A 46,405-nucleotide genomic window follows, 5' to 3' on the forward strand; every position below is an offset into this window, starting at 1 on the left:
CCACAGCGTCGGATAGTCGTTGCAGACCACGGTGGCGGCCAGTTCGGGGTTGAAGGGCTGGGTCTCGTCCCGGGACAGTGATGATCCGCTGAGCGGTGCGGCCTGCCGGGCGGCCTCGATCAGGGGCGCGTCGTCGGAGCGCAGGGCGCTGCGGACCATGGCGGGGACGTCACCGATGCCGGCGGGTGCCGATTTGGCCATGCCGTAGACGATGGAGGCCAGAGCGGTGTCGTCCAGCCGCCGCTGCCGTCCGGCCAACGTGTAGGAGATCGGACGGATCCGGAGCCGCTGCGCGAGCCGCGCGATCTCGCGCAGCACCTGGTCGCCGTCGCATGCGCCGTTGCTGCGTTGGCAGACCAAGCGCAGGGCCCGGCGAGCGGCGCGCGCGTTAGGACGACCCCACATGTCCACCGTGAGCGGGTAGGCGCTGGAGAGCACAAGCGACCGTACGCGCTCGGGATGCCGTTGCGCGTACACCGTCATCAGGTAGGTGCCGTAGGACTCCCCGAACAGGTCCAGCCGTCCGATGCGCAGCTTGGCCCGGACGGCGTCGATGTCATCGGCGATCTCGGCCGAGATGTAGCCGCGCGCACGAACCCCCAGGCGCTGGCCGCAATCCCCGACCGCCCGCACGAAATCCTCGCGCGTGGCGGGCAGCGAGCCGAGTGTCCCGCAGTTGAGCGGATCGGAGCGGTTCACCCCGCGGGGATCGACGAGCAGCAGGTCATGGTCCTTCAGCAGATCGCCGAACATCCGCGTGTACGCGGCGGCGGACGCGATCGCCGAATCGCCGGGACCACCGGGATTGATCGTCACGGTTCCCCCGGCAGGCCGGGACGTGTCGCGGTGCTTGATCAGCGTGTAGGCCACGGTGATGTCGCCCAGCCCGGGACGGGCCCGCACCAGCGGCACCCGCACCGTCCCGCACACGGCCCCCGCCACCGTCCCGCACCCGGCCGACGCTTCTCGCACTGCCCTCTGGGACGTTCCGGCACCTCCCGGCGGCATGGCGGCCACCCCTCCGACCGTCACCGCGGCGAGCCCCACCGCAAGCACCCCGACGTTCTTCGAGATCAACTTCATGCGTGGAAGCCTGGATCCCGCAGGACCGGTCACACATCGACCCGCACAGGGAACCCGCGCCCCCTACCTCAGGGGGAGACGACCCCGGCTGTACGCCCAGCCCGCCAGCCCAGCTCCGCGCCGCGCCGCGCTTTGCCGGGGGAAGAACGTCACCGAAACACGTTGTGCGGCCGAATCTGGTGCTGCAGGACTAACGTCAGGTCGTGGCCGTCGTGGCCGTCGTGGCCGTCGTGGCCGTCTGGGTTCAACCTCCTGGGATCGCCTGCGCATCATGCGCATCGTCGAGGCAGTCCGCCGCAGGCCGCTCAGCCGTAGGCGGGATTGTCGTCCTGGATCTCGGTGTACGGGACGGCGAACGCGTCGAGCGTCCGCTCCAGGTTGGCCGACCACCACGCCACGAGCGCCGTGGGCGCGCCGCCGCCGTCGGACGGCTCGTCGCCGAGGTACCGGCGCCGCAGCGACGCCACATCGCAGAGCCGCTCCCACCAGGCCCGGTGGACGGCCGACTGGATCTGCCCGGAGTCCAGGTCGATGACCGAGCGGTGGCCGCGCAGGAACGCCTGGACGCGGTCGAGGTCGAGCCCCCGGTCGTCCCCGCACGCGAACAGCCGCGCCGCCGCCCCGACCACCTCGCCCGCGAGCGGCCCGGTGGTCAGCGCGTCCCAGCCGAGCACCGCCGAGACCTCTCCCGACCGTCCATACCGGAGATGCCCCTGGTGGAACGCGCCGTGCAGGCGCCCCACCATGCTCGTGTCGATCTCCGGCGGCTGGTGGTCGGCGAACTCGTCCAGAAGCTCGCGGCGTTCGCGCAGCCGCCGGACGGTCAGCGCGGAGAAGTCCGTCCCGTCGTCGGACGTCTCGGCGAGCGCCGCGTCCACGGCCTCGATCGCCGCGGAGGCCCGGGAGGTCGCCACCAGAAGGCTCTGCTGCACCGGTCCGGTCGCGCGGTCGAGCTCGGTGTGCAGCCGTCCGAGCAGTGCCCCGAGCCGCTCGCACTGGACGAACGTCAGCTCCAGCCCGTCCCGGCGCCGCCCGGACGCCCAGGGGAACAGCTCGTAACCGCGTCCGCCCGTGACGACCAGCGTTCTGCCGTTGCGCGCGGGAATGGGCGCGAGGACCGGAAGCCCCGCGCCGTCCAGCGCGGCCATCGCCTCATGCCGCAGCGCGATCCGCTTCCGATCCGGTGCGCCGTGCTCCCGCAGAAGGTAGGACGTGCCGCCGGCGTCCAACCGCCAGCGGCGCTCACTGCCTCCGGCCAGTGGTTCCGGGGCGGCCCCGGCTTCGATCTCCCAACGACGCGGCAGCCGTGGCGGCAGCGGTTCGTCGTCGTGAACCCGCGATGACGTCGGCACCTCGGTCCCTCGCTGGACTCGGTCGAACGAATGTTCTGCCGCCGACGCTACACGCTCAGCCGTCGTCCATGAAAGCGAACCGCTGGCATCCGCCGTCCCGCCCCGCGCAGAGGAAAACCCGCGCGGGCGGCGGGACGAAGCGCGTCCCACGTTCCGCGCGGGCGGACATCAAGCGCCCCGCGCCCTAGGCACCCAGGTCAGATGCGCTCGAGCACCACGACGGGAATCTCACGATCGGTCTTCTGCGTGTACTCGTCATAGGCGGGCCACACCGCGACCATCTTCTTCCAGAGCCGCGGCCGCTCCTCCGCCGTCGCCGTCCGGGCGCGCGCGTTGAACCGGTCACCCCAGACCTGCACCTTCACCTCGGGGTCGGCCTCAAGGTTCTGGTACCAGAGCGGGTCCTCCGGCGCGCCGCCCTTGGACGCGATCACGATGTAGTCGTCGCCGTCCTGCTGGTAGATTAGCGGCGTCGTGCGCTCTTTGCCCGACTTGCGTCCCACGGTGGTCAGCAGCAGCGTGACGGTGCCGTTCCAGTCGTGCCCCTCAACGCCGTCGGTCTCCTGATAGCGCTTCACGTGTTCCTTGCCGAACAGCATTGGTCCTCCTCGATTCCCAACGGATGTCCTCACGGCGCGACATCACGCGACCGCGACAACATCCGTCGGCCCGAGGACCTTCCCCCCAGCTCAGAGGCCACGCGGGGGACCAGGTCAATTCTCGTTCAGCAGACTGTTCAGGAACCGGACCGTCTCGTCCGGACGGGACGCGGTGATGCACAGGTCGTTCATCACCCGCATGTAGGTGTCCACGTCGGCGGGCTTGTCCAGGTAGAGCGCGCTGGTGAGCTGCTCCAGGTACACCACGTCCGACAGGCCCGGCTCGGCGAACCGCAGGATCGTGAACGGCCCGCCCGTCGCGCAGGGCTCGGACGCCTCGTACCGCACGACCTGCAGCGTGACGTTCGGCAGGTCGGCCATCTTGAGCAGGTGCTGCAACTGGCCGCGCATGACCTCGCGCCCGCCGAGGCTGCGGCGCAGCACCGCCTCGTCGAGGACGGCCCACAACGTCGGCGCGCCGGGCTCGACGAACCGCTCCTGCCGCGTCATCCGCAGCCGGACGCGTCGCTCGACGTCCTCCTCGGTGGCGTCCGGGTGACCGAGGCGGACGACGGCCCGCGCGTAGTCCTCGGTCTGCAGCAGCCCCGGTACGAACTGCAGCTCATAGCAGCGCAGCAGGGAGGCGGCCTCTTCGAGCCCGAGGTAGGTCTCGAACCAGTTCGGTAGAACGTCGCCGTAGCGGTGCCACCAGCCGGGGGTGTTGGCCTCGCGTGCGAGCTCCAGCAGGGGAGCGCGGTCCGCGGGGTCGGTGACGCCGTAGAGCGTCAGCAGGTCGGCGACATCGCGTTCCTTGAACCCGACGCGTCCGAGCTCCATCCGGCTGATCTTGGAGTGCGAGCCGCGGATCTCGTACCCGGCGTCCTCGGTCGAGATCCCCTTCCCCTCGCGGAGCCGGCGCAGCTGCGCCCCCAGCAGGATGCGCAGCACGGTCGGACCGCCGCGGCGCGGGTAGTCGAGCAGACGTCCGGGTGTGGAGTCGCCCTCCGCTGGAGGAATGGGTGCAGCAGCATCCTGGGGCAAGGGGTCACCAGCCAGTCTTGGCGAAACGGCATCGACCATCGTAGAGGATCACATCGTGCCACGCCGCCTGCCGCGCCAGAAGGTCTCCTGAACGTGGCGAGGCAATGCGCCTCCGTGAACACCAACCGGCACCCGGGACGCGTCAGGCCTCCGAACCATTCGCCCCAGCCCCCGGGCAACGCGTGAACTCTCTCACGTGCCTACATGCCGCTCCCGGGCCCACCCACTCTGACATGCCGTTCTTTCTCGCACCCCGATACCCCGTCGCAGCGCGTGACGCAGCTCTCGCCCGTCAAACGCGAACACTACCCCGGCGAGACGTTGTCATTACTGCAGAGCAACGAGCACCACGCCGCTTTGGCAACGCCGAAACGCCTCACAGGCAACGGTGACCACCACGCCTCCGAGCCGACGACGAACACCATGCCCCCCGGGCAACAGCGATAACAGGGGTAACGATGGACATCCACTTCCTCACCACCGGCCGGGTGCCCGAGGACGCCCGTACCTTCGCCGAAGCCGCCGTCCGCGCGGCCCTGACCGACACCCGCGCGTCAGCCGTCTCCGTCAGGGGCACCCTGAGCCTGGCCGCCGACACGTCCCTCCCGCGCCCGGCCCTGGCGCAGGCGATCGCCACCCTCGACGGCCGCGCCCTCCGCGTTCAGGCCGCCGCCCCGACCGTTGGCGAGGCGATCGCCCTCCTCCAGGAGCGCCTGACCGTCCGCGTCGCCTACCTCCGCGCAAGCTGACCCCACGCCGCAAAGTCCGCTCGCATTGAGCGCCTCCTCCATGCGAGCGGACGTCCCCAACTGGCCCCCCAGCACATCCGTCGCCTGAGCCGCGCCTTCACTCAGCCTCAACCCCTTCTTACTCAGCCCGCAGAACATCGCTCGCACAAGCGGCACCCTCACACGAGCTAAGCCCACCCCTACTAGGCCAGTAGGCCTGCGACGGTGCCGGGCTGAGTCCACTCCTGCTGGGCCCGTTGGCCTTCGGTCGTGACCGGTCCTGGCGTTCGTGAGTCCATTCCTGCTGGGCCGGTAGGCCTGCGATGTTTGCCCGCCTCCGCGCGCCGGGCTGAGCCCGTAGGTCTTCGGTCGTGACCGGTGGGCAGCGGCGCCGGTCCTTGCGTCCGTGAGTCCACTCCTGCTGGGCTGGTAGGTCTGTGCTGGTGCTCGCTTCCGCGCCGGGCTGAGTCCATTCCTGCTGGGCCGCAGATCTTCGATCGTGACCGCCCTCCGCGCGAGCCGAGACTGCTCCTGCGCCGCCAGGTCCCGTGCGGTCGGCGGGCGGACGGGCGGCGGCGCCCGCGTCCCTCGTGTCCAGGACCAAGCTCGCCGAGTCGGTGGCCGCCGCGGCGGAGCGCGCGGACAGCGCGCGTAGGCTTCGGCGAGCCCGAGCCCGAGCCCGAGCCCGGCGGCGTGGGTCGGCCGTCCCCGAGGCCGGGCCGCCGAGGCAGCGCCGCGAACGCGACGCAAGCGCCTGCGGGAGCCTCAGAACTTCGGTCGTGTGACCGCTCTGCCGCGCGGGCTGAACCTTCCTGGCTGGGCTGCGGGACTTCGGCCACATGGACGCCTCATTGGACGAAAACCCCTTGCTCCGGCGCGAACGCCCAGGCAGGCTGCCTGGCGTCGGAGGAGGGCCCATGCAACCGCGAGAAGTACGAGCCGAGTACGACCGGGACTCGATCACCGTCTACCAGGCGTTCTCCGCGGCCATCGCGAAACCGGCCCTGGAACACGGGCGCTTCGTTCCTCCGTTCTCCCGCACCCGCATGACGTGGATCAAGCCGTCGTTCCTGTGGCTGATGGCCCGCAGCGGCTGGGCCCGCAAACCCGGCCAGGAGACGATCCTTGCTGTCCGCATCACCCGGCAGGGCTGGGACGAGGCACTTTCCCTGGCCGTGCCGACCGATCCCGACCGCCGCGTCTACCGCTCCAGCGACGAATGGCGCGCCGCGTTCCGCCAGGCCCAGGTCCACGTCCAATGGGACCCCGAACGCTCCCTACGCGGCGAGAAACTCGAGCCTCGCGCCCTCCAACTCGGCCTGAGCCGCCACATCATCGACCGCTACGCCGACGACTGGACCCTCTCCATCGAGGACCGCACTCCCTTGGTTCGCAAGATCCACCACCACCTCCAAGCCGGCGATCTGACCAGAGCAAGACTTCTCCTCCCCAAGGAACGCCCCTACCCGCTCCCCAGCTCAACCGCTCACCAACTGGGCGCGACCTCCGAGGGCTCCGGGAAGAGATGAACAAGCTCTCTGAAGGCCACTCTGATTGCGCCGAACCGGCCGCTTGAACCACGCAGAACCGCGAGCAAGCTCCGCCATGCGGCCATGCGGCCATGCGGCCATGCGGATGGGCAGGGGTGGGTGGGCCCGTCGCGGTGGCCGCTGCAGGGCCCATCGGGGACGGGCCCGTAGGGGGGATCAGGATGGGTGGAAGCCTGGCGTGGGGTCGGGGTCGCAGCCGAGGAGCTCGTGAAGGATCGGCGGGAGCTCGTCCCAAAGCCACTCGTTCACGCTCCCGGGATAGTCCTCAGGTGGTCTGACCTCGAGCAGATGGTTGCTGATCGACGCCAACCGGACGGCGATGGGCCCCTCGTTCCACAACGGTTCATCGGTTCCCCAATACTCGGCGAAGTCGCCACCGGTCACCAGGGACTCGCACGGCTGGACGCGTGTTCCGTTGCTGATGCCGAGCGGCAGTAGCCGCCTGCTCAGGCTGCGCAAGACGTTGGTCGCGGGCAGGTCGTGGGCGCAGGACACCCCCGACATGCGGAGCTCCGGCAGCCCGAGACGCCCCATGCCCAGGGTGGACAACTCCAGGCAGGCGCAGGCGTCCACCCCGTCGTCGCCGGCGGGACAAGGCGCCGCGACCTTGCCGGTGGCGTTCACGATGATCCAGTCGCCGGCGAGGACGAAGCGGCCGCCGTCGTCAGGCTGGGCCGCCGGCAGGACGATGCCGAGGTCATAGTCCGCGACGATGCCGTCGGTGGCCTCGCGAACGGCGTGCGCGACGGCGCGGACGACACGGGCGCCGAACGGCCGGTCGCGCGCGGACAGCACGCCGCTGACGCCGATGTTCCACTCCGCCGAACGCAGGTAGGCGAGATCGCCGTCGTGCTCGTCCTCGTCGTTGAGCGACGTGATCGCGGTCAGATCCCAGGGCGATTTGGACGCAGGGCAGAGCGAGACGGTCAGCTCCGGACCGCCGAGACGCCGCATCGCATGAGGTGCGAACGGCGCGGAGACATGTTCGAGGATCGCCGCGGGCAGGTCGTCGGGACACCGCTCGGCGGCGACCACGAAGGTCCAGTGGGTCCGGTCGGGAACGGTGAGACGGAACGTCTCGGTCATCGGGGGCTCCTTGTGCCGTGGTTCAGGTACACGAACCAGGCTGGAGCGCCGCGTCCTCGAAAACTAACTGAACATCATTCTGTGGATAACCGCTCACACTGCCCTGGAAGGGCTCCAACACGGCCGAGGCCAAGCACACGGCCCAAGCCGGCCCTCGTGAGGAGCACCATTCACATGTTCACGCAGGGCTTGGAGACGAGGAGTGGGAGTCTCACTCATCTGGAAGGCGGCCCCTGCTCGATACGGGTGAGTACCGGAGCGAGGCGGTCGAGACCGTCGCCGTCCATGCGTTGCCGTTCGTCCCACCAGGTGGCGCCTGCCTCGGCCAGGGGCCCGAGCAGATCGGACGCGCGGTCCGGGTCGGCCGGACTGACACCCCCGACCACGATCTCGAATGGGCGCTGTCCCTGTGCCTCCGGCAGCGCTGCCCGCTGCTCGCGCACGTAGGCGACCAGGTCACGCACCTCATGAGCCGGCGGAGGATCGCCATGCGAAGCGGAGGTGAACAGCGGGACGGCTCCGTCGAACCGGGCCGCCCGACGCATCGGCGGACGGCGCGGCCAGAACCCGGCGACCCAGATCGGCGGGCGCGGGCGCTGCATGGTCGCGGGAAGCAGAGCCGCCTTCTCGGCCTGGTAGTGGCGTCCCTGAAAGGTCACCGGCCCGCCGGTCCAGTACCGCTCCATCAACTCCAGGCCCTCGTCCAAACGCTCGGCCAGTGTGCGCCGGTCAGTGGGCTCTCCAAAGCAGGTGAAGTCATCGCGGTCGCCCAGCCCGACACCGAAGGTGACCCGGCCGCCGCTGAGGACGTCCAGAGTGGCCACCTGGCGGGCGAGCTGTTGCGGACGCCGTCGCGCGACCGGCGTGACCATCGTTCCGAGCCTGATCCGGCTTGTGGCCAGCGCCGCGGCGGTCAACAGCATCCAGGGATCGCCGAAGGGAACCCGACGCCGGTCGTGCGTCAGGTGATCCCAGACGAACAGCGCGTCCCACCCCGCCTGTTCCGCCGCTACCGCCACTTTCGCGACCGTCCGAGCATCGGCGAAGTCTCCGAAGTTGGGAATGTTGATCGATGAGCGCATTCCGGCATCGTGCGCTCCGTCCGCCCATGCAGCAACCCGTTTAGCGACCGGAGCTCGAGTAGACCCTCATGTGCGCGGGGCCCACATGACTCAGGGCCGGACACCAGAGGAGAATCTGGTGTCCGGCCCTGTGAGTCGAACTCGTGTGCGCGGGTCAGCGCGAGGCGATGTCCGGGTAGTGGCGCTCGCCTTCGCCCACGTACACCTGACGCGGACGGCCGATCTTCGTCGCCGGGTCGTTCATCATCTCGCGCCACTGGGCGATCCAGCCCGGAAGGCGGCCGAGCGCGAACAGCACGGTGAAGGCGTTGGTCGGGAAGCCGAGCGCCTTGTAGATGACCCCGGTGTAGAAGTCGACGTTCGGGTACAGCTTGCGCTCGATGAAGTAGTCGTCGTGGAGGGCGACGTCTTCGAGGCGCATGGCCAGGTCGAGCAGCGGGTCGGAGACGCCCAGGGCGTCCAGGACCTTGGTCGTCGCACCCTTCACCACGGCCGCGCGCGGGTCGTAGTTGCGGTAGACGCGGTGGCCGAAGCCCATGAGCTTGACGCCGGGCTCCTTGTTCTTGACCCGCCGGACGAAGCTCTCGACGTCGTCGCCGTTGTTGTGGATGTTCTCCAGCATCTCCAGGACGGCCTGGTTGGCGCCGCCGTGCAGCGGCCCGAACAGCGCGTCCACGCCCGCCGACACCGACGAGAACAGGTTGGCCTGGCTGGAGCCGACGAGCCGCACCGTGGAGGTGGAGCAGTTCTGCTCGTGGTCGGCGTGCAGGATGAACAGCATGTCCAGCACGCGCACGATCTCCGGGTCCACCTCGTACTGCTCGGTGGGCAGTCCGAAGGTCATGCGGAGGAAGTTCTCCACGTACCCCAGGGAGTTGTCCGGGTAGAGCAGCGGCTGACCGATGGACGTCTTGTACGCGTACGCGGCGATCGTCGGCAGCTTCGCGATGAGCCGGATGCTGGAGAGGTCGACCTGCTCGGCATCGAACGGGTCGAGGCTGTCCTGGTAGAAGGTGGACAGCGCGCTCACCGCGGACGACAGCACCGCCATCGGGTGCGCGCGACGCGGGAACGCCGAGAAGAACGCGCGGAACTTCTCGTCCAGCAGGGTGTGGCGCTGGATCCGGTCGGTGAACTCCTGGAGCTTGTCGGCGGTCGGCAGCTCACCGTAGATGAGCAGGTACGCGACCTCCAGGAAGGACGACTTCCCCGCGAGCTCCTCGATCGGATACCCGCGGTAGCGCAGGATCCCGGCGTCCCCGTCGATGTAGGTGATCGCGGATGTGGTGGAGGCGGTGTTGGTGAACCCGGTATCGAGGGTGACGTGACCGGTCTCCTTCAGCAGGGACGCGATCCGCAGCCCTCCAGGACCTTCGGTCGCCTCGGTCACCTCGAGGGGCAGACGCCCGCCCGTGTGGTTGAGCTCGAAATCGGACATACTCGCTCGCTCCCAACTGCCGCCTACACCTGCGTAGACGTTCCGCCCTTCATGGTAGTCACGTGATCATGATGGTCGATTCCGGACCCATGGTGTTGACGGATGGCCGAGAGGGTGTTGCGCTGAGTGATATGGCTCTCATTGAAGCGACCGAACTCGTGGGGCGAACCCGGGGCCGCATAGCGCGGACGAGTGGCGGTAACCGGTTCCTGGATCTTCTGGAGGAAGGAGCGGTTCCGCGGGAACGTCTGGCCTGGTTGGCCGGGGAAGAGTTCAGAATCGTGGACAGCGACAGGCGGAGCTTCGCGCTCCTGGCGGCCCGGTTCGCGCAGCCGCCCGCAGGGGAGTTCTTCCTCTCGCTCGCGCAGGGGGAGAATCAAGCCCTCTCCTTGCTCCCGGATTACGCCTCAGCGCTCGGGTGGAGTGAGAAGGATCTCACTTCCTATGAGCCCCATCCGCGGGCGCAGTCTTATCCGGCCTATCTGGCTCAGCGGGCCGCTTTCGGGACGAGCAGTGAAGTCGCCCTGGCGATGCTCGCGAACCTCGAAGAGTGGGGAAGTTACTGCGCCAGGACAGCCGCTGCCCTACGGACGCGCTACGAGCTGTCCGAGGAGGCCGTGGCGTTCTTCGGCTACTTCGCTGAGACGCCACCGGGATTCGTTGAGCAGGCAACGGCGGTCATCGCCGCCGGACTGGAAGCGGGCGAGGATCCGGAAGAAGCCGTCCGCGCCGCCGACTTCCTGCACGCGTACGAAACCGACTTCTGGACGGCCCTGGCGGAGGGGCTTTAGTTAGTCCCGCTCATGGCCGCGGCAAGGGGTACGCGCGAGTTATCCACAGAACGGAGTTCGGATCACTGTCACGCGGCCGTCGCTGGAGTCTGGGAGGGCGTCACCGTCCAACACCAGACCGAAGGAGTCGCGATGACGACCACCGACACCACCCGAGACGGCCTCTCCGAGCGTCGGCTCTCCGCACGACTCGGCCTCGCCCGCTGGCAGCTCCGGCTCGCCGGGGAACACGGCTTGTTCCCGGAGCCCGATCTGCCCGGCGACCTCTGGAGCGCCGAGACCGTCGCCCACTGCGCCGAACGCGTCGACGCTGTCAAGGCCGCGTTCGGAACCGAGCCGCCCATCGGAGCCGAACGCGCCGCCGTGCGCCTCGCGGCCCGCCTGAGGGTCGATGTCGAGCGCGCCGATGTCGAGGTCCTTGTCGCGCGGGACGCCCTCGAGGTCATCGGCATGTACCGCGACTACCCGCTGTACCTGCTGCGCGACCTCGACGCCCTCGCGCCGGCCACGGTCATCAAGGTCGTCCGCGCCCGCAAGGGGCCGCTCGTGGAGTCCGTCGACCCGAGGGGCGCCGCCCGGATCCTCGCCTGGCCCCGCAGCACCTTCGACCACGTCGCCGTCGAGCGCGACCTCCCGGTCGACCGCCTCGGCCGCTACGCCCTCGCCGACATCCAGGCCTTGGCGGACGACGCCGACCTCAAACACCGCGTCGATCAGGATCGCCGCCACACGGCCTACCTCAAGGCCAAACGCGTAGAGGAACAGTGCGAGGAGCGCTTGCGTATCTGGCTCGACGCCTGCACCGCCTACCTCCACAACAAGACGGCCGAGCCCCCGCCGGCCCCCACCCTCCGCCGCGTCCTGCAGTCCCTCATCACGGCCCGAGCCCAAACCTCCGCCCACGAACCGTAGGCCCGGCCTGATGTCTGTGCCTGTGTTGCTGTTGTAGAGCGGGCTTTGGGTCTCGTGGTGCGGTCTTGGGCTAGGCGGTCCTACTCCTCTTTGTGGGGCGGGATCGGTGTGGGTGGAGGCCGAGGACGTTGAGCAGGCGGTCTCGGGCTTCGGTGCGGGAGACGGCGGGAAGGCGTTTCGGAAGCTTGCCCGTCAGGGAGGACGGAGCGGTCAGCAGGCCGTCATCGTCCACGGTCGCCATGTCGCCGGGCCAGTCGCCCAGGAGGATGGCGGAAATCTGTGTGGGGTGGTGCGCCACGAGAGCGATGATTCGGTCGGCCTCCTTCTCGCAGTCGGCGGCGAGAAGGAGACGGCGTCCGCTGGTCGTGCCGCTGTCCTTGCGGATGGAGAGTTCCGTTTCGAGGTAGGCCAGGGCGGCGTCCAGATTCCCGGGGATGAAGAGCGGCTCGATGCGGTCTTCGAGCAGTTCGTCCTCGGTGAGGCCGAACAATGCCGTGGCGTCGGGACGGGGGATGACGACGAGAACGGTGTCCGCGCACTCCTCCAGTGCGGAGAGGGTGATGACCCGCACGGTGGCCGCCGCGCCGGAGCCGGAGAGGCCCAGCATCGGGACGGCGAACGGGTCAACGGCCGGTCGATAGGTGAAGTGCATCGGCCGTTCGTCGTTGAGGGGATCGCCCCCGGGAGGGGGAAGCAGAGCGGCGCCTGCCAAGGCGTAGATCCGGCGACGGAAGGGGTAGCCGCCCATGGCCGCGGCGGAGAGGAGCAAGCCGAGGAGGAGTAGAGGACGGAGCGAATCCTTGAGAGAAGGCTGCCCGCCGGTGTGAGGCGTGGTTCGAGTCCGGCGAGGTGCCGAGGGTGATGGTGCCGTACTCGTTGATGGCTGGGACGGGTCCGGCGCGGCTGTCCCCTGCGGGAGCGGCTGCGCCTGTGAGGTGTCTGTGGAGCGTTCGTGGGGCGGGAGGTTCGTGGGCCACTGGCCCGTGACACGTCCGTTGTGCTTGCCGTGGTGCGGGGCCGTCTGGCCTGCCTGCGGTCCTGGCAGTTGTCCACGCAACACGGCTGCCCAAGCGGCATGACACAGCTGGGCCGTGAACCAGTGGGCGTAGGACTCCGGCCGAAGACAGGCAGCAGGCACCCTTCCGCGCGGAACGGGCTTCCACGCGGAGACTGGATCCGGCTTGCCGGTACCGGTGGGGCCGACGTCGGGCGGTGCGGAGGAACCTTGGGCACCTGTGGCCGGCTTGCCGTCCAAGCCATGCTCAGCAGCCTTTGCGACACGTGCGCTGTTAGTGCCGAAGGCACCGGACCCGACCAGAGTCGGGATCGCTGCGCCTGCCTGCCCCGAGGCCACTGAGTCCGGCTGCACCAAGGCATTTCCGGCCGTCGGATATCGCCGTCTCGACCTGCTCGGCGGAGCGCCGACCGCACGGTCCGCTTGGGGGGCTGCTGCAACCGGCCTGTTGGGCCGCGCGGAGAAGGTCCGGTCGGCGTGGTGCGGGACCGCCGCTCCTGCTTGCACGGAAGCCGTCAGCTGCGCAGGGATCGCCGCGCGTACCTGCGCGGAGGGGAGGTCCGTGTGTGCGGGCGGCGGCGCGCCCGGACCCAGCGGTGTCGGGATTGGCTTGCGCGTCTCGCGCAGGAGCGGCGGGTTGCCAGGGGTCGGGATGTCCGCATGTGTGCGAGTGGGGGAGGCGTCCGCGTCGGTTGCGGGGCCCGTGGAAGTCGACGTCTGGTGAAAGGACAGGGCCAGGGGCGAGGCGTCTGCCGGGAAGAGATAGAGCGCGCTGGCCAGGGCTGTGCAGCTGAGTAGGCCGCAGGTGCAGCGGAGTGGCCCGCCGGGTAGGCGTGCGTGGCCGAGGTTTGCCAAGAAACGGTTCATCTTCGCCTTGGGGGATCGCGGTGGTCACCGTCAGAAAGCCGATCGTAGCCACTTCAACTACAGAGCGTGGTCTATTGGTCACTGTTGATGATGGGCGAGTTGAGCGGGGGTGGTGATTCTCCGGCGAGGCGAGCTCGAACGGGGGGTGTGGGGCTTGCTCGTGTTCGTGGGTGCCGTGCCTTCGGATGGCGGTGGCGGCCAGGAAATAGGGCAGCCGGCAAGTGGGCGTCCGGCGCGCTGTGGCCGACCGGACGGACGGTAACCGAATGTCGTTCTGTGGATAACTTCGCCGCGGGGCGGGGATGATGCTGGTCGATAGGGGTTTGCCCGACTACGACACGCCGAGAGCCGTGGAATCGACCACGTGTGGCCGAGAAGATGGCGAATCATGCGGAGTGGCGGCCAGTTTGCGGGGAATGTGTACGTTGGGGTAGATCATCAGTGCTGTGAACTGCGGGGACGTCCCCCGTCGCGCAGCGCGGTAGTCATCCAGGAGGTAGTCGTGACCCGCACTCTGTCGAGGGGCACCCGCGTGACCGGTGCCGAACGCACCAAGCTGGCCGCCGAACTGGCACCCCGGTACGCCGCCGGAGAGAGCATTCGTGATCTCGCCGCCGAGACCGGACGGTCCTACGGCTTCATCTACAACGTGCTCAAGGAGGCCGGGGTCCCGCTGCGGGGACGTGGGGGCAACACCAGGCGCAAGAAGAGCAGCTGATCCGGCTGCCGTCGCCTTCCCTGAGGGCGTTTCGTCCTCCCGCGACCTGCCGATGGAGTCAGGCACGCGGAGTCGCCGCCGTCAGGGGCCGAGAGGCCGTCCACGACGCGCGTGCGTACGAGGCCAGGGGCGACGAAGGCAAGGAAGCCGTCCGGCTGCCAGACACGAGGGCCGGACGATCCCGCGACAGCCGTCGCCGGCGGCGGCGCTGGGGGGAGCAGCCGCCGCCCAAAGGGCGCTGCGGTTTCTGGAAGCCACGGGGGCTTCGCAAGCACCGAGTTCAGCAGTACTGCGCGAAGTGGCGCAGCGAGTTTGGGCTGCGCTGAATCATGTGCGGAAGGGGGCCCGATGCCACTTGATCCAGGCACCTTCTCAGTGCCGGGATGGATCCGGATCGCGACCGACTCCGGCGCCTGTTGGCATTCGCCGACTCCGGCCCCGAAACAAGTCGGCTAGGACGTCGTGGAGATCTGGTCGTTGGAGTGGAGGGCGGCCAGGTCGGCTGCGGCGCGTCCGGCGACCCAGCCCTCGTAGTTGGAGACGCGACGGGCACGGCCTCGGGTCAAGGCAGGGAAGAGGTCGTTGACGGCCTTGTCCACGGCCTCGTCGCGGGCGGACAGGACGGGCAGGAGGTTCTGTTGCGCGGCGGCTTCCTGCGTGGCACGGGTGCTCGCGGCGTGGAGGCGCTCGCCGATGCGGGCCGCGTAGGCGTTGAGGAAGGCGTGCCGGAAGGAACGCGTCCGGGAGCGGCCCAGGGTGTCCTGCTGGGCTCCCGCCCGAACCATGGCCGGTGTGGCCTGCACCAGGAGGGACGTGAAGAGCATCTCGGTCGCGGCCAGGTCTGCGGGGAAACCCAGGACCGTGGACAGGCCCAGTTCCCGATGCCACACGGCACGGCAGCGATTGGCCTCGGCGACCACGGTCAGCAGGACGGCCTTGGGTGACTCATAGGGCGCGTCCACAGGGATACGGCAGCCGTCCGGGCCGGTCGGGCCGCCGTCCTCGGAGACGGACAGCAGAGCATGATCGATGCTGTGCTTCGTCATGAGTTCCTGGGCGCGGGCGCTGAGCGCCTCGGCCTCATCGGGGAACTCCGTGGACTCCGCCTTGGCCAACAACGCCCGGACTTTACCCAGCATTCGCTGATCGGGCGCGGCGCCAGAGGCCCGCCTGGCGGACGCGTCGTCACGGACGGCCGTCCCAGGGAGCGGGCCGATCATCGCGAGACGTGGCAGGGCGGCCAACACACGCAGCAGTTCCAGCACAGCTGCCACAGAAGCCGCAACAGAGACGGCTTTGCGGGTGCGCCACGTGCGGAGGCGCTCTTCGTCGGCGCCCCACCAGACCTCGGCGCCCAGCGTCTCGAGCTGGGTGCGCCACCGGACGTCCACGGTGGCCGTGCCATAGGACCGCATCTCGTCGGCGATGGCGTCCACGAGGAGCGAGCGATGCCGCCCACTCAGCTGACGCCCGGTGTGACGCGCGAGGTCGGCGGGAAGCCAGCCGCGCTCCCAGGCGGTGCGCACCGCGTGCCGGAGGCGGCGGACGAGCGCCAGATCAACGGTTCGGGGGTCGTCCGGGAAGCCGGAAAGCCGTTCGACGCACAACGTCCATGCGGACGCGTCGTTCAGTGCGAGGGCTTCCAGGGCGGCGCTGACCAGCGTTTCTGCGGTGTCCCGTGCTGACGTGGCCTGGTCGTCCGGCTCGCCTGGGCGGCTCGTTCCGCGCGCCCACGAGTGCGACGCCTGCCGCCATCGCCGCGAATCCGGCACCCCGCGCTCCTCCCGATCTTCTTCCTCGCATCCTGCCACGGATGTGAGGAAGAACGTTCCAAGCGGCGCCTGGCAGAGCCCACAGGCGGAAACATGCGGAAAACGGGCGGCCACCCGCCTCTCGAGGAGGAGCGGGCGGCCGCGTGCCGGAAGGGGGGGGGGGCGGTCAGCCAGGTGGCCGGTCGTCCCCCCGGAGTTCCTCGACGACGACGCTCTGGTACTCGCGGGTCGTGTCGGGGGCGTAGGTGAGGCGGGCGAGCGCGCGGCCCAGCGGGTCGCGGATCTCGAAGCGGTAGCGCTCGCTGGGCCGGCCCACGTGCGCGACGGCCTGGTCGTGGCGCAGCCGGCACATGGTGTCGACCTTCTCGAGCGCGATCTCGAGACTTCCGGCATCGGTGATGCGCCTCGGGGGCTCGCCTGTCTCCCAGATCTCGAACATGGTCGCGTCCTGTCGGCGGTATGGGGTGGGGCGTCGGGCCGGGGCAGGCGGCGTGGAGAAGGCGGGGTGGGAGTCCGCGTCGGCCACGGCTGTGGAGTCGCCGGACGCGGACGTTTGCGTTAGGGGCATGTCTGAACTCGCCAGGAGTCATGGGACGGTGTCGCGGGGTTGACCCCGACAGCTTGCGCTCAATTCGTGGATCTTTCAATCAGTCCAGGTCTCGGCTTGATCACTATTGGACGCGCCCCGCGCGCGTGCGGTGACGGCCCGATCCCGGGGCTCAGGTAGGGGAGACGACCTCGATCTGATGGTCGGCGGCGTCCGGCTCCGCGAACCGCAGGAGGGACTCGCCTTCGGCGGTCAGTGCCTTGACGGCTTCCCTCGGGAGAGGCTCGAAGGGACGGAGGCGCAGCGTCGCGGTCTTGCGCTTGCGTTCCAGCTCCCAAAGGCCCGCTGCGAAGCCGTCCCATAGGAAGACGGCCCGGACACGCAGGTTCTTGGTGGTGAGCAGAGGACGGTGTGCGTCGGCGATGATCCGCCGCCGGTCGGCATACGCGAGGACGAGATTGTCGAACTCAGGAAGAAAACGTGCCGGAGCGGCGACGTCCTCGTGCGGGCGCGGTGCCTCCGGTAGATCGAACAGCTCGCGACCCCGCTCGTCCTGGAACGTGCGGAGCTTGGGACGCAACCGCTCCAGAGCCGCGCCACATGCCGCCAGACCCGACCACGTCTGCGCGTCGGCGGCGGTGGCCGGGCCGAACGCCGCCAGGTACCGCAGCGCGAGGGCCTCATCGTCCGGGGCACCCGCGATCGGGGTGTCGAGCCAGGTGTCGGCGAGGGTGAAGGACGCGGTGCGCGGAAAGCCCCAGCGATCGTCGGTCGGCACCATCGTCAGCGGCAGCCACATGCGGACCGCGTAACCGAGCGCGCGGTCGTTGACCTCGGGAAAGTCCTCCTGGAGCAGGGCGCGCAGCTCGTTGAAGGTGCGCGGTCCCTCCGTGAGGTGCCGCCGGGCCGCCGCGAGCACCGCCGGACGGTCGAGTCCGGCCGCCCGGTCGCCGAGGACCTTCAGCGCGCCGTCCAGCATCGGCTGGAGCGTCGTCCGCAGCGCCGCGTAGTCGGCGGCCGACATCAGGTGCAGCGTCCCGCGCAGGAACGTCGCCCGCATCACGGACCGGTTGTGGAGGGCGCCGTGCAGATCCTCGGTTCGGAACCCTTCCACGCGTGACCACAGGCCGAGGAACGGAGGCTTCGGCTCCTGTGCCTGGAGCCCACCGAGCCGTTCGACCGCCTCGGGAACCTGGACGGCCTCACGGGCCAGCAGCATCTGGCGCGCGAGCGTCGCCCTGTTCAGCTGACGCAGGCTAAGGGTCTCGGTCATGGACGGTCGCCTCTCTCTAGATCGCAGCGACCCTAACGCGGGCGGTCACCCGACAGACGCCGTTGGAACAAGGCCCATAGGACAAGGCCCTTGGACGTCGATTCCTTTGGTGAGCGTCTAGTGTCGAGCCGTGACGTGGAGTGAGGCGGAGTGAGGCGGAGTATCTCGACTGTCTGCAATGTTCACGGCGGGGCTACGCATGGGTGATGCAGCACCATGGAGGGCTGACGCCGGAGGAGGCCGAGGAAGCCGCCCTGGAGCAGTACCCGTACGAGCCGGGCGGCGACCCGCTCCGTGGGCTCGTATTTCATGACGATGCGTGGCACTGGGCGATGCTGGCCATCCACGGCGATCGGTACGGGCGGAAACACCCCGAGCTGGTCCACCCTTCACCCGAGTACGAGGCACTTGAGTGATTACACAGGGAGCAAGTGCGCCGGCCGGATGCCCTGCACATCTCAAGATGGTGATGGCCGTCCGCTCGTGCTGAGCCGGCGGTAGCCCACCAAAGGAAGCGACGCCCTAGGACAAGGACGGTCGAGGCCCCTTCGTGCCGTGCGCCCAGATGCTCAACAGGATCTGCAGGGCCATGAGGACGCCGGTGATGGCGACGGCGTGGCCGGTCCAGGACGAGGCGACCCCCAACAACCCGATCACCGGCATGCCCCACGCGTACGGGGCGTCCGCCCCGTGCGGGCGCACGAGCAGCCACCAGACCACCAGCAGGTAGCAGAACACCGGAATCGTCAGGGCCAGCCCCGCCGTCGTGGACGAGATGTGCGCCTCGTGCGTCGCGTAGGCGGCGTTCACGGCGATCCCCGCCCCGACGGCCGCCCCGGACGCGTAGATCACGTAATGCCCGTATCCCCAGGCGATCGCCTTTCGCAGCGTTGTGAGCAGCCCGGCCGAGGACATCGAGAAGTACACCCACCACATGCCGAAGACGGTGACCAGGCCCCCGGCCGCGATCGTGTAAAGCCGGAGCGAGGCGTCGCCGGTCAGGGCGTCCCGCACCGCGTTGGTGGACGACAGGACCGTCTCGCCCAGCACGATGATCGTCAGCAGCCCGTACCGCTCGGCGATGTGGTGCGGATGCCAGGTCGTCAGGCCGGCGGCCTCCGCCCAGGGCGGCACGAGGAGCTCGGCGACGATCCCGGCCACGATCAGCCAGGGCTGCCAGTCGTGGGGCGCGGCGAACGCGACCGCGAGCCAGTAGACGGTGCAGGCGCTCTCGCCCGTGAGGAAGCGGAGCATGGTCGTCCGGTGCTCGGGGTCGCCGCCCGCCGCGCGGAGCCGCTGGGACACCAGGCCCAGCCGCATGATCGCGTAGCCGACCGCCAGGACCCGCAGATCCTGATGGTCGAAGGCGCGGGGGACGCCCGCCGACAGGACCAGGGCTCCCGCCATGACGACCATCGTCGCCAGGCGGAAGTAAGTGTCGTCGGTGTCGTAGGCGGAGGCGAACCAGGCGTAGTTCAGCCACGCCCAGTTGATCGCCGCGAAGATCACCAGGAACGCGACGACGCCCCCGAGGACGTGGCCCTCGGCGAGCGAGTGCTCCAGGCGCGCGGCGTCCGCGCCGACGGCGACCACGAAGCAGAGATCGAAGAACAGCTCGAGGGAGGACGCCACCCGGTGCCGCTCGGCGGGGTTGCGGGCCTTCATCCGCCGCCGCCACGGGCGGCCGACGATCACGGGGCGCTCGGTCATGAGCGCATCGTAGGGAAGTGGTCACTTGCGATCACCGAACGGCCTCCGCTCGCGCGCCGCGTCCGCCGAGTTCCGATCTTTCTTCTCCGGCCGCGCGCCCGCGCGTGTGGGACCTGCGGGCGTCGCGGGACGCCGTGAGGCGCGGGAACCCTTATGGAATAGGGGCTGGTGGCGGATGGTGCCGGGCTCTCCGGAGGCCGTTGGCGGGGTGCTCGGGAGGGGCTCGAACGGGCGTCCGGGACGGGTGTGGCGCCAAATGATCCGTGAATCTGCACGTGCATCAGATCTTGCACCTGCACGCTATTCCTAGCAGGATTGCCCCCGGCCCCCGCACGTGACTCCCCGGAGATCGCGATGACCGCACATCTCAGCGACAGCGACCGACAGGCGCTTCGCCTCGCCCACGACCTGCGCGAAGAGCTCGCCCGGAACCTTCCGGGCAGCATCGCGTCACCGTCGATCTCCCCCTATGTCGACCCCGCAGGACGGCCGAGCGTGCTCGTCCGGCTGGACGACGAGACCGCCCGTGCGCTGATCGCCGCGCTGGGTGATCGGGGGGCTCCGCCGGCCTCAGAGCCGCGCCGGATGGACGGTTCGCTGCACGCTCCGCAGCCCGCGCCGGCTCCGCATCAGCCCTACGGCAATCCCGAGCCCCACTACGGTGCTCCGGAGCAGCCCTCGGCCTCGCCGTTCGCGGCGCAGCCGGGCGGGCAGTTCGCGGCGCAGCCGGGGGCTCAGGCCCCCTTCGCGGCACACCCGGCGACGGCCATGCCGTCCGGACCGTCCTTCGGGGACGGCCCGTCCTTTGCCGAGGGTCCGGGCTTTGCCAATGGCCCCGCCTATGCGGACGGTCCGGCCATGCCGTCGCCGTTCCATGACGGCCCAGCGGCCCCGTACCGGGAGGGGCCGGGCATGCAGGACCCGTTCGCGCCCGCTCCAGGCGCCAACACCGGTGGCTACCCGGCCGTCAACACCGGCGGGTATCCCGCCGTGAACACGGGCGGATACCCCGCGGCGAACACCGGTGGGTACCCCACCTTCCGCTGAGAACACAGGGCGAGCGCGCCCGCTGAGACGGCCGCGCCGCCGATCGCCTGGAGCCTCCGCCTCTCTTTGCCTTTGGGAGAGGTGGCGACCAGGCCCCACGCAGGACGCTGACGCACAGCCCGGGAAGACGGAAGTCTCCCGGGCTTTCGTGTGTTCAAGGGCGGGACGGCCGCCCGTCGAGGGCGCGAGACCGTCCGGACGGCCTAGGTCGGTCCCAGGGTGATCCCAGGACGGCCCCAGAGCGGTCCCAAGGGTGGCCAAAGGGCCGTCTGAGGGCCCGATCCCGATGTGAACCAGGCGACAGCAAGCCGAACGCAAAGCGCTGAAAGGCCTGTCCTGCAAGGGATTCCGGAAAGAAGATCTACCATTCGAAAGGTAAAGTAGGCCGGGATTTGACAGAACCGTGGTAATGCCACGTACAGTGGGTTCTGGCTTCGGGTCAAGAACCATTGACTCGGCCTTTTCGTAGCCGTCATCCCCCGTTCGCCAGACGGGGACCCCGGCACCGGAACGCGGTCGTCCATGCAACGTCCGCCCAGGTAGTGGCAAGACGCCCCTGGCCGGTGCACTCCCGCACACTCGCCCTGTCCGCCGTAGAGCGGGTCATGGTCGCGGTCCAACCGCAAGTGTGCGCGCGGAATCTCCCTCCCGTTGTCACGGGGCATTCAAGCGTGGGTTTCCGTCTCTGATGGCTCTTTCCCGAGTGACGTACTCGGGGTCGTTTCCACACTCCGTCCGGGCCCCCGCCCGGCCTGGAAACGGCTGCCCTGTCCGCCGAACAAAGGATTTCCATGCAGAAGCGTGCGCTCAACATCGCCATCACCGCTCTCACCGGCTCCACCCTGGCCGGATTCCTGGTGGCGGGTGTCGCGATGGCAGGCGACGAGACCCCCGAGCGCGGGAAGCTCGCGGCGCAGTCCACTCAGGCCGCGCTGGACCTCTCCCGCACCCAGGAGCAGACCGCGGCGCAGCAGAAGGCCGCCGCGCAGAAGGCCGCCGCTGACAAGGCTGCCGCGCAGAAGAAGGCCGTGGCCGACAAGGCCGCCGCGCAGAAGAAGGCCGCGCAGCCGAAGGCGCTGCTGGCCGGCTCCACCAAGGCGTCCTACTTCTGGGACGACGGCTCCGGCGTCAACGGCGACACCGGCGCCCCCGCCGGCGGCAAGCCGATGCAGAAGGGCCTGTTCGCCAGCCCGAGCTGGCCGCTGGGCACCAAGGTCAAGGTGAGCTACGGCGACCGCAGCGTCACCGGCTTCGTCGGCGACCGAGGCCCGGGCGCGCCGTCCCGCAGCGGCGTCATGCTCGACCTGGACACCTACACCTTCCGGTACCTGCTCGACGGCGGCAAGCCCGCCAGCAAGTACAACTCGGGCACCGGCGAGGGCCACCTCCAGGGCGTCAAGTGGGAGATCCTCTCCTGGGGCTCCGGCGCCGGCAGCAAGGGCATGCCGAAGGCCATGTGATCCCCGCCTTAAGGCGATCACCGAACGCGCGAAGGGCGTTCCATCGACCACCGGTCGGCGGAACGCCCTTCGCGCGTCTGCGTCCTCACCTGCGTCCGCGCGTCCTCGCCGCCTCCCGTCTACGGTGCCCGCTGCTTCGCGGGTTCGGACGCGGGTGGCCCGGCCGGACGACGGGAACGGGCGGGCGGATCGTTCCTGAGAGCCGAAAAGCGGCCGCCGGGGGCTGGTTTCGGACGGCCCGAACCTTCAGGATGGCGGGTGCGTCGCCCCCCTGCGGCCGTCCCCCCAAGGGAGGTTCTCACCCGTGAACGAACCGCCTTCCGCCGGGCCCGGGCTCGCCAGCAAGATCGTCGCTGGTGTGCTGCTGGTCCTGCCGTTCCCCGTCTACCTGGCCGTCCCGTCCTACGCCAAGATCACCCCGCGGCTCGCGGGCTTCCCGTTCTTCTACTGGTGGCAGCTTCTCTGGGTGGTGCTGACCGCGGTCTGCATCGGCTCGGCGCACCTGCTGACCCGGCGCAGAGGCGGTGGGGCCCGGTGAAGGACGTCAAGAGCCTCGAACTGACGATCTTCGTCTTCTTCTTCGCGGCCGTCACCGTGGTCGGGTTCGCCGCCGCGCGCTGGCGGCGCGGCCAGACCATCATGCACCTGGACGAGTGGGGCCTCGGCGGACGCAGCTTCGGCACGTTCGTCACCTGGTTCCTGCTCGGCGGCGACCTCTACACCGCCTACACCTTCATCGCCGTGCCCGCCGCCGTCTTCGCGGGCGGCGCGATGGGCTTCTGGTCGGTCCCCTACGCCGCGATCGCCTACCCGATCGTGTTCCTCGTCGGGCCCCGGCTGTGGTCGGTGTCACACCGGCACGGCTATGTGACCACCGCCGACTTCGTCCGCGGACGGTTCGGGTCGAGGGGGCTCGGCCTCGCGGTGGCGCTGACCGGCATCCTGGCGATGATGCCGTACATCGCGCTGCAGCTGGTCGGCATCCAGGCCGTCCTCACCGTGATGGGCGTCACCGGGTCCGGCCTCGCCCGGGACCTGCCGCTGTTCATCGCGTTCGCGCTGCTGGCCGCCTACACCTTCACCTCCGGGCTGCGCGCCCCGGCACTGATCTCCTTCGTCAAGGACGCGCTGATCTACCTGACGATCATCGTGGCGGTGCTGTACATCCCGTCCAAGATCGGTGGCTGGGGGCACATCTTCGACGCCTCGCAGGCGTCGCTGGCCAAGCCCAACCCGGCGACCGGAAAGCCGTCCGGCTCGCTGATCACCTCGAACATGACGCACTGGGCGTACGGGACGCTGGCGCTCGGCTCGTCGCTGGCGCTGTTCATCTACCCGCACACCGTGACCGGCGCCCTCGCCGCCGGACGGCGCGACGTGATCCGCCGGAACGCGGCGCTGCTGCCCGCCTACTCGCTCGTCCTGGGCTTCCTCGCGCTGCTCGGCTACATGGCGCGTGCCACGCCCGAGGTCGCGCAGGGGGTCGCCAAGGCGAAGAACCCGCAGCTCGCGGTGCCGCTGCTGTTCGACCACACGTTTCCGCAGTGGTTCACCGGGGTGGCGTTCGCCGCGATCGGCGTCGGCGCGCTGGTCCCGGCGGCGATCATGTCGATCGCCGCGTCCAACCTGTTCACCCGGAACGTCTACACCGCCTTCATCCGCCCGGACGCCACACCGGCGGAGGAGACCCGGGTCTCGCAGTTCGTCTCGCTGCTGGTGAAGATCGGCGCGCTGGTGTTCGTGCTGGGCTTCGACAAGTCGCTGGCGATCAACCTCCAGCTGCTCGGCGGGATCTGGGTCGTGCAGACCTTCCCGGCCCTCGCGATCGGCGTGTTCACACGCTGGTTCCACCGGTGGGGGCTGCTCGCCGGATGGGCGGTCGGCATGGTCTACGGCACCTGGACGGCCTACGGCACCTCGTCCCCGACGCAGAAGCACTTCGGGCAGTCGATCGCCGACATCCCGCTCGTCGGGCACACCGGGTACATCGCGCTGACCGCGTTCGTGTTCAACATCGCCGTCGCGGTGGTGCTGACCTTGGTGTTCCGCCTGGTCAAGGTCCCGGACGGGACGGACGAGACCGACCCGTCCGACTACACGGCCGACGCGTCGGACCGTCCGGCCGAGCCGGGCGACTCGGGCGACCCGGGCCGTGAGCTCACCCCGGCCGCGAGCTGACGACGGAACGGAGTCCTGCAGCTCAGGGGCCGAGCGCTTGCGGCGTTCGGCCCCTGAACTGTTAGGGCGGGCGCGCTGTCGCCGGATCACCGCCTGGTTGGGCTGTACCAGGCTTTGGTGGTGCGAGGGCGGGACGGCTAGAGAGCCGTCGTGGGCGGACCGGTGCGGCTGGGAGGAACTCGTCCGCCTACCGGCCGACGCCGACGCCGCCTCCCGGTGATCGTGGTGAAGGTTCCGGCAGCGAGGCCGAGGAGGACGGTGGGCGTTCCGGGCCGTAGCACGGCCCTGCCGAGGCGGCGAGGCGTCCGTTCAGGCATGGGTGGAGGTGAAGTCGTAGGTGGTGCTGGTCAGCCGCTCGGAGATCTCCCACAGCCGCCGTTGTGCATCGAGGTCATGTGATCCGGGGCTGGACTCCTGCGCGGCCGGGTGGCCTTTGAACTCGCCCAGCCCGTCCGGGGCGTAGTACTGCCCGCCGGACGCGCCGGAGTCGGTCGCGGCCCGCAGGATGGGAAGTGCTCCCGTCGCGGCGGAGTGGGTGAGGGGCCGCCAGATCCCCCACGACCGGCCTCGGAACAGGATGGGCATGGTGCGGTTGAGTTCGGTACGCGCCCCGCCGGGGTGTGCGGCCAGGGAGATCGTCGCCGCTCCGGCCTCCCCGAGCCGTCGGTGGAGTTCGTAGGTGAACAGCAGGTTGGCGAGCTTGGATTGGCCGTAGACGGCGACCGGCCGGTATCGCTGCTCGGACTGCAGGTCGTCGAAGTCGATCCGGGCCCGCTTGTGGGCAGGGCTGGTCACGGTCACGACTCTGGAGCCGCGCGTGCCGGTCAGCAGATCGAGGATCAGCCCGGTGAAGGCGAAGTGGCCGAGATGGTTGACGGCGAGGTGGGTTTCGAAGCCGTCGACGGTGCGGCCGCGTGGGGCCCACATGACCCCGGCGTTGTTGATCAGTAGATCCACGCGAGGATGTGTCGTGCGCAGACGGTCGGCCGCCTCCCGCACGGCGGACTGTGAGGCGAGGTCCAGCGCCAGGGTCGTGACCGCCGCCGATGGAACGTCAGCGGTGATCCGGGCGAACGCGTCAGCGGCCTTGGCGGTGTCGCGACAAGCCAGTACGACCGTCGCGCCGTGCTCGGCCAGGGCCTTCGCCACGTGGAAGCCGACACCGGTGTTGGCGCCGGTGACCACCGCTGTCCGCCCGCTCTGGTCACCGATATCCGCCGCGGACCACGGCTGCCGCAGGCGTGATTGTGTCATCGTGTCCTGCCCGTAGAATCGGGATTGTCGTCCCGGTTAATATCCGGGACGCTCATCCCGGTTGTCAATGGCCAAGGGAGGCCGATCCGTGCGCGCCGACGCTCAGCGCAACAGGGCCAAGGTGCTCGAGGCCGCCTCCGCGGCTTTCGCCGCCGAAGGGCTCGCCGTCCCGGTCCAGGAGATCGCCCGGCGGGCGGGCGTGGGAACCGGCACCGTCAGCAGGCATTTCCCCACCAAGGAGGCGCTGTTCGAGGCGATCGTGCTCGACCGGGTAGGCCGACTGATGGACCGGGCGCGATCGCTGGCCACGACCCAGGACGCCGGAGCGGCGTTCTTCGAGTACTTCGCCTACATGGTCGAGGAGGGGGCGCTCAACCGCGGGCTGGCCGAGGCCTTCGCCGGCACGGGGTTCGACATGGAGGCCGCCGCCTCCAAGGCCGGCTACGACGTGACCGCCGCCCTGCGTGAATTGCTGACCAATGCGCAGCAGGCAGGGGCGGTGCGCGCCGACGTCGACACCGCCGATGTGAAGGCCCTCATGTTCGGTTGCCTGGCAAGGGAACGCGACCACGCCGATCCCGCGGCACGCGACCGGATCATCACTGTCGTGCGTGAGGGCCTGAGCGCCAGCCCGTCCCCGGCTGCCTGAAGAGGCGCTGGGGGGCCGGCTCATCGAAGCCGCCCAACCCGAGCGCATCCGCCGGCAAGCGGCACCGCCGCGCGGGTGGGTCGCCGTAGATCCGCGCGGCCCCCAGGGCTTCTCATTTCCGCCGACCTGCGGTAAGTATGTGCTTACCATGGTGGACACCTCGACGCTCATCGTGCGCGGCCCCGAGACCGTGACCTGGCGGGTCGTCCTCGACCCGCTGATGATGGTGGCGGGAGTCCGGGCGCTCATGCTCCAGGCGCTCCAGCCGACCACGATGCGCGGAGTCTGGCAGAACTCCGACTTCCTGGAGGAGCCGCTCAAGCGGCTCTTCAACACGGCCCACTTCGTCACGGTCACGGCGCTCGGCACGCCCGCGCAGGCCGACGAGCTCGGCGCGCGGGTCCGGGCCGTCCACCGGACGCTGCGGATCAAGGACCCGGACACCGGTCGCACCCACCGCGTGGACGAGCCGGAGTTGCTGCTGTGGGTGCACTGCGCCGAAGTGTCGTCCTACCTCGAGGTCATCGCGCGCGGCGGGCTGCGGCTCACTCCCGCCGAACGCGACCGGTACTACGACGAGCAGCGGCGGACGGCGACCTACGTCGGCCTCCACGCCGAGGACGTCCCGGGAAGCGTCGCCGAGATGACCGCCTACTTCGACCGGGCCCGCGCTGAGCTGGGCCTGCGGGTGATCCCCGAGTCCCGGGCGACGGTGCGGTTCCTGCTGTGGCCGAAGATGCCGCGCGACCTGCGGCTGCTCGCCCCGTTCAAGCCGCTCTGGCTGCCGGTCGGGATGCTCGCCTACTACACGCTGCCGCGGTGGGCGCGGGACGAGTACCGGGCGCTGCCCGAGGTCCCGGGCGTCCAGCCGCTGGTCACACTGGGCCTGCGCGTCGGCCGCTTCCTGGTCGCGCTGATTCCGGAACGGATCGCCGGACGGCCGTTCAACCCCGAGACCTGCGAGCTGATGGCGGACCTCCCACGCCGTCTGGCCGAGTCGGGCGTCCGGCCGCACCGCAGCCTCCTGAAGGTCCGGACTCACGACGCGGCCGCGCCCTGACCGTCGAGGCGCCGTCAGGCGTCTCGACGGTCGATGGCCAGCGTGGCGAGGCCCAGGAGGACGATCAGGTAGACCAGGCATTCGAGTGCGGCCGCCGTGGGGCTCGGCAGGGAGGCGGAGGCGCCTCGCGTGCTGGTCAGGCCCTTGAGGATCTGGACCGGAGTCCAGCGCCCGGCCGCGTCGGCGGCGTCGCCGAGGGCCCCGGTGATCAGGTTGGCGCCGACGAAGAGGCCGAGCACGGCGGCCGTGGCGGCCGTGGCGCGCCGCAGGAGCGTGCCGACCGCCAGCCCGATGAGCGCGCTCACGGCCAGGAACGCCCCCGCGCCGAGGACGGCGCGCAGCGCTCCCGGGTCGCCGAGGCCGACGGCGAGGTGCTTCCCCGACAGGATTCGCTGCGCGGTGAGGAAGATGCCGAGCGAGAGCGTCAGCCCTGCCACCAGCGCCGCGGCGCCGACCACGGTCGCCTTGGCCGCGAGCACGGTGCGACGGCGCGGCACGGCGAGGAAGGTCGTGCCGATCAGCCCGCTGCCGTACTCGGACGTCACGCTCAGCGTCCCGAGCACCCCGACGGCGAGCACGACGACCAGGAAGCCGCCGCTGTAGCAGTAGCCCACCGGGTCGTAGCGGGCCAGCTTGTCGGCGCTCATCGCCGACCGGCCGGGGTCGCTCGCGAACGGCAGCACCGCGAGCGCGAACGACGCCGCGCACGCCAGCGGCAGCGTGATCCGCATCGAGTCGACCGACCTGAGCTTCAACCACTCCGAGGCCACCGCTCCACGCATCATCGCCCTCCTCCTTCGCTCGCCCGGTACTCCACCGCGTGTTCGGTCGCCTCGAAGTACGCCTGTTCGAGTGTCGCGCCGCGGACCGCGAGCTCGTGGACCGCCACGTCCGCCTCGGCGGCGAGGTCGCCGATCCGCCGCGGGGCGAGGCCCCGCACCGCCAGCGCGCCGTCCGCCTCGGACGACACGTCCCCTCCGGCCCGGACCAGGACCGAGGCCAGTCGGGCGGGGTCGGCCGCACGGACGAGGACGTCGCTGCGGGACGCGCGGCGCACGAACTCGGCCATGCCGGTGTCGGCGATGAGCCTTCCTCGGCCGATGACGACCAGGTGGTCGGCGGTCTGCTCCATCTCGGCCATCAGGTGGCTGCTGACGAGCACGGTTCTGCCCTCGGCCGCCATGCCCCGCACCAGGGTCCGGATCCACTGGATCCCCTCCGGGTCCAGGCCGTTGATCGGCTCGTCCAGGACGAGGACCGGCGGGTCCCCGAGCAGGGCGGCGGCGATGCCGAGCCGCTGGCGCATCCCGAGGGAGAAGCCGCCCGCGCGACGGCGGCCGGCCGTCGTGAGCCCGGTCAGCTCCAGGACGGCGTCGACCCGGGCGGCGGAGATCCCGGCGGCGAGCGCGATGGCCCGCAGGTGGTCGCGCGCGGTCCGGCCCGCATGGACCGCGCCGGGGTCGAGCAGCGCGCCCACCTCGTGCAGCGGATGCCGGAGCGCGGCGTACGGACGGCCTCCGACCAGGGCATGGCCGCCGGTCGGCCGGGAGAGGCCGAGGACCATGCGCAGGGTGGTGGATTTACCGGAACCGTTCGGACCGAGGAATCCGGTCACCCGGCCGGGTCTGATCACCACCGACAACCGGTCCACGGCGGTCGCGGACCCGTAGCGTTTGGTGAGCTCGTGGGTTTCGATCATGCCGTCCAGGCTGCCGCCGCCCGCAAGGCCGCGCGTCTGGCCGCGGAGGTGTCTCCTCTCGGAGGAATCCATCCAGGGATATATGACCGTGGTAGGACGCGGCGGACACCTGCCTCGTCCTAGCTTGGGGGGATGTATGACGAACGGCCGCCCCATCGGCTCGCCTCCGGCGGTCCGCGGCCACCGTTGGGCAGGCGGCTGCGGCCTTGGCACTGGGGCGCCATCGACTGCGTCGTCGCCGTGGTGCTCGGCGCGATCGCGATCCGGGCGATGCCCCACCTGTACCGGGCCTACGATCCCCATCACCTCGGGTTCCCGCAGCCGTCGCCGTCCGCGTTCGTCCTCGCCGTCCTCGCGGAGGTGATGGCATGCGTCGGGCTGGTGCTGCGCCGACCGCGTCCGTCCGCCGGGGCCGCCGCGCTCTGGTCCGGCTGGATGCTGCTGCTGACGGCGGCCGGACGGTACTCGATCGCCACCCCCGCCGCGACGGCCATGGTCGTGGTCGCCGTCCTGCTCGTCTACCAGATCTCCGCGGCGCGACCGTTCCGGTGGGCCGCCGCGGCGTTCGGGCTCGCGGTCGGCTCGGCGCTGCTGACGGCTCCGTTCGGCTCGTCCGAACTGCAGCAGGGTGCGGTGATCTGCGTGTTCGCCGTGTCGGCCGCCGCGGTCACGGGACGGCTCGTCCACCGCAACAGGTCGTACGCCGCCGCGCTCCGTGGCCACGAGGCCGCACTGCTGCACGGCGAGCTCGCGCAGCAGCGGCTACGCGTCGCCCGGGAGGTGCACGACGTGATCGCGCACAGCATGAGCGTGGTCGGGGTCCAGGCGGGATACGGCCGGTTCGTGATCGGCAAGGACCCCGGGCTGGCCGCCGAGGCGCTGGAGAACATCCAGCGGGTCAGCCACGACTCGCTCCGGGAACTGCGCGGCCTGCTGGCGGTCCTGCGCACGACCGCCGAGGACGGCGTGGCGGCCCCCGCACCGGGACTCGCCGACCTCGAACCGCTGGTCGCACGGGTCGGGCAGGCGGGCGTCCGGGTCGACCTCACGGTCACCGGCGACACGGGCGACGTGCCGCCGGGCGTGGCCCTGGCCGTGTACCGCATCGTCCAGGAAGCACTGACCAACGTCGTGAAGCACGCGGGATCGGCCACCGCGAACGCCGCCGTCACCCGCACCGCCGAGGGGCTGATGATCGAGGTCCGCGATGACGGCCGTGGGCCCTCCGCCCATGACGGCGGAGGCCACGGCCTCGCCGGAATCGCCGAGCGCGCCGCCCTGCACGGGGGCCGCGTCACGACGGGGCCCTCCGAAGGCGGCGGCTTCCTGGTCCAGGCCGTCCTGCCACTCGCCGGGGACGCGCGGTGACCCTCCGGGTCGTGGTCGCCGACGACCAGACTCTGGTGCGCGCCGGATTCGCCGGAATCATCCGTGCCGCCGAGGGGTTCGCCGTCGTGGCCGAGGCCGCCGACGGCCGCGAGGCCGTGGAGGCCGCCCGCCTCCACCGGCCGGATGTGGTGCTCATGGACATCCGCATGCCCGTCATGGACGGCATCGCCGCCACCCGGGAGGTCACCTCCACCACGTCGGCGAAGGTCCTCGTCCTCACCACCTTCGACATCGACGCCTACGTCTACGAGGCGCTGCGCGCGGGGGCCGGCGGCTTCGTCCTCAAAGACGTCTCGCCGGACGACCTGCTGGCCGGGATCCGGGCCGTCGTTCGCGGGGACGCGCTCCTCGCCCCGAGCGTCACCCGTCGCCTCATCGACGCCTTCACGGCCCGTCCGCCCGCGCCGTCCGCGGACCGCCTGGGCATCACCGGCCGGGAGCTCGACGTCCTGACCCTCATCGCCGCAGGTCACACCAACTCCGAGATCGCGGCGCGCCTGCACATCACCGAGGGCACCACCAAGACCCACGTCAGCCGCCTGCTCGCCAAACTCCAGGCCCGCGACCGAGTCCACCTCGTCCTCATCGCACACCGCCACGGCATAGCCCCGCCGCCATGATGAGAGGACCATCCCGCCGGCCACGAGCAGCCTCGGCCTTCCCGGTCGTCCATCCAGTGGGCCAGAGCCGTACCCGGCCGGGCTCAGTCTCCCGTCCCCGCGGCCTGACCAGACCGGAGTCGTAGGCGGCGACGACCGAGCCTCCCCGGTCACCCGCAGGTGTCCTTCAAGTCGATATGGATCCAGCGGGAACTCTCCCACACGGCCTAGACGTCAGGCGTCGGCGATGAAGGCGTGGGCGCGGCGGAACAGGCCGAGGGTGATCGAGTGCAGCAGGTCGCCGGTCTCCTTCGGCGCCTTGCCCGCGCAGGCCCGCGCGTGCGTGCCCTCCAGGACGATGCCGAGTTTGAAACAGGCCAGCACCGCGTACCAGGTGATGGACGACAGGTCCCGCCCGGCGACCGCCCCGGGCCGCTCGGCGTAGGCCGCGACGAGTTCGGCCGCGGACGGCAGGCCCCCGGCCGCGCCGAGCGGCCCGGCCAGCAGGGAGCCCTCGTCGTCCCGGTCGGGCCAGGTGGCCAGCAGCCAGCCGAGGTCGAGCAGCGGGTCGCCGATGGTGCACATCTCCCAGTCGACGATCGCCGCGACGTCCGGGCCGTCGAAGGAGTACATGAGGTTGGCGAGGTGGTAGTCGCCGTGCATGATCCCGGGACGCCAGGTCGCCGGGCGGTTCGCCTCGAGCCACGCCGCGACCGCGTCCAGGCCGGGGATCTCCGGGCCCGGGTAGCCGTCCAGGGACGAGTAGGACTCCAGCTCGGACGTCCAGCGCGGGACCTGCCGCTCCAGGAAGCCGTCGGGCTTGCCGAAGTCGGCGAGACCGGCGGCCCCGTGGTCCACCGCGCCGAGGGCGGACAGCGAACGCGCGGCCGACAGGCCCATCTCGCGGCGGATCCCGGCGTCCCCGGCGTGCAGGTCGGGGAGCGAGACCGTCGCGTTGAAGCCCTCGACGGGCGTCATCAGGTAGAACACCGCGCCGTTCAGGACGGTCTCGTCCGGGCAGGCCGCGATGATCCGCGGCGCGGGGACGCCGGTGCCGTCCAGTGCGGTCAGGACGCGGGCCTCGCGGCGGAGCACGTCGTTGGTGCGGGCGCGCAGGTGTTTCGGACCGCGCCGCAAGACGTAGTCGCGGCCGCCGCGGCGGAACCGGATCAGGATGTTCTGGGTGCCGCCGCTGAGCGGTGCCACGGCCTCGAACGGCCCGCCGGGCAGGTCCTGCTCGTCCATCCACGCGCCGAGGACGTCGAAGTCCACGACGGCGGGGTCGATCTGCTCGGGCTGCGGCACGGTCCGGTTCCTTCCCTCGGGGCGTCTACCGGAGAGTAACAGCGGGTCAGGGCAGGTCGACGCTCGGGTCAGGCTCCGGGCGGCCCGATCGGACGGCGCGCGAACGCCACATATTCGGATGATCAGGACGACCGTCCGGTGCTACGGTCGCCCTGCCGGCCGCGGGTCTACGGTGCGACTTCCGGAAACCGCCTTTAATGCGATCATTCGCTGCTCGTGCCCTCACACCCCGGCCGGCGCCTTCACCTTGGAGCCCTCCATGACCGAGACGATCGCCGACCTGGTCGCCTGCGAGGACGTGCTGACCTTCGTCAACGCGGCGATCACCGGGACGGGACAGCGCGAGTTCCACCACGGGGCCCACGAGCAGCGGCTGTCGCTCGGCTTCCTCCACGACTACATGCGCGAGAACTACCGTGAGCTGTACGCCTCGACCCTCGCGCTGGACATCAACGACCACAACGCCGCCCTGATCGTCCGCGGACTGCTGACCACCGCGCGCGACGCCGACGAGACCCAGCGCCGCCTGGAGGGACGGCTCGTCGCACGCCGGCTGGAACAGCTCCCGCCGCAGCGCGTGTACCGGCTGTTCCGCGCCCTGCGCCGCGACGGCGTCAACAACCGCCGGACCCGGGCCATCATCCGGGACTGGCTCCTCGCTCGCCCCGACCTGGCGTTCGACGCGGTCAAGTACCGCAGCGCGCTGAAGGACGCGGTCCGGCACGCGCACCTCGATCCGCGCGCGCTCGCCCCGAACGCTTCCAAGCACGTTCAGGACGAGATCGGATGCTTCCTCCACGGCTCGACCGGCAAGCCGTTCATCACGCCGATCTTCGAGACCTGGAGGCAGGCGCACTACGCGCAGGAGGCGGTCTACAAGCTGCCGTTCACCGTCGCCGAGGGGTTCGCCGCCGCGCACGGCATCCCGCGCAAGCGCTTCCTGGAGCGCGCGGAGACGAGCATGACCCGGCTGGAGCGCCTCCGGCTCCAGGGGCACGCGAGCGAGAACAAGACCACGATCGACCTCGACCTCGCGACGGTGCCGCTGACCCGCCTGGCCACCTACGTCCTGTCGCTGCCGCTGGACGAGCGGTCCCGGCGGCGCGACGAGCTGACCGGAGCCCTGCGCGCCGCCGCCCGCCGCGCCGCCGGGCCCGACGCCGGACGCTGGGGACGCGTCGCCGCCGTCCTGGACGACAGCTTCTCCACGGCCGGCTCGGCCGAGAAGCGCCGCCGGCCGCTGGCCGTCGCGCTCGGCGGCCACTTCCTTCTGGAAGCGCTCGCGGGGGAGTACGTCCCGCTCTGGACGTCCGGCCGCGCCGACCCGCTGCTGCTGTACCCGTTCGGGCCGACGCCGCTCGGCACCCGCGTCCTGGACGCCCTCGAGACCTCCCCGGAGCGCCTCGTGATCATCTCGGACGGTTTCGACAACGCCCCGCCCGGCCTGGCCGCCGAGGTCCTGCGCGTCTGGCGCACCCGCCTCGACCCCGGCCGCCGCGTCTCGATCACGCACCTCAACCCGGTCTACGACGCCGACGACTTCGACGTGCGGCGGCTCGCCCCGACCGTCCCGACGGCGGGCGTGCGCGACGCCGAGGATCTGCTCACCCTCGTCGAACTGGCGCGTTTCGCCGAGGGACGCGTCGGCCTGCCCGAACTCCGCACCCACCTCGACACCCGCGTCGCACGCTTCCTCGACCCGGCGAAGCCCCGCGGCCTCCCGGAGACGACCAGCAGCGAGAACGTGAGCGGCGAAGCGACCACGAAGACGGAGGCGCCGTGAACACCGACCTCCCGCCCGAGCCGACCTGGGACGTCGCGCTCCGGCGCGGGCCGGGCTGGATCCGCCGGGCCGGGCTCGCCACCATGCCCGCGCAGACGTGGAACTCGATCCGGCTGGTCCCGCTCGTCCGGGACGAGCCGATCACCGGGCTGCGGCTCGACCGGCGCGTCTACAACGAGCCGTCCATCGTGGAGGTCGGCGACCGCGCTCACTACTTCTCCTACATCCCGCACGCCTTCGTCGCCCGCTGTGAGGACGACGGGGACGGCATGACCGCCTCCTACGGGACGCGCCTGCTCGACCGCGACGACAAGGGCATCGGCCCGCCCGGCCTGCCGATCCGGGTGCGCCGCCGGATGGCGCGCCGCCTCGCGGGCGACCGGCTGCGGTTCCTGCCGCTGCACCTGGCCGTCGAGGGCTACCTCGCACTGCACTTCGGCGGGCCGCAGATCGCGTGGGAGGAGTGGTCGCGGCGGGCGCTGGCGTCCGGGCTGTCCCCGCGCGAGGAGAGCGCCTACTTCGGCATGAGCGTCGCGGGCCTGGCCGACGCGCTGCGGATCTTCGAGATGCACCCCGGTCAGTGCGGCGTCCTGGTGTACGTCGCGGACGCCCTGGCCAGCGCGTTCGTCGTCCCGAACCCGGACGACTACCGGGCCCTGCACCCGACCCTGGTCGAGGACCTGTTCGGCGAGCTCGTCTACCAGTACGGACTGCTCCGGCTGCCCGTCTCCGACCTGGCCGAGCCGATCGACGAGACCGCCGTCGGCTCCCTCTCCGACCTCCGCGCCGAGGCCGAACGGCGGATACGCGGCTGGGCCGACTTCCACGACGAGCTGATGGCCGAGGAGGTCTTCGAGCGTCCCGGACGCTCCGAACTGGTGCAGCGGATGCGGGACGTCCGGCTGTACCGGTTCCTGCCGTCGTTCACGCCCGGACGCCCCAACCACATCGGCGAGCAGATCACCGTGGGCAACGGGGCCGATCAGCGGCTCGCCTACCTCAAGACGTTCCGGCTGTCCGAGACCCAGATCCGGCGAGGTCACCTGCTGACCAGGCTGGCCGCGCACGACTGGCGGTTCGCCGACACCGCCGCCTCCCTCGGCGTCGACGAGGCGGCGCTGGCGCTGCGACTCCAGCGCGCGGGCTTCGGATACCTCCTGCGCCAGGACGTCCTCGACCACTACCGGGCCTCGGCCCGCGACCGGCGCCCGTCCCGCCGCTGAGCGCCGCACACGAGAACAAGGCCCGGGTCGCGAAAGCGGGCCCGGGCCTTACTCGATGATGCGGATCAGTCGCGCAGGCCGGCGAACAGGTCGTCCTCCGGGAGCGAGGCGTCCACCCGGCTGAACCGGCGGACGAACGACTCGAAACCGAACACCATCGCCTGCATCTCGTCGGGGAGGCGCAGGAGGAAGATGTTCTCGCCCTGGCTGGCGTGCGCCTCCAGCGCCTTGCGCTTGCGCTGGACGTGCTCCGACACGTCCACCACGGTCGTGATCAGCTCGTCCGGGGTGCCGAAGTCTTCCGGAAGCTCGCCGCCGAGGTCGAGCCCGGCCTTCCTGCCCTCCTCGAACATCATCTCGATGCCCGAGCGCGGGATCGCCGTCTCGTAGAACTTGCGCGGAATGCCGGTGCTCTCGGTCGCCGCGATCGCGATCCGGTGCGCCTGGATGTGGTCGGGGTGGCCGTAGTTGCCGTTGTCGTCGTAGGTGACCACGACGTCCGGACGGTACTTCTCCATCAACTCGGCGAGCCGGGCCGCCGCGTCCTCGACCGGGATGTTGGCGAAGGCGCGCGGGTCCTCGTTGGTGGACCAGCCGACCATGCCCGAGTCGCGGTAGCCGAGCAGCTCGACGTGCTCGATGCCCAGGATGGACGTCGACTCGCGCAGCTCGGCCAGCCGGACCCGCGCCACGCCCTCGGCGTCGTGCCCGTCGTCCTCCGGCTTCAGCCCGCCCGCGTCGTCGCCCTGCTCGCCGTTGGTGCAGGTCACCAGGACGGCTCGGTGGCCCTCGGCGACGGCCCGCGCCAGGACGCCGCCGGTCCCGAGGACCTCGTCGTCCGGGTGGGCGTGGACCGCCATCAGGGTCAGTGGGTGTTCCATCGTGCGGATACTCCTCAGTGGGTGGGGGATTGCCGCCCGCCCGTGGTTGGGGCGGCATCCACTCTACGAGGACCCTCCGACAGAACCCGTTACTCGATTTCGCTGAGGACGACGGGGTTGCCGCCCGCCCTCACCCGGCGGCGCACGCAGAACCATCCGGCCACCAGCCCGGCGACGATCACCGGGACGGCCAGCACCGTCCGGTGCCCCTCGCCGTCGAAGTCGAACCACATCAGCACGACGACCGCGGCCAGGAACACCAGCGTGAGGATCTCGGTGTACGGGGAGCCGGGCAGCCGGTAGGACGGCCGGTCCAACTCGCCGCGCTCGCACTTCCGCACGAACAGCAGGTGCGAGATCATGATCATCGCCCAGGTGCCGAGGATGCCGATCGCGGCGAGGTTCAGCACGATCTCGAACGCGTCCTTGGGCACCCACGCGTTCAGCCCGACGCCGAGGACGCAGACCACCGAGGTCATCAGAATGCCGCCGTAGGGCACCTGGTGGCGGCTCATCCGCGTGGTGAAGCGCGGGGCCGAGCCGGCGGTGCCGAGCGAGCGCAGGATCCGGCCGGTGGAGTACAGACCGGAGTTCAGGCTGGACAGCGCGGCGGTCAGCACGATCAGGTTCATCACGTCGCCCGCGGCGGGCACGCCCAGCTTGGACAGGACGGTCACGAACGGGCTGACGCCGTCCTGGTAGGCGCTGGTGGGCAGCAGCATCGCCAGGATCACGACCGACCCGACATAGAAGAGCAGGATCCGCCAGACGATCGAGTTGATCGCCTTCGGCATGACCTTCCCGGGGTTCTCGGTCTCGCCCGCGGCGACGCCGACCAGCTCGGTGGAGGCATAGGCGAACACGACGCCCTGGATGACCACCAGCATGGGCAGCACGCCCATGGGGAAGATCCCGCCGTGGTCGAACATCAGGCTCGGCCCGGACTCGTAGCCGTCGACCTTGTGCCCGGTCGTGAGCAGCACGATGCCGATGACCAGGAACGCGCCGAGCGCGCCGACCTTGACCAGGGACGCCCAGAACTCGAACTCGCCGAAGAACCTGACCGAGACCAGGTTCACGGTGAGCACGACCGCGAGGGCGATCAGCGCCAGCAGCCACTGCGGGACGGTCGTGAACGCCTTCCAGTAGTGCATGTAGAGGGCGATCGCGGTGATGTCCACGATGCCGGTGGTGCTCCAGTTCAGGAAGTGCATCCAGCCGGCGACGTACGCGCCCTTCTCGCCCATGAACTCGCGCGAGTAGGACACGAACGAGCCCGAGGACGGCCGGTGCAGCACCAGCTCGCCGAGCGCCCGGACGACCATGAACGCGAAGAAACCGCAGACGGCGTAGGCGATGGCGAGGGACGGCCCGGCGTTGTGCAGCCGCCCGCCCGCGCCGAGGAACAGGCCGGTCCCGATCGCGCCGCCGATGGCGATCATGTTCACGTGCCGGGTCTTGAGGCTCTTGCGGTAGCCCTCGTCACCGGCGTCGACGACCGCGCCGCGGCCCGGCGGCGACACCGCGCCGGGCATGGGGGTCCGGAGGTCCTGCTCGCTCACGCTTGGTTGCCGCCTTTCCACGGAATGTGCTCGGTCGCGACCGATGCAGTTTCGGTCAGCAGACCGAAACTGTCAAAAAGTTGTCCCAAAAACGATCCATGAAACGAGACCTGGATCACGTCACCTCGTGCGTCGTACCGTGCGGGGATGGAAGCCCCTCTCGCGCTGGTGGACGTCGACGGCGTCCTGAACCCGTTCCGCCGTCCGCACCGGCGCTTCCGGCGGCACCGCGTGCACCCGGACGGAGAGACCGTCAGGATCTGGCTGGACGCCCGTCACGGCCGGATGCTCCGCGAGCTCGCCGCCCGAACCGGCGCGGAGCTCGCCTGGGCGACCTACTGGGAGGACGAGGCGAACTACTGGGTCGGCCCTCGGCTCGGCCTCCCCAAGCTCCCGTACGTCCCGCTGCCGCGCTTTCCCGGCGTCGCGGAGGGGCACAGCCTCGGCGCCTGGAAGGCCCGCCACGTCGCCGCCTGGACCGGCGACCGCGCCTTCATCTGGTTCGAGGACGAGCCCCATGCCGCCGAGACCCTGGCGGCCACCTCCGGCATCGGTGATCACCTGCTCGTCCACGTCGACCCTGTGACCGGTCTCACGGAGGCCCACATCGAGACCGCCGAGACCTGGCTGACCGGCCGGAGGCTCCCGCCGGCCATCGCCGAGTGACGGCCCCGAGGCCGATCGCGTCGGCGGACGCATAGGCGCGCGCCCCCGATCTGTGCAGGATGAGGGCAATCGCCCAGCACGAGGAGAATCGATGAGCGCTCTCGCCGAACGCGTCGCCCTGGTCACCGGAGGAAGCCGGGGGATCGGCAGGGCCATCGCGCTCGCCCTCGCGGAGGACGGCGCGACCGTCGCCGTCGCCTACCGCCGCGACGAGGACGCCGCCCGCAAGACCGTCGCCGCCATCGCCGAACTGGGCGTGGAGAGCCGCGCCTACCAGGCCTCGGTGGACGTCCCGGAGGACTGCGAACGCCTCGCCGCGGACATCGTCTCCGACTTCGGCCGCCTCGACATCCTCGTCCACAGCGCCGGCATCGCCAGCCGGGGCGACAGCGTGGCCGACACCGACCCGGCCGAGGTCGTGCGCCTGATGAACGTCCACGCGATCGGCCCGCACCGCCTCACCCAGCGCCTCCTGCCGCTGCTCCGCGCCGCCGACCGGGCGGACGTGATCTTCGTGTCGAGCGTGATCACCGGCATCCACCCGCCGTTCAGCGCCCCCTACGCGATGGGCAAGGCCGCCATGGAGGCCCTCGCGCACACGCTCGCGAAGGAGGAGCGCGCCCACGGCATGCACGTCAACATCGTCGCCCCCGGCCTCGTGGACACCGAGATGGGTCAGCGTCTGGTGCGCGCCACGATGGGCGTCGAGGACATCCGCCGGCAGGACGCCATGTCCCCGTACGGCCACGTGTGCTCGCCTGAGGAGGTCGCGGGCGTCTGCCGCTTCCTGGTGTCGGACGCGGCGTCCTACGTCACCGACCAGCGCGTCGTCGTCGACGGCGGCACCTTCTGAGCCGCCTCTGAGGCGCCGCGCCGAACTTGGCGCGTTTTTCCAAGAAGCGGCGGCGGCCGGCGTCTACGGTCGGCGCCATGGTCGAACAAATGATCGAAGGACGCTCCTGGTTCGGACCCGCTGCGGAAGCGATCATCGCGGTCTTCCGCGAGGTCCCCGACGACCGCCTGGACGCGCCGACGCCCTGTTCCGGCTGGGACGTCCGCACCGCCGTCAACCACGTGATCTTCTGGAACGGCCGGGCCGCCGACGCCGCGGCCAAGGCCAAGCCCGACCCCGCCGGGCCCCCGGAGGACCACGACTTCACCGCCGAGCCCGGCTGGGCCGACCGGTTCGCCGAGCAGGCGGCCGTCAGCGCCCGCGCCTGGCAGGCCCCGGACGCCTGGACCGGCAACACCAGCCTCTCCGGGGCCGAGCCCGGCATGCCCGCGACCATGATCGGTTCGATGATGGTGGGGGAGTGGGTCCTGCACGCCTGGGACGTCGCGACCGCGCTGGGCCTCGAGCTGGAGGTCGCGCCGGGCCTGGTCGAGTACTGCTACGACGGGCTCTCGGCGATCGCCGAGATGGGCCGCCAGCACGGCGCGTTCGGGCCGGAGGTGGCCGTCCCCGAGGACGCGCCGCTGCTGGACCGCACGATCGGCCTGTCCGGCCGCGACCCGCACTGGAAGCCGTGACACAGCCCCCGTGACTCTGGAGGCGTCCGAAACCCCCGGACGTGTCCGAAACCCCTGGACGCGCCGGAAATCCCTGGGAACGCGTGAGGAAGCCTCGTGCGGCGCGGGTCGTCGTGCGCGAGCGGGGGCCGGAGCGCTCTACGCTTGGGGACATGTCTTCCGCGTCTTCGATCCGAGTACGTTTCGCACCCTCGCCCACTGGCATGTTCCACGTGGGCGGGGCCCGGTCCGCCCTGTTCAACTGGGTGATGGCCAAGCAGTCGGGTGGGACGCTCGTGCTGCGGATCGAGGACACCGACGCCTCCCGCAACAGCCCCGAATGGACCGAGGGAATCATCCGCGCGCTGGCGTGGCTCGGTATGGACGGCGGCGAGTACGAGGGCCCCTACTTCCAGTCCGCCAACGCCGACAAGCACACCGAGGCCGCCGCCACGCTGCGCGAGCAGGGCCGCGCCTACTACTGCGACTGCACCCGCGAGCAGGTCACCGAGCGCACCGGCGACCCGCACCGGGGCTACGACGGCTTCTGCCGCGACCGCGGCCTCGAGGCGGGCCCGGGCCGCGCGCTGCGGTTCCGCACCCCGGACGAGGGCGAGACCGTCGTCGTCGACCTGCTGCGAGGCAAGCCGGTCTTCCAGAACTCCACCCTGGAGGACTTCGTCATCGCCCGCGCCAACGGCTCGGTCACGTTCCTGCTGGCCAACACCGTGGACGACATGAGCCAGGGCATCACGCACGTGGTCCGCGGCGAGGAGCACCTGTCCAACGCGCCCAAGCAGCAGCTGCTGTGGGACGCGCTGGGCGGCACCCCGCCGGTCTGGGCGCACGTCCCGGTCATCGTCAACGAGAAGCGGCAGAAGCTGTCCAAGCGCCGCGACAAGGTCGCGCTCGAGGACTACCGCGACGAGGGCTACCTCGCCGAGGCCATGCGCAACTACCTGATGCTGCTCGGCTGGGCGCCGTCCAATGACCGCGAGATCGTCCCCTGGGACGTCATCGTGGACGAGTTCCACATCGACGACGTCAACTCCTCGCCCGCGTTCTTCGACGTCAAGAAGCTGCGCGCGATCAACGGCGACTACATCCGGATGCTGCCGGTCGAGAAGTTCGTCGCCGCGTGCCTGCCCTTCCTGGAGCGCGTCCCGTTCGAGGTCGACATGGCGGTGTTCGATCAGCTCGCGCCGCTCGCCCAGACCCGGGTCGCGGTGCTGTCGGAGATCGAGCAGATGATCGACTTCGCCTTCCTGGACGAGCCGCCCTTCGACGAGCAGTCGTGGAAGAAGGCCATGAAGGAGCCCGCCGCGCAGATCCTCGCGGACGCCGCCGAGGCGTACCGGGACGCGCCGTGGAAGGCCGACGACCTGAAGGAGCGGCTCGAGGCGGTCGGCGCGGCGCACGGCCTGAAGCTCGGCAAGACCCAGGCCCCGGTCCGCGTCGCCGCCACCGGACGCACCGTCGGCCTCCCGCTGTTCGAGTCGCTGGAGATCCTCGGCCGCGAGCGCACCCTGGAGCGGATCGAGGCCGCCCGCGCCCGTCTCGTCCGCGAGGCCGCCGCGTCCGAGTGACCCGCCCGGCCCGGCGGGGTCACCTGAAGGTGATCTCGCCGGGGGAGTGGCCGGACGCGCACACGTAGCGCAGCCGTCCGGCCCTCGGCACGCCGAGGTCGACCCGCGTCTCGCCGGTGACCGGCAGCACCACGTCCTGGTTCCGGCTGGGGATCGTGAAGGCCCGCGTGTGGCCGTGGGTGTTGCTCGTCCGCAGCACGAGCACGGTGCGCACGCCCGCGCGGGCCGTCAGCGCGGACGGCCGGTAGCCCTCGTCCAGCGCGTACACCGTGATCAGCTGCGTCCCGGACGCGTCGGTCGACACGAACCGCGCGGACGCCGCGGCGGTGGCCTCGGCGCCGCCGTCCGGAAGCCAGCCGCCCAGCCGCAGCCCGGACAGCAGCGTCCAGCCGGCGACCCCGAGCAGCGCGACGGCCACCAGCGCCGTCAGCCGTCCGCGCAGGAGCGTCAGCGCCCGCCCGACGGTCACTCCGACCAGCCCGAACAACGGCACGGTCCCCAGCACGAACCCGCCCATCACGGCGGCCCCGCCGAACGGCGACCGTGACGACACCGCGAGCAGTTCGGCCGTCAGCGTCAGCGCGCACGGCACGAGCACGGTCGCCGCCCCGAGCGCGACCGGACGACGCGTCCGCCCAGACGATGACGGCGCCGGCGCGCAGTGCGCGTCGTCGTCAGCGCCCTTCGGAGACCGCCTCAACAGCCGCCTGACCGGCGCGAACCCCGCCAGGTCGAGCGCGAACAGCACCATCAGCGCGGCCGCGCCGACCAGCAGCACCGCCCTGATGCGCGGCCCCGGCTCCACCGCGGAACCGGCCAGCCCCAGCAGCGCGCCGAGCACGACGTGCGTGACGAGCTTGGACGACAGGAACACTCCGACCGGACGGACGGCCCGCGCCTCCCCGCGCACCGCCCCCGTCAGCAGGCCCAGCTGCACGGCCGCGCAGGACGTCCCGCCCGCGGGCAGCCCGGTGCCGAATCCCGTGGCGAACAGCGCGGCGGCGTTCATGGCCCCACCTCCGCAGCGGGACCCTCCCCGGAGCCGCTCCCGCCGACGCGTCACCGGAGGTGATCAAAACATCACCAAAGTGGCGATATGGCCATTCTTGTCCGGCTATGGACGGTCGGTGGGGATTCCTTTCGCATCCACCCCGGCATTCGCCCCACCTGCGGCGTCGGCCGGAACGTCCCCACCCGAGCCCGACTCCGCACCCGAGCCGGTTCCCCCGTTCGAGCCGCCCAGGCCCAGACCGCCCGCCGGGGGAGCTCCGGGCACCGGACCCGGACCGGGTGTGGCGTTGAGGGCGATCGCGGCGTCGGCCAGACCGCGCTCCAGCTCCTCGACCTCTGGACGCAGGTCCTCCGGGACCCGGTCGCGCAGCCGTTCCGCCCGGTCGCGGGCGACCGCGATCCGCTGCGCCGCGGGACCCGGCGGCGGCGTCGCGCGCAGCAGCGCCGCCTGGTCGCGCAGCAGGCTCGCCTGCTCCCTGAGCTGCCGGTTCTTGTTGTGCAGCTCCACGAACACCGACACCTTGGCGCGCAGCACCCACGGGTCGAACGGCTTGGAGATGAAGTCCACCGCGCCCGCCGCGTAGCCGCGGAAGGCGTAGTCCGGGTCGCTGTCCACCGCGGTGAGGAAGATGATCGGCAGGTCGCGGGTCTTCTTGCGCCGCTTGATGTCCCGGGCGGTCTCGAAGCCGTCCATGCCGGGCATGATCACGTCCAGCAGGATCACCGCGTACTCGTCGGTGAGCAGCGCCTTCAGCGCCTCCTCACCGGACCGGGCCCGGACCAGGTCCTGGTCGAGCGAGCTGAGGATCGCCTCGAGCGCGACGAGGTTCTCCTCCCGGTCGTCCACGAGCAGGATCTTCGCCTTGTCGTCCACGCGTTGCCTTCCCCTTGCGGCACCTGCTGATGTGCGGCGGCCGCCGGACGCCCCGGGCGGCGGGCCCGCCCACCGAGCGGGCCCTCCGGGGACGCGACGTCAGCCGATGACCGAGCGGCCGAGCCACACCCGCATGACCTCCAGCAGGCGGTCGACGTCGACGGGCTTCGGCACGTAGTCCGACGCCCCGGCGGCGAGGCTCCGCTCACGGTCGCCCTTCATCACCTTGGCCGTGATCACGATGATCGGCAAGTCGGCGAACTGCGGCATCTCGCGGATCGCGGCCGTGGTGGCGTACCCGTCCAGGCCCGGCATCATCACGTCCATCAGGACGAGCGCGACGTCCGGGTTGCGGTGCAGCAGGTCGATGCCGGCCTGACCGTCCTCAGCGTAGAACACCTCCATCCCGTAGCCCTCGAGAACGCTGGTCAGGGCGAACACGTTGCGGACGTCGTCGTCGACGATGAGCACCTTGCGGCCCGCGAGGATGGTGTCGGTGAAGTCGGCGGGCGGCTCCGACAGCAGGCCCGCGATCGGCGCGCCGCCGTTCTCGCCCGGCACCGTGTCCGCGGTCCCCGACGCGCCGCCGTTGCCGGATTCGGACGGCCCGAGCGGCGGGACGAGCAGGTCCGGAGCGGACGCGCCGTCCCCGCCACCGCCGTTGATCATCGACTCGACCGGCGACAGCTCGGGAACGGGGGAGACCGTCCCCTCCAGCGGGACGGCCGGACGCCGCCGCCCGTCCTGCTCGGCATAGTGCGCGGGCAGGTACAGCGTGAACACGCTGCCCTTGCGCGGCTCGCTGCGGACCTGGATCTCACCGCCGAGCAGCCGCGCGATGTTCCGGCTGATCGACAGGCCGAGCCCGGTGCCGCCGTAGCGCCGGTTGGTGGTGCCGTCCGCCTGGGTGAACGGCTCGAAGATCACCTGGAGCTTGTCCGCGCTCACCCCGATCCCGGTGTCCATCACCCGGAAGGCCAGCACGTCCGGGGTCTGCCACAGCGAGGCCAGCGCGAAGTCGGTGTCGCCGGCGGGCTCGATGACCAGCTTCACCTGCCCCTCGGCGGTGAACTTCACCGCGTTGGACAGCAGGTTCCGCAGTACCTGCTGGAGCCGCTGCTCGTCGGTGAACAGCGTCGCCGGGACGCCGTCGGCGACCTCGGCGCCGAACTCCAGGCCCTTGTCGACCGACAGCGGGCGGAACGTCGCCTCCACGTAGTCGACCAGCGCCGACACGGGCAGGCGCTGCGGGTGCAGCTCCATCTTGCCCGCCTCCACCTTGGCCAGGTCGAGGATGTCGTTGATGAGTTCCAGCAGGTCGGTGCCGGAGTCGTGGATGGTCCGGGCGAACTCCACCTGCTTGTCGGTGAGGTTGCCGCCCGGGTTCTCCGACAGCAGCTTGGCCAGCACGAGCAGGCTGTTCAGCGGCGTGCGCAGCTCGTGCGACATGTTCGCCAGGAACTCCGACTTGTACCGCGAGGACACAGCGAGCTGCTCGGCGCGCTCCTCCAGCGTCCGGCGGGCCTGCTCGATCTGGAAGTTCTGGATCTCGATCGCCCGGTTCTGCTGGGCCAGCAGCGCCGCCTTCTCCTCCAGCTCGGTGTTGGAGTGCCGCAGCTCGCCCTGCTGCCGTTGCAGCTCGTCCGACCGCTCCTGGAGCTCCTGCGCGAGCCGCTGCGACTCGGTGAGCAGCGCCTCGGTGCGGGTGTTGGCCCGGATCGCGTTCAGCGTCACCCCGATCGTCTCGATGAGCTGGGTGAAGAACGCCAGGTGGACGTCGGTGAAACGGGAGAACGAGGCCAGCTCGATCGCGCCCAGCACCTCGTCCTCGAACACGATCGGCAACACGATCACGTTCGCCGGGGACGCCTCGCCCAGCCCTGAACCGATCTTGACGTAGTCGGCCGGGGCGCCGGCGATCAGCACCGTCCGGCGCTCCAGCGCGGCCTGCCCGACCAGCCCCTCACCGGGTTGGAACCGCACCCCGCGCAGCCGGTCGCGCGGGATGCCGTACCCGGCGATCAGCACCAGCTCCCGCTCGCCCGGCTGCCCCTCGGCCAGGTAGAACGCGCCGTACTGGGCGCTGGCGGTCGGCGTCAGCTCGTTCATGATGAGGTTCGCGACCTGGTAGAGGTCGCGGTGGCCCTGCATCAGCCCGCCGATCCGCGCCAGGTTGGTCTTGAGCCAGTCCTGCTCCTCGTTCGCGCGGGTCGTCTCGCGCAGCGTCGTGACCATCAGGTTCACGTTGTCGGACAGCTCGGCGACCTCGCCGCGCGCCTCCACCGTGACCGTCCGGGTCAGGTCGCCGCGCGCCACCGCGCTCGCCACCTCGCCGATCGCCCGCACCTGCGTGGTCAGGTTGGACGCCAGCTCGTTCACGCTCTCGGTCAGCCGCTTCCAGGTGCCCGACACGCCCTCGACCTCGGCCTGCCCGCCGAGCCGTCCCTCGGTGCCCACCTCGCGCGCCACGCGTGTGACCTCGGACGCGAACGACGACAGCGTGTCGACCATCGTGTTCAGCGTCGTCTTCACGACCAGGATCTCGCCCTGGGCGTCCACGTCGATCCGCTTGGTCAGGTCGCCGTCGGCCACCGCCGTCGCCACCTGCGCGATGTTGCGGACCTGGTAGGTCAGGTTGGACGCCATGCCGTTGACGTTGTCGGTGAGGTCCTTCCACATGCCGCCCGCGCCGGGCACGCTCGCCTGTCCGCCGAGGCGTCCCTCGGTGCCGACCTCGCGGGCGACGCGGGTGACCTCGTTGGCGAAGGCCGACAGGGTGTCGACCATGGTGTTGATGGTGTCCTTGAGCTGGAGGATCTCGCCCTGCGCGTCGACGCCGATCTTCTTGGTCAGGTCGCCGTGCGCGACCGCCGTCGTCACCTGCGCGATCCCGCGCACCTGGACGGTCAGGTTGTTCGCCATCGAGTTGACGTTGTCGGTGAGGTCCTTCCAGATCCCCGAGACGCCGTGCACCTTCGCCTGTCCGCCGAGCCGTCCCTCGGTGCCCACTTCGCGGGCGACGCGGGTGACCTCGTTGGCGAAGGCCGACAGGGTGTCGACCATGGTGTTGATGGTGTCCTTGAGCTGGAGGATCTCGCCCTGCGCG

41 protein-coding genes and 1 pseudogene (1 of these 42 only partly in view) are annotated in these 46,405 nt (G+C 70.6%); 20 read left to right on the plus strand and 22 right to left on the minus strand.

The window, feature by feature from the left end:
* The 4 genes from AB0L06_RS31465 to AB0L06_RS31480 form a co-directional block, all read right to left on the minus strand.
* Window positions 1-1,083: the 5' portion of an alpha/beta fold hydrolase gene (locus tag AB0L06_RS31465; protein WP_500234761.1), read on the minus strand. It extends 426 nt beyond the left edge of the window; the window shows 1,083 of its 1,509 coding nt (coding positions 1-1,083); it begins with the start codon at window positions 1,081-1,083; its stop codon lies beyond the left edge, outside the window.
* A 305-nt stretch (window positions 1,084-1,388) separates the two neighbouring features.
* Window positions 1,389-2,435, minus strand: coding sequence for a phosphotransferase enzyme family protein (locus AB0L06_RS31470; protein ID WP_500234762.1), 1,047 nt, complete (start codon window positions 2,433-2,435; stop codon window positions 1,389-1,391).
* Window positions 2,436-2,632: 197 nt separating this feature from the next.
* Window positions 2,633-3,034: a nitroreductase family deazaflavin-dependent oxidoreductase gene (locus AB0L06_RS31475; protein WP_500234763.1), complete on the minus strand. Its 402-nt coding sequence runs from the start codon at window positions 3,032-3,034 to the stop codon at window positions 2,633-2,635.
* A 114-nt stretch (window positions 3,035-3,148) separates the two neighbouring features.
* On the minus strand, window positions 3,149-4,015 hold the full coding sequence (locus AB0L06_RS31480; RefSeq protein ID WP_500234812.1) for a Sco1979 family transcriptional regulator: 867 nt from the start codon (window positions 4,013-4,015) through the stop codon (window positions 3,149-3,151).
* A gap of 518 nt (window positions 4,016-4,533) precedes the next feature.
* Between AB0L06_RS31480 and AB0L06_RS31485 the strand changes: the two genes are divergently transcribed.
* Together AB0L06_RS31485 and AB0L06_RS31490 are read left to right on the plus strand one after the other, a co-directional pair.
* Window positions 4,534-4,824 (plus strand): hypothetical protein, encoded by a 291-nt coding sequence (locus tag AB0L06_RS31485; protein ID WP_500234764.1) that lies wholly within the window; start codon window positions 4,534-4,536, stop codon window positions 4,822-4,824.
* 896 nt (window positions 4,825-5,720) lie between these two features.
* A complete protein-coding gene (locus AB0L06_RS31490) occupies window positions 5,721-6,332 on the plus strand; it encodes a DUF4291 domain-containing protein (protein ID WP_500234765.1) in 612 nt (203 codons plus the stop codon).
* 177 nt (window positions 6,333-6,509) lie between these two features.
* Here AB0L06_RS31490 and AB0L06_RS31495 read toward each other — a convergent pair whose 3' ends face one another.
* The 3 genes from AB0L06_RS31495 to AB0L06_RS31505 form a co-directional block, all read right to left on the minus strand.
* Entirely contained in the window at window positions 6,510-7,439 is a 930-nt protein-coding gene (locus AB0L06_RS31495; RefSeq protein WP_500234766.1) for a hypothetical protein, read from the minus strand.
* Window positions 7,440-7,654: 215 nt separating this feature from the next.
* On the minus strand, window positions 7,655-8,521 hold the full coding sequence (locus tag AB0L06_RS31500; protein ID WP_500234767.1) for an LLM class flavin-dependent oxidoreductase: 867 nt from the start codon (window positions 8,519-8,521) through the stop codon (window positions 7,655-7,657).
* A 154-nt stretch (window positions 8,522-8,675) separates the two neighbouring features.
* Complete coding sequence (locus tag AB0L06_RS31505; protein ID WP_500234768.1) at window positions 8,676-9,959, minus strand: citrate synthase; 1,284 nt, start codon at window positions 9,957-9,959, stop codon at window positions 8,676-8,678.
* A 68-nt stretch (window positions 9,960-10,027) separates the two neighbouring features.
* Here AB0L06_RS31505 and AB0L06_RS31510 point away from each other — a divergent pair, with 68 nt between their 5' ends.
* Both AB0L06_RS31510 and AB0L06_RS31515 read left to right on the plus strand, forming a co-directional pair.
* Window positions 10,028-10,750, plus strand: a complete 723-nt coding sequence (locus AB0L06_RS31510) for a thiaminase II/PqqC family protein (RefSeq protein ID WP_500234813.1) — start codon at window positions 10,028-10,030, stop codon at window positions 10,748-10,750.
* Between the two features lie 132 nt (window positions 10,751-10,882).
* Window positions 10,883-11,662, plus strand: a complete 780-nt coding sequence (locus AB0L06_RS31515; protein WP_500234769.1) for a hypothetical protein — start codon at window positions 10,883-10,885, stop codon at window positions 11,660-11,662.
* Between the two features lie 70 nt (window positions 11,663-11,732).
* On the opposite strand, the gene AB0L06_RS31520 is transcribed toward AB0L06_RS31515, so the two are convergent.
* The gene (locus AB0L06_RS31520) at window positions 11,733-12,314 is read right to left on the minus strand and encodes a hypothetical protein (RefSeq protein WP_500234770.1); all 582 of its coding nucleotides are present in this window, start codon (window positions 12,312-12,314) and stop codon (window positions 11,733-11,735) included.
* Between the two features lie 1,732 nt (window positions 12,315-14,046).
* Between AB0L06_RS31520 and AB0L06_RS31525 the strand changes: the two genes are divergently transcribed.
* On the plus strand, window positions 14,047-14,262 hold the full coding sequence (locus tag AB0L06_RS31525) for a helix-turn-helix domain-containing protein (protein ID WP_122197810.1): 216 nt from the start codon (window positions 14,047-14,049) through the stop codon (window positions 14,260-14,262).
* Window positions 14,263-14,714: 452 nt separating this feature from the next.
* Here AB0L06_RS31525 and AB0L06_RS31530 read toward each other — a convergent pair whose 3' ends face one another.
* The 3 genes from AB0L06_RS31530 to AB0L06_RS31540 all read right to left on the minus strand — a co-directional run bounded on the left by AB0L06_RS31530 (window position 14,715) and on the right by AB0L06_RS31540 (window position 17,854).
* Window positions 14,715-16,034, minus strand: a complete 1,320-nt coding sequence (locus tag AB0L06_RS31530) for a DUF2786 domain-containing protein (RefSeq protein WP_500234771.1) — start codon at window positions 16,032-16,034, stop codon at window positions 14,715-14,717.
* 166 nt (window positions 16,035-16,200) lie between these two features.
* Window positions 16,201-16,473, minus strand: coding sequence for a hypothetical protein (locus AB0L06_RS31535; RefSeq protein WP_500234772.1), 273 nt, complete (start codon window positions 16,471-16,473; stop codon window positions 16,201-16,203).
* Between the two features lie 280 nt (window positions 16,474-16,753).
* Window positions 16,754-17,854: a winged helix DNA-binding domain-containing protein gene (locus tag AB0L06_RS31540; RefSeq protein ID WP_500234773.1), complete on the minus strand. Its 1,101-nt coding sequence runs from the start codon at window positions 17,852-17,854 to the stop codon at window positions 16,754-16,756.
* A gap of 206 nt (window positions 17,855-18,060) precedes the next feature.
* On the opposite strand from AB0L06_RS31540, the gene AB0L06_RS31545 reads away from it, so the two are divergent.
* Window positions 18,061-18,270 (plus strand): hypothetical protein, encoded by a 210-nt coding sequence (locus AB0L06_RS31545; protein ID WP_500234774.1) that lies wholly within the window; start codon window positions 18,061-18,063, stop codon window positions 18,268-18,270.
* A gap of 106 nt (window positions 18,271-18,376) precedes the next feature.
* Here AB0L06_RS31545 and AB0L06_RS31550 read toward each other — a convergent pair whose 3' ends face one another.
* Window positions 18,377-19,564 (minus strand): low temperature requirement protein A, encoded by a 1,188-nt coding sequence (locus AB0L06_RS31550; RefSeq protein WP_500234775.1) that lies wholly within the window; start codon window positions 19,562-19,564, stop codon window positions 18,377-18,379.
* A gap of 354 nt (window positions 19,565-19,918) precedes the next feature.
* Here AB0L06_RS31550 and AB0L06_RS31555 point away from each other — a divergent pair, with 354 nt between their 5' ends.
* From AB0L06_RS31555 to mctP, 4 genes are all read left to right on the plus strand, one after another.
* Window positions 19,919-20,611, plus strand: coding sequence for a hypothetical protein (locus AB0L06_RS31555; protein ID WP_500234776.1), 693 nt, complete (start codon window positions 19,919-19,921; stop codon window positions 20,609-20,611).
* A gap of 791 nt (window positions 20,612-21,402) precedes the next feature.
* On the plus strand, window positions 21,403-22,071 hold the full coding sequence (locus AB0L06_RS31560) for an RlpA-like double-psi beta-barrel domain-containing protein (RefSeq protein WP_500234777.1): 669 nt from the start codon (window positions 21,403-21,405) through the stop codon (window positions 22,069-22,071).
* Window positions 22,072-22,375: 304 nt separating this feature from the next.
* The gene (locus AB0L06_RS31565; protein ID WP_500234778.1) at window positions 22,376-22,609 is read left to right on the plus strand and encodes a DUF3311 domain-containing protein; all 234 of its coding nucleotides are present in this window, start codon (window positions 22,376-22,378) and stop codon (window positions 22,607-22,609) included.
* Window positions 22,606-24,249: a monocarboxylate uptake permease MctP gene (mctP, locus tag AB0L06_RS31570; RefSeq protein ID WP_500234779.1), complete on the plus strand. Its 1,644-nt coding sequence runs from the start codon at window positions 22,606-22,608 to the stop codon at window positions 24,247-24,249. The genes AB0L06_RS31565 and mctP overlap by 4 nt, the downstream gene beginning before the upstream one ends.
* 309 nt (window positions 24,250-24,558) lie before the next feature.
* On the opposite strand, the gene AB0L06_RS31575 is transcribed toward mctP, so the two are convergent.
* A complete protein-coding gene (locus tag AB0L06_RS31575; protein WP_500234780.1) occupies window positions 24,559-25,503 on the minus strand; it encodes an oxidoreductase in 945 nt (314 codons plus the stop codon).
* An 88-nt stretch (window positions 25,504-25,591) separates the two neighbouring features.
* Between AB0L06_RS31575 and AB0L06_RS31580 the strand changes: the two genes are divergently transcribed.
* Both AB0L06_RS31580 and AB0L06_RS31585 read left to right on the plus strand, forming a co-directional pair.
* Window positions 25,592-26,152: a TetR/AcrR family transcriptional regulator gene (locus AB0L06_RS31580; protein ID WP_500234781.1), complete on the plus strand. Its 561-nt coding sequence runs from the start codon at window positions 25,592-25,594 to the stop codon at window positions 26,150-26,152.
* A gap of 148 nt (window positions 26,153-26,300) precedes the next feature.
* The gene (locus AB0L06_RS31585) at window positions 26,301-27,212 is read left to right on the plus strand and encodes an oxygenase MpaB family protein (RefSeq protein WP_500234782.1); all 912 of its coding nucleotides are present in this window, start codon (window positions 26,301-26,303) and stop codon (window positions 27,210-27,212) included.
* A gap of 14 nt (window positions 27,213-27,226) precedes the next feature.
* On the opposite strand, the gene AB0L06_RS31590 is transcribed toward AB0L06_RS31585, so the two are convergent.
* The gene (locus tag AB0L06_RS31590) at window positions 27,227-27,997 is read right to left on the minus strand and encodes an ABC transporter permease (RefSeq protein WP_500234783.1); all 771 of its coding nucleotides are present in this window, start codon (window positions 27,995-27,997) and stop codon (window positions 27,227-27,229) included.
* Window positions 27,994-28,911 (minus strand): ATP-binding cassette domain-containing protein, encoded by a 918-nt coding sequence (locus tag AB0L06_RS31595; RefSeq protein ID WP_500234784.1) that lies wholly within the window; start codon window positions 28,909-28,911, stop codon window positions 27,994-27,996. The genes AB0L06_RS31590 and AB0L06_RS31595 overlap by 4 nt, the downstream gene beginning before the upstream one ends.
* 132 nt (window positions 28,912-29,043) lie before the next feature.
* Here AB0L06_RS31595 and AB0L06_RS31600 point away from each other — a divergent pair, with 132 nt between their 5' ends.
* The gene (locus AB0L06_RS31600; RefSeq protein WP_500234785.1) at window positions 29,044-30,279 is read left to right on the plus strand and encodes a sensor histidine kinase; all 1,236 of its coding nucleotides are present in this window, start codon (window positions 29,044-29,046) and stop codon (window positions 30,277-30,279) included.
* The gene (locus AB0L06_RS31605) at window positions 30,276-30,920 is read left to right on the plus strand and encodes a response regulator (protein ID WP_500234786.1); all 645 of its coding nucleotides are present in this window, start codon (window positions 30,276-30,278) and stop codon (window positions 30,918-30,920) included. The genes AB0L06_RS31600 and AB0L06_RS31605 overlap by 4 nt, the downstream gene beginning before the upstream one ends.
* 213 nt (window positions 30,921-31,133) lie before the next feature.
* Here the strand turns inward: AB0L06_RS31605 and AB0L06_RS31610 are convergent, their stop codons facing one another.
* Window positions 31,134-32,204 (minus strand): phosphotransferase family protein, encoded by a 1,071-nt coding sequence (locus tag AB0L06_RS31610; protein ID WP_500234787.1) that lies wholly within the window; start codon window positions 32,202-32,204, stop codon window positions 31,134-31,136.
* A gap of 259 nt (window positions 32,205-32,463) precedes the next feature.
* Here AB0L06_RS31610 and AB0L06_RS31615 point away from each other — a divergent pair, with 259 nt between their 5' ends.
* Together AB0L06_RS31615 and AB0L06_RS31620 are read left to right on the plus strand one after the other, a co-directional pair.
* A complete protein-coding gene (locus tag AB0L06_RS31615) occupies window positions 32,464-33,987 on the plus strand; it encodes a hypothetical protein (RefSeq protein ID WP_500234788.1) in 1,524 nt (507 codons plus the stop codon).
* Window positions 33,984-35,210, plus strand: a complete 1,227-nt coding sequence (locus tag AB0L06_RS31620; RefSeq protein ID WP_500234789.1) for an ARPP-2 domain-containing protein — start codon at window positions 33,984-33,986, stop codon at window positions 35,208-35,210. Before AB0L06_RS31615 ends, AB0L06_RS31620 begins: the two co-directional genes overlap by 4 nt.
* 65 nt (window positions 35,211-35,275) lie before the next feature.
* Here AB0L06_RS31620 and AB0L06_RS31625 read toward each other — a convergent pair whose 3' ends face one another.
* The 3 genes from AB0L06_RS31625 to AB0L06_RS31635 form a co-directional block, all read right to left on the minus strand.
* Window positions 35,276-36,091: a PIG-L family deacetylase gene (locus tag AB0L06_RS31625; RefSeq protein ID WP_500234790.1), complete on the minus strand. Its 816-nt coding sequence runs from the start codon at window positions 36,089-36,091 to the stop codon at window positions 35,276-35,278.
* Between the two features lie 89 nt (window positions 36,092-36,180).
* Window positions 36,181-37,653: an amino acid permease gene (locus tag AB0L06_RS31630; protein WP_500234791.1), complete on the minus strand. Its 1,473-nt coding sequence runs from the start codon at window positions 37,651-37,653 to the stop codon at window positions 36,181-36,183.
* The gene (locus AB0L06_RS31635) at window positions 37,650-37,772 is read right to left on the minus strand and encodes a hypothetical protein (RefSeq protein ID WP_500234792.1); all 123 of its coding nucleotides are present in this window, start codon (window positions 37,770-37,772) and stop codon (window positions 37,650-37,652) included. The genes AB0L06_RS31630 and AB0L06_RS31635 overlap by 4 nt, the downstream gene beginning before the upstream one ends.
* Window positions 37,773-37,800: 28 nt before the next feature.
* On the opposite strand from AB0L06_RS31635, the gene AB0L06_RS31640 reads away from it, so the two are divergent.
* From AB0L06_RS31640 to gltX, 4 genes are all read left to right on the plus strand, one after another.
* Window positions 37,801-38,319, plus strand: a complete 519-nt coding sequence (locus tag AB0L06_RS31640) for an HAD domain-containing protein (RefSeq protein WP_500234793.1) — start codon at window positions 37,801-37,803, stop codon at window positions 38,317-38,319.
* Window positions 38,320-38,410: 91 nt separating this feature from the next.
* Entirely contained in the window at window positions 38,411-39,172 is a 762-nt protein-coding gene (locus AB0L06_RS31645) for an SDR family NAD(P)-dependent oxidoreductase (RefSeq protein WP_500234794.1), read from the plus strand.
* Between the two features lie 77 nt (window positions 39,173-39,249).
* Window positions 39,250-39,849 carry a TIGR03086 family metal-binding protein gene (locus tag AB0L06_RS31650; protein ID WP_500234795.1) on the plus strand — a complete coding sequence of 200 codons (600 nt, stop codon included), beginning with the start codon at window positions 39,250-39,252 and terminating at the stop codon, window positions 39,847-39,849.
* Between the two features lie 152 nt (window positions 39,850-40,001).
* Window positions 40,002-41,414, plus strand: coding sequence for a glutamate--tRNA ligase (gltX, locus tag AB0L06_RS31655; protein ID WP_500234796.1), 1,413 nt, complete (start codon window positions 40,002-40,004; stop codon window positions 41,412-41,414).
* Window positions 41,415-41,433: 19 nt separating this feature from the next.
* Here the strand turns inward: gltX and AB0L06_RS31660 are convergent, their stop codons facing one another.
* The 3 genes and pseudogenes from AB0L06_RS31660 to AB0L06_RS31670 form a co-directional block, all read right to left on the minus strand.
* Window positions 41,434-42,423 carry an urease accessory protein UreH domain-containing protein gene (locus tag AB0L06_RS31660; protein WP_500234797.1) on the minus strand — a complete coding sequence of 330 codons (990 nt, stop codon included), beginning with the start codon at window positions 42,421-42,423 and terminating at the stop codon, window positions 41,434-41,436.
* Window positions 42,424-42,882: 459 nt separating this feature from the next.
* A pseudogene (locus tag AB0L06_RS31665) lies at window positions 42,883-43,299 on the minus strand (response regulator); the annotation flags it as partial.
* Between the two features lie 99 nt (window positions 43,300-43,398).
* Window positions 43,399-46,405: hybrid sensor histidine kinase/response regulator (locus AB0L06_RS31670; RefSeq protein WP_500234798.1), on the minus strand; the 3,007-nt coding region annotated here is incomplete at its 5' end.

Source organism: Spirillospora sp. NPDC052269 (assembly GCF_040679435.1).
GTDB lineage: Bacteria > Actinomycetota > Actinomycetes > Streptosporangiales > Streptosporangiaceae > Spirillospora.

Coding starts and splice junctions, on each gene's coding strand:
- AB0L06_RS31625 (WP_500234790.1), bottom strand. CDS start 36,091: ATGGAACACCCACTGACCCTGATGGCGGTCCACGCCCACCCGGACGAC.
- AB0L06_RS31600 (WP_500234785.1), top strand. CDS start 29,044: ATGTATGACGAACGGCCGCCCCATCGGCTCGCCTCCGGCGGTCCGCGG.
- AB0L06_RS31495 (WP_500234766.1), bottom strand. CDS start 7,439: ATGACCGAGACGTTCCGTCTCACCGTTCCCGACCGGACCCACTGGACC.
- AB0L06_RS31660 (WP_500234797.1), bottom strand. CDS start 42,423: ATGAACGCCGCCGCGCTGTTCGCCACGGGATTCGGCACCGGGCTGCCC.
- AB0L06_RS31595 (WP_500234784.1), bottom strand. CDS start 28,911: ATGATCGAAACCCACGAGCTCACCAAACGCTACGGGTCCGCGACCGCC.
- gltX (WP_500234796.1), top strand. CDS start 40,002: ATGTCTTCCGCGTCTTCGATCCGAGTACGTTTCGCACCCTCGCCCACT.
- AB0L06_RS31475 (WP_500234763.1), bottom strand. CDS start 3,034: ATGCTGTTCGGCAAGGAACACGTGAAGCGCTATCAGGAGACCGACGGC.
- AB0L06_RS31585 (WP_500234782.1), top strand. CDS start 26,301: ATGGTGGACACCTCGACGCTCATCGTGCGCGGCCCCGAGACCGTGACC.
- AB0L06_RS31615 (WP_500234788.1), top strand. CDS start 32,464: ATGACCGAGACGATCGCCGACCTGGTCGCCTGCGAGGACGTGCTGACC.
- AB0L06_RS31500 (WP_500234767.1), bottom strand. CDS start 8,521: ATGCGCTCATCGATCAACATTCCCAACTTCGGAGACTTCGCCGATGCT.
- AB0L06_RS31520 (WP_500234770.1), bottom strand. CDS start 12,314: ATGCACTTCACCTATCGACCGGCCGTTGACCCGTTCGCCGTCCCGATG.
- AB0L06_RS31515 (WP_500234769.1), top strand. CDS start 10,883: ATGACGACCACCGACACCACCCGAGACGGCCTCTCCGAGCGTCGGCTC.
- AB0L06_RS31640 (WP_500234793.1), top strand. CDS start 37,801: ATGGAAGCCCCTCTCGCGCTGGTGGACGTCGACGGCGTCCTGAACCCG.
- AB0L06_RS31510 (WP_500234813.1), top strand. CDS start 10,028: ATGATGGTCGATTCCGGACCCATGGTGTTGACGGATGGCCGAGAGGGT.
- AB0L06_RS31485 (WP_500234764.1), top strand. CDS start 4,534: ATGGACATCCACTTCCTCACCACCGGCCGGGTGCCCGAGGACGCCCGT.
- AB0L06_RS31560 (WP_500234777.1), top strand. CDS start 21,403: ATGCAGAAGCGTGCGCTCAACATCGCCATCACCGCTCTCACCGGCTCC.
- AB0L06_RS31555 (WP_500234776.1), top strand. CDS start 19,919: ATGACCGCACATCTCAGCGACAGCGACCGACAGGCGCTTCGCCTCGCC.
- AB0L06_RS31545 (WP_500234774.1), top strand. CDS start 18,061: ATGCAGCACCATGGAGGGCTGACGCCGGAGGAGGCCGAGGAAGCCGCC.
- AB0L06_RS31650 (WP_500234795.1), top strand. CDS start 39,250: ATGGTCGAACAAATGATCGAAGGACGCTCCTGGTTCGGACCCGCTGCG.
- AB0L06_RS31550 (WP_500234775.1), bottom strand. CDS start 19,564: ATGACCGAGCGCCCCGTGATCGTCGGCCGCCCGTGGCGGCGGCGGATG.
- AB0L06_RS31540 (WP_500234773.1), bottom strand. CDS start 17,854: ATGACCGAGACCCTTAGCCTGCGTCAGCTGAACAGGGCGACGCTCGCG.
- AB0L06_RS31590 (WP_500234783.1), bottom strand. CDS start 27,997: ATGATGCGTGGAGCGGTGGCCTCGGAGTGGTTGAAGCTCAGGTCGGTC.
- AB0L06_RS31645 (WP_500234794.1), top strand. CDS start 38,411: ATGAGCGCTCTCGCCGAACGCGTCGCCCTGGTCACCGGAGGAAGCCGG.
- AB0L06_RS31575 (WP_500234780.1), bottom strand. CDS start 25,503: ATGACACAATCACGCCTGCGGCAGCCGTGGTCCGCGGCGGATATCGGT.
- AB0L06_RS31535 (WP_500234772.1), bottom strand. CDS start 16,473: ATGTTCGAGATCTGGGAGACAGGCGAGCCCCCGAGGCGCATCACCGAT.
- AB0L06_RS31505 (WP_500234768.1), bottom strand. CDS start 9,959: ATGTCCGATTTCGAGCTCAACCACACGGGCGGGCGTCTGCCCCTCGAG.
- AB0L06_RS31490 (WP_500234765.1), top strand. CDS start 5,721: ATGCAACCGCGAGAAGTACGAGCCGAGTACGACCGGGACTCGATCACC.